Consider the following 57,671-nt stretch of genomic DNA (forward strand, 5'->3'; position numbering starts at 1 on the left):
GTGCGAAATGTTTCTAGTTTAAATTGAGAATGGTCACATTACTCAGGTAAAGGCTAGACAGTTCCTTTCGGAACTGAAGGGTTATATCGAAGAATCAAATGATGAGGTAACGCTCGGAAGGGTTCTCTCTTAGTCGAATAGCACTGGATTTAGTAAGAATGATTGTGTTATAAGCTCGGTGAAAAGGCGTGAGAAATTACCGTACCAGGTCCGCTGACGAAAGCCTACTCGAGGGAGTGGTGTAATTCATGATGCTTGAGTTGAATGAATATGGTGAGAATGCAAATAAACCGAAAAGAAATGGTTAAGCTGACGAACTTCTGAATGTACGGGTCTAGAACTGCGATACATAGAAATGTGTATATCACCAAATTGTGAGGTTAGATGTGGGTGAGTAAGACTAACTAATATGAAAATCCATGATACGTTACAGGCGTATGTATCTAACAGGCTTAGAGGAAGCACCTAAGTTCATTCTATAATAGATATAATTCAACGTTTTAAGCTGATAACGTGGAGGGCTTACTCCCCTAAGAAACGTTGACAAGGAAAGCAATAATGATACTAGTTACTGTATAACTTGCCTTTATATCAGTGAAAGTGGTGGCACAGTACCAATGAAGTGTCTAATCCACATGGAGGGATAGCCACTAGACTAATAAAGATTTATTCAACCAAGTAAGGCAGTTCTTTATCGATTAATAAGGTTCTTGTGAGACTAATAGAGGTTTAACTCCAAAAGGAGTCACCGACTTATTGAAACGGAAGAAACTGAGACACAATGAGTATTATAGTATGCAAGATTGTTTTGATACACTCTACGCTCAAAGTGTTTGTGGTCATCATTTCTATAACTTAACAGAATTAATGAGTTCTAAGGATAATATACGTCTTGCCTACCGAAACATCAAAAGAAATACAGGTAGCAAAACTGCGGGAATCGATAAATTAACAATTAATGATATTCTGCATTTACCAGTTGTAGATGTAATAGCTAAAGTTCAAGGTATGTTCAAATGGTATGAACCACAACCAGTTAGACGGGTTTTCATTCCAAAAGGAGTAGATAAAACTAGACCTTTAGGGATACCGACGATATGGGATAGAATTTTTCAACAATGTGTACTGCAAATTTTAGAGCCAATCTGTGAAGCTAAATTCCATAAACATAGTTATGGTTTTAGACCAAATCGCAACACTCATCATGCCAAAGCTAGACTTGAATTTCTCATTAACCAATCTGGACTACATTATTGTGTTGACGTAGATATTAAAGGTTTCTTCGATAATGTAAATCATAGCAAACTTTTAAAACAAATGTGGTCAATAGGCATTAGGGATAAATCCCTTCTTTCTATTATATCTAGGTTATTAAAAGCAGAGATTGTAGGAGAAGGTATTCCTACAAAAGGAACACCGCAAGGTGGTATTCTTTCACCTTTATTATCTAACATTGTGTTAAATGAATTGGATTGGTGGGTTAGTGACCAATGGGAAACATTTGAAAGCAATTATACGTATTCGACTAATGGTAGTAAGTATCAGCAATTAAAGAAATCGAGTTTGAAAGAGTGTTTTATTGTCCGTTATGCGGATGATTTTAAGGTGATGTGCCGAACAAGGTCACAGGCAATTAAAATAAATTATGCATTAAAAGAATTCTTGAAAAAGAGATTACACTTGGAGACGAGTGAAGAAAAATCAAAGGTCGTGAACTTAAAGAAAAACTCTTCAGAGTTTCTAGGATTTACAATAAAAGCCATAAGAAAAGGTAAGACCAGATTTGGTTTCGTAGCAAAGTCTGATATGTCAAAAAAGGCTAAAGCAAATGCCTTTCAAAAGATTAAAGAAGCGATAAAAGTAATCAAGAGAAAACCCTGCATTCAGACCGTTTGGAATTTTAATACCGTTGTAATGGGTATCCAAAACTATTACTCAGCTGCAACTCAAATTACAATTAACTTGAATGAGTTAAATCTATATCTACGCAAGACGTTATACAATCAACTAAAGAATATTCGAACAGAGGCAAGTTTTCATGAGATGTCAAAGACATTACAGAAGCGATACAAAGGATATAAGTCCAAACTATTTAAAATACAAAATATGGTCTTTGTCCCCATCCATGCGCAACGATGGAGAAAAACACTTGGTTTCTCCCAAGTGATATGTAACTATACTGCCGAAGGCAGAGCAAAAATTCACAATAGCCTAAAGGCTATCAATAAAAATACGCTTTCTTACGTCATGAGAAACTACATTCCAAACAGATCTATTGAATATAACGACAACAGAATAAGTAAGTTTATTGCCCAGTATGGCAAATGTGCAATTTTAGGTGAAGAATTAGGTATTATCGACTGGCATTGTCATCATATTAATCCTTTTCACATTTCAAAAGATGATAGCTACTCAAATTTAATAGTTTTGAATAAGGCTATACATCAACTTATACATTTGAAAGACAAAGTAAAAATTGAAAAGTTCCTAAAAGCTGTAAAGCTTACAAATAAGCAATTAGAAAAAGTAAATAACTTACGACTGAAATGTAACAATGAAATAATCTAACTTTGGAAAATCTTCACTCGGCTGCTTAAAACATAGAAAGAATAAATTGGATTAGTTGGAACGCCGTATGCGGTGAAAGTCGCACGTACGGTGTGAACAGGGGGAAAAGCCAGCGATAACTTCAAAGGCTTACCTATCTGTATGAAGAGTGTTTTTTAACTTGTTGTTCAACAATCGGGCCAAATTGTGGTGGAACGCAGTCTAAAGGGATTAAACACAGCATTAAACTATTAGTATAAATTACTTCTATTACCTATAAGAATAAGCTTTTTCAAAAACTCACTTTACAAAGTATACGGATAGTGTAAAATTACACTAAATATAACTTGTTTATATATTTTCAAAAATAAACTAAGAAAAATGGAGTGGGATTATGAAGAAGACGAGTGTTTTAGGTATTTTGGTTGTTAGTTTATCGGTAAATTTTTATATGTTCGGGAAATGGCTTTTTTGGGATCTATGGTACGAGCCAACCGAGAAAGAACAAATTTTTTTAAATCAAATGGCTCAGTTAACTGTTGAGAGCGAAGATTACCAACATATAGCCAAATATTCAGACGTCATTGCTCTTGCACCTTATATAAACAAAAGTACGGGTGGAAGTTTTCCGTTCAATATGGAGATTGAGGTTAAAACAACTAAAAAAACGTTTATTTTTACTTGTGAGGATGCTACTTGTTCGAATATGCACATTGGAGGGGAATACCTCACTACTTATACAGATGAAGATTTACTGCTGCCTTTTAAAATATCAAATTAAAGTAAAGTGTAAAGCCTTGAATGCTTCTAAAGTATTCGAGGCTAATTGTGTTTATTGCTTAAATCCTACAAAAAGAAAATTATCCTATCCAGTCTTCAGCAATCGAACGCGATTGTGGAAGAAGCGTCACTGTTCTTATTAAACTAACGTGGTGCTTTACTTTAAGATCATTGAGTTGCATATGCAGCTCTTTTTTATTGAACTAACGGAGCAGGTTAATACAAGAAGGAATTTTTTTCATTAACTTGAATACTTATTGAGATAAGTAATATCAAGGGGGGATTAGATGGAAAAGAGTTTACAGAAATTTGGTTATGTTTTATTTATTTCAGGTATATTTTTATTCGGTTTAATGCACCTAGCGATTGCTTTATTCATTCCTAATTTAACAGGTTGGGGTGACCCTCCTGGTAAACTTGCGACAGTTCTAAATGAAATAATTGGATGGGTTCCTTATACATTAAGTATTTTATTATTTTCAATTGGTGCTTTGATTCTTATTTATGATTTATGGCAAACAAGGCAAAGTGAAAGAAGGTAAATATTTTATAGACAGATGTATTGATTAAATAAGGAACTAAATCTTCATTATAGTGCTAACGGAGGAGGTTAGTCGAACAGTGTTGTTGTGTTAAACAATCGGGTCACTTTATGGAATAAATAGGTAACTTAATTAACCTTTATCCGTCTAATAATCCGAGGAGGGATAACATGAATGTGTCCAGATTATTTTTTGGTTTGGTTATGTTCGTTTTATTAACTGCTGTCGGATGTTCTAATTCATCGGATAAAGGTAAAGTAGAAGTTCATGAAACTGAAAATCCTAATGCAGAAGAGGTTTTAAAATTAGACCCTGAAGCCGATATATTTCAGTTCAATGGAGTGATTTATCAGACTGGAATTGATTGGGTTGAAGAACTAACCTTAACAAAAGGCGAGCAGGTAGGAGAAATAAAAACAAAAAACGATACAGATACAAACTTTAAAGACGAAATGTCGAACAAATTGCCTGTTGGAGCAAAAGTCTTTTCGGTTAAAGAAAGAGAAGAAATTGGAGGACCAATTTTACTCGTAGAATCAGAAGGTAAACTTTATAAATATTATGGGCTTGTTGAGGGTTAATCAATTTTCATATATCCGCAAACGAGCGTGATTGTTGAATAAGCATCGCTTTTGTTCTTCAACTCCCATGAAAGAACTCAATCATCTTTCAATATCTGTGGTGAAGTGCTTATTTTAGCGCTTCATGGATGGCTAACGGGTGCTTTAGTTAAATATTCGATTTACGAAATATCAAACATAAAAACAGAGTTGTTTCTACACATTTTGTAGATTAACTCTATTTTTATGTTTTAACAGCAACAATCTTTTAGAAAACAGCCTTAATATAACATTGTAAAAGCAGGAAACTCTTTTAGTAGTTTCTTGCTTTTTTCTCTTCCACACGATTTTAATGGTATAATTTAACTGTACAAATTAGAAAGGTAGGTAATTCAATGAAAGTATCCTATTGGTGTGGAGATAAAATACGTTTAAGAGCGCCTAAGTCTGAGGACATTCGTATGTTTGAAAATTTAGATGATGATATACTAAAAAACCTTGACTCCATCGCTTTTCCTCGGACAAATCAGCAAATGGAAGAATGGATCAATGAAATATCAAAAGGGGCATCTACAGAGAATGATGATTTTTACTGGATTGCCGAGGATGCTTCGAACAATGCCGTGGGGACCATTGAAGTTTCTGGATGTGATGCAAAGAATGGGACCTTTGATTATGCTATAACGATATTTCCTCCATATAGAGGAAAAGGATATGCAAAAGATATGATTTTAACCATTTTAAAACATTATTTCTTAGAACTTCGCTATCAGAAAGCAACCATTTGTGTTTACTCTTTTAACGCATCTTCTATAGCTCTACATAAAAAACTACGATTTGTGGAGGAAGGCCGTTTAAGAAATATGATTTATACAAATAGTACCTTTTACGATGAAGTTTATTTCGGAATGACCAAGGATGAGTTTACTAAAATACACGCTAATTAATAAGAGATAGCTTCTGTATATTTCAGCAGCCATCTCTTTCTCTCTTAACGCACACTATAATATTTATGCAAATTTTCATGGAACATCTGCTGTAGTTGATGTTCCCTAATACCTAGAACATAGGCTTCACACATTATTTGTTCAACTTTTATAGAAATTTGTTGAAGGTCAACGCTCTTTGCTTCAGCGGACTTAATAACAATTGCTTTTGAGTTAGGTTTTATATCAATTATCCCCTTCTTTTGAAGATCCTTGTAGCTTTTATGAACGGTATGAAGATTAAGGTTTGTTTCGGCTGCTAAATCACGAATGGAGGGCAATGGGTCACCATTTTGCAAATTTCCACGCACTATTTCCAAAAGGAGTTGCTGGGTTAGCTGTTGATAAAAAGGTATATTACTCTTTGAATCTATTTTTACATTCAATTGTTACGTATCCTTTCAATTACTGTAAATGTACATAAAGTTACAATGACCAAAATAATTAGGGCTGTCATCGTTGGAGAAACATTGAAAGTAAGCAAGCTAAAATGAACAACCCCAATGACAATCAATATCGGTAATCCATATAGCAGGCTTATTAATACAGTAGGATTTGATTTTATTGCCTCCGATGGATTAGACCATTCAAGTAATGGATGTCTTCTATCATAAAGTGGAGACAATAAATTATAAGTCATGACTAATAGTAATGTAATCAGTAAATGCAGTACTGTTATAAAACCAGCTCTAGCAAATAGCAAGTAAATAATATAGCTTATTACAACCGATATAATGCCGATACATGATGAAGTCATAACTTTTGCTAGATAAACCTTTTGTGAATCAAATGGCAGTGTCATGCTAGATGCATAGTATTTCCCCTCTCTTGAATAGGGAGTCCCACTAATATTGTTCATACAACTCATCAACAAAACCATATAGACAAATAGAAAAGATTCGTTGTCCAACATCCATTCAACCTTTAAAATAGTCGTCTGTCCGAGAATTAAATAAATGATTGTACAAATTGGCGTTATAATCATCCCTAAAATAGCTTGCATTTTAAAGTACGGTTCAGACTGAATAATCCAATATTCGCGCTGCAAATAATTGATCCAGCTGCTTTGAATATCTCTTCCCCAAACTTTAGTCGTTTTTTCTATTCTGCTTACAAGCAAGCCATGTTCATAATACTTAGATGCAATCATTTTTGTAGTTGCTTTAAACAATACATAACATAGTGCGAATAATAACATAAAACTTATTGCCGTATTTAATGACAAAAGCGTCTCCACCCATGACTGTTGCATTGCAAAACGATAACCTATTTCTAGAAAATCAGAAATTGAAGCGATTAAGGATGATATTGTTGAAACATCTAATTTCGCTAAAACAGTGCTGATTGCATGATAATTTTTTATTAGAAAGTACAGTATTGGGCTTATTCCAATACCTACTATAAGCGTCATCCTAACAAGTAGATATACGGATGCATTAATAAACACACTGCGAAAATGATTCAAAATGGACAACACAAATAGAAGGATTAATACAATTAAAACGTTCATGACAAGTAAAAATACAAATGATTTTATAGCAACACCTAGACTAAACTCTATCAGGAATATGAAAAATGTAGGTATTGATAAAATACTAACCGCCATTATCGGTAGAGTTACCCCACTTATAATTTTCGACATGACAACCTTTTTCGCAGAAATGGGTAAATGAGCAAATATAGCAAAATCACTTTGACTAAACACTACCGAAATGGCAAAATACGAAATCAATAAATATGTCACAGCATTTGAAAGAAGAACATTGTAAAATAAATACGCCTCTGAGGTCGCTATGAAATAGATAATGAAGGTAAGTACAAAATACTGCATGGCTACATAAATAAATGCAATAATTAGGAGTGCTTGAATTAATGGCTGCTTTGGCTTTGCATAAAAGGATGTTAAAAAGAATTTGATTAATTGCATATTATCCTTCATTAGCTTGTTTCTCCATAAAAATAGTCTCTAAGCTCCCATCGACTAGCAATTTCTCAACACGCTCATGTAAGACAATCTTGCCATCTTTTAAAAATGAAATGGATTGACAAATTTTCTCAGCAACATCTAACAAATGAGTTGAAAAGAGAACGGTCCCACCCTTTTCAACATACTCTTTCATACAATTTTTAAAAGCAACGACAGCAAGTGGATCTAATCCATTTAACGGCTCATCCATAATTAGGATTGGCGGACTAATTGTAAAAGCAGTAATCAACGCAATCTTATGAAGCATTCCATAAGAATACGTTCCCATTGGTTTATAAATACTTTTTTCCATACCAAAGACGCTAATAAAGTTTTGTAGTTTTTCATCATCAGTCTTTTCATATAGTTTCAAAACAAAATGTATCCAATCATATGCAGCTATATTCGGAAATACATGAATCGTATCGGGTATAAAATAAAATTGCTTTTTATATTCTAGCGATTGCGATTTCGAAACATTATTAATTATTATTTTCCCGCAATTTTGTTCTACTAATCCAGCAATACAATTTAATGTCGTTGTTTTACCTGCACCATTCCCACCAACAAACGCCAGTATTTCTCCCCTTTCTATTTTTAACTCTACTCCTTTTAAAACCTCCTGCTGGCCATACGATTTCTGTAAATTTTGTATCGATAACAAATTTTTCACCTAATTTCATTCAAAATTTCTTTTTCGCAATGAAACTTTGCATAGTAATGACCATCAAAACAACTAACAGCAGTGTTACCACAATATTAAGGCCAACCCAAGATCCCACATCACCCGACATTAAAATATTTGTTGCATACATACTATTACTAGCAGGATTAACAACATCTATTAATGGATGTAGTCCAACGATAAAACGACAGATTAATAGGACAACGATACTTATTAGTGCTATAAATGCAGGACTATTAAAAAATGTACTCATCATCGCAACAAACGTTATGATGAATAATAGCCAAACACAATAAAATGCAAAAGCCCACATAGCTTGCGTCATAGGAACGGAAGTAAATAAATACGCTGAATAGCCATAGGACACTGCATAGCCAAGAGCTATACATATAACCGCCAATATATAATGGATGATGATTTTACTATTTAAATAAGAAGATATCGATACTGGCCTTGTTAAGATAAATGCCATCATGCCATTTGCTTTTTCCCCTTGAATAATGCTCATAGTGGCAACGACCAGAATAATAATGCCTAGCTGATCAAACTGTGAATTTAATGTTGAGGCTAGTACCTCCTGTCCTTCAGGCATTGCCATCGTAGGATCAATTATTATACCTTTAATACCTCCCGCTGATTGTAAAATAACAGGTAAATAATACATCATAATCGGCTGAGTGAGCCCTAGTAAAATAAATACGATTGGGAGCCAAAATATTTTAAATTCCCTTGCCATTTGCTGTACTTCTTTTTTGCTTAATGCAATAAAAGCACTCATTTTATTACACCACCAATTCCAAAAATATTTCTTCTAGATTATCTTGAATACCTACTTCAAATTTAATAAACATCACCTTTGAATCTAATCCATGCTGTATTAGTCGATTAGCATCAGTTTTCAAATTTTCAATGTGTATTTTGAAGCCATCTCCACAGCTTTCGATTTTCTTCACATATGGTAAATGTTCAATCATTGTTAACCATTGAAAATCTGCCTTTCTGATCATTAAAAAGATAGCTGATTGTTGATGGCGTTTAAGCAACTCTGACTTTGTAGCATCTTCTATTTTGTGACTATTTTTAATCATCACAAAGCGCTCACAAATTTCCTCAGCATCGCTCAATATGTGCGTTGATATTAAAACTGTCGTTTCTTGTTTAATCTCTTTTAATAGATTTAACACTTCTCTTCTCCCTATTGGATCTAGCGCTGATACCGGTTCATCCATAATTATTAAAGCTGGCTTATGCAATAATGCTTGTGCGATGCCAAGGCGTTGCTTCATACCACCAGAAAATGTCCCGACATGACTATGTGCTTCCCTCCCTAAGCCGACCTTTTCTAAAAGCAATGGGATTTCTTTCTGCAATTCATTTTTTGCTATGCCAGAAAGTGTCCCCATAAAGAACAATGTTTCAAACGCTGTCATCCATGAGAAAAAATTAGGATACTGAGGTAAGTAACCAATTTGATTTCTCATAGATGAAATCTTTTGACCATCAAGAAGAATTTCTCCTTTGTCTGCATTCAGAATATCGGCAATGATTTGAATTAACGTGGATTTCCCCGCTCCATTTGGTCCAATTAACCCGACACACTCATTAACATCAATGACCATTGAAAAATCATTTACGGCTGTTTTTTGTTTAAACTTTTTCGTAATATTTTTAATTTCTAAGCGCACGTTTATTTACATCCTTCCTACCAATAATGAAGTATAGAACAGAACCAATTGAATTACAGAACAAAATAATAATGGTCCACATTAGTATGTTTTCTCTCGTATCGCGGTGCCGGTATAAGTCGAATAAAGCAACAATGATTAGAACAAATCCTACGAATATAAATGGCAAAATGATTGGAAGTATACTTGCCCAATCTATTTGCATTAAATCATCAAAACCATAGTGTAATTTCATTTTTAACCCCCCATTCATTATCGTTATCAATAATGATAACAGAAGATGTAAAAAATTTCATTACCTTTTTACTGTACATCCTTTTAAAAAACCTATAGTATATTTTTTGGTAATGTTCTCATATTGATAACATTTGATTGCTTCCCTTGATTCCATATGATAGGAGGATCGTTTTATGCGGAATAAAGCAGAGGTATTAATGCACCCTGTGAGAATGAAAATTTTACAAGCTCTCATGTACGAGAAAGAAGATGGCTTAAGCACTTTGGAGATGATTTCTATCATAAAGGATGTACCTCAAGCTACTTTGTATCGGCACATTCAAATTTTAGTGGATGAAAACATCATAAAAATTGTGAAAGAGCGAAAAGTTCGTTCTGTTACAGAAAAATTTTATGCAGTAAATGAAGGAGCAGAAAAACTTAATGAGGAGGATTGGGCACAACTAACAATCAAACAAAAAATAAATTATGTTTCCTACTATCAATTAACTTTACTATCTCAATATCAAAATTATTTACATTCACTTGATAAAGAAGAAAGTCTTGCAGATTGTGCAACTTTTTCATTTATTGATTTAACGTTAACGAATGATCAATTCAATAACTTTGAAAATGAATTAAACGATTTAATAAATAAATACTATAATATGGCCGACTCAAGTAAAGAGACTGATACTGAGACAAAAACAGTAGCAATAAATATTATTCCAAAACCTTAAGTAGTATTTACATAAAGAAATGGAGAAGATTTATGAAAAAAAGTAAGTCAGTTGAAAACACAAGAAAATTTATCATGATTATAATTGGCGCTGTCATCGCAGCATATGGACTTGAAGCGGTATTAATACCGAACGAAGTCATTGATGGTGGTGTGACGGGGCTTAGTATTATGGGCGCAGCCCTTTTTGGTATACCATTAGGCGTACTGCTCTTTGTATTAAACATTCCGTTTATTTATATTGGCTATAAACAAGTAGGTAAAACTTTTGCATTGATGAGTACTGCTGGGATTGCAGCTCTATCTATTTCCACAGTGCTTATGCATGATGTTAAAACAATTTTAGGTCCAAATGATCCACTATTAATTGTTTTATCTGGTGGTATGCTACTAGGTGTTGGGATTGGGATTGTCTTACGTAACGGTGGCGCTTTGGATGGCTCTGAAATTTTAGCCGTGTTACTTTCACGTAAGGTTCCGTTTTCAGTCGGGGATATTATATTATTTATTAATGCCTTTATTTTCTTAGGGGCAAGCTTTATTTTTGGCTTAGAGAGCGCACTATACTCAGCTTTAACATATTTTATTGCGAAAAACGTTATCGATATTATCCAAGATGGTTTAGAAAAATCAAAAGATGTTCGTGTTGTCAGTGCAAAATCAGAGGAAATTGGTGATGCGATCCAAGCTCGTTTAGGACGTGGTGTTACATATACAAAAGGGCGTGGCGGTTTCTCCAATGAACCTACTGATATATTAAACTGTGTCATTAACCGTATGGAAGAAAATAAACTTGTATCGATTATTAAAGATATTGATGAAGGTGCCTTCATAGTTATTTCTGATGTTTCAGAGGTACGTGGCGGGAACTTCAAAAAGCGTGATATTCACTAAAGTCTACTCACTATCCAAATACAAAAACGCATATTGCTAAATGATTTTAGTAATGTGCGTTTTTATTTTGGCGAATGCTTTTGTTTATTTTCTAGTCTTTCTTTTAAATCATTAAAGTCTTCGATTACATCTTGCATTGATATTTTTTTAGCTAATGCAATCCCCTTTTGAATAGATTTAGATGCTTCTTCAAATTTATTTGCTTTGATCTGGGCATCTGCAAGGCAATACCAATAAAACCAGGCACCCATTTCTGAAATTTTATCTTTATAAAACTTTTCGATTACCGGATAGTATTTAGAATATAATTCTTCGTTATAGACCAACTTTTCACCATTCCATTTTAGTACATCCACTAAATAGCTATCACCAATATACATTTGCCAAACTGCTAGACCAACTTTTTGATTTCCATTCACAAAATCCATTTTATGATAAGAAACTTCAGCAATTTTTTGGAATGAGTTATTGATCCATTGGAACACTTCCAGATTGCTTCCCATTGCCGCTCCGATTGTCACACCAAATAAATATTCTTTTGAGCCATCACCAGTAATATCTTTTAAACCAGAAAAATCCAAATCGACTCCTCGCATTTTAGTTTCCCAAATCTTCCGCCAATCTGTATTGTGTTTTTTTAGCACTATTGATCCAAACTGAGAAGGGGAATCCTTTGCTTTAATTTTATAAGTGAATATTATTTCTTTCTGTCCATCGTGGTCAAGGTCATAAAGTTGAATTGGCCGTGTGGAGAAAGGTTTTTCAGGGCTTATAAGTGACGCATTCGATGGCATAAATCTACTTACAATTTTCTTTAAGTCTTCTTCCTGGTTCTCCTTAGCGTGAACAAATATTGGACTAAAGCAAACTGCGAAAAGGAGCAATAATGTAAATAGCATGATTTTCTTCATCGAAATGTCCCCTTTTACAGCCAAATTCAACATATAGTATTGGCATAAATAGAAAAGTAATTCTTCAATAAACTTGCAAGATGACGAAGTGCAATCAATTGCGTTAAAATATTTTCTAAAGACGATTGATGTATGCGTATCTGTCTTTGAGGGTTCTCTATACGTCACTTTGACGGTCTATCCGTCACTTCGATGGTTCTATCCATCATTTTGACGGTTCTATCCGTCACTATTAACATCATCATATAAAAAAGGAGACATAAATGGACTTATTTATCGCAAGTAATCGTCAATTACCTATCCGTTATTACGTAAATGAAGCGATTTGGATTCGTCGCGGTTGCTTAAGTTTACATCAATTAACGCTGCCCTTTTTTGTAGAAGTAGAAATAAAAAACACGCATCATTTATTGAAAATTACAGAATATGTTCAAGAAGTCCAAAAACAATATAGCTATACAGAAATTCAAATTATTATTAAGGACAAAAATATTTTTACACACTTACAAAAGAGCCTCCCCGACTCTAATACCAATCATATTCTCACAATTGAGCAACTAATTCGCCCATGAAGAAAGGTAGCATTTTTACCATTAAATTTATTATCACCAAAACGTGGGGTTGATTTCCGTTCCAACTGGGCGCTTTGTAGCTGCCGCTTCGCTTTCGCTACAGAAAACATTTGTTGTTGCTGTCGCTTCGCTTTCGCACAGATAAAACATTTGTTGCTGTCGCTTCGCTTTCGCACAGATAAAACATTTGTTGTTGCTGTCGCTTCGCTTTCGCACAGATAAAACATTTGTTGCTGTCGCTTCGCTTTCGCGCAGATAAAACATTTGCCGCTGTCACTTCGCTTTCGCGCAGAGCAGAGCTTCCTGGGGCTTCCGCTGAGCCGCGTCGCTTCGTTGCAGGGTCTCGTGCCAACAAGATGTTGGTCACGAAGGCGTTATCACAGGACGTGATGGTGTTAGCCTTCGTTCCTCTATCGCTGATCCCCGAGGAGTCACCCTGTCTCCACTCCAATCAACTCATTTATATAGTAGAGGTTTAACAAAAGTCATCCGCAACTTTTGGTGATGAATTTATTAAATGCTACCTTACTATTTTTATGAAACTGTAACAGGCAGTTCGATGATAAACTGCAGCATACCATCCTTATACTTCGCATCAATTTTGCCACCATGTAGTTCTACAATGCTCTTTGCAATAGCAAGTCCAAGTCCTGAGCCTTCCGCTACGCTTGTTCTAGATTGGTCTTTTTTATAAAATCGCTCAAATATGCTCATTAGCTCTTCAGATGTAAATTCATTACTTTCATTTGCAACACAGATTTGAACATTACTTTCTTTTTTTTCAAGAGAAACAAAAATTTCACCGTCACCTGTACTATATTTAATGGCATTCATTAATAAATTATCAAAGACCCTAACAATTTTTTCAGAGTCCACTGGAGCAAAGATCCGCTCCTCTGTGAAATTTTTAATAAATGTACGATGGTTTTCCTCCGCTTGCGGAATCAACTCCTCAATTAACTGATCGAGAAGCTCATTCATACATATATCTTGTCGCCCAAGGACAATGCTTTCATTCGTTAGCTTCGTATATTCAAATAAATCTTCAATCAGGTTCTTTAACTGTTCGGATTTTGAGAAAGCAATCTTTAAATACTCATCATATTGCTCCTTTGTGTCGTACTTTTCATCTCTTAACAATCGTAAATAGCCCATAATCGAAGTAAGTGGTGTTCGTAGGTCATGCGAAACGTTTGTAATTAATTCATTTTTTTGTTTTTCAATCCTTCGTTCCATCTCTATATTGGTCATAATAGCTTCAGTCATTTGATTGACATTCTCTGTTAATAAAGCGATTTCATCTATCCCCTTTTTCTCAATGCGATAGGTTAAATCTCCTTTTGCGATTACCATAACCCCCTCTGCCAGCGCCTCGATTTGTTTCATTTTTCGTTTTGTTATGTAGAAGAATGAAAATGTAAAAACAACAATTGCACTAAATAATGGGATAAGGCCCTCATTCGAACTTGCGATAACCATCCCCTCAGGAATACCGCTGACAAACAAATATAAGTTTTTATCTTCTATAGTTAAAGGATAAAATGCAATGAATTCTTGCCTTAATTGCTCGATTGCTGGTATTTCATAATTATTGAGTGGATGGTTAATCGCAAAGTCCATTACATTCCGAATCTTATAATGCAAATTGATTTGTTTCTCTTCCACTTGCTTTGTTTTGTATAAAATCTTTCCGTTCTCATCGGTAACGATTACTTTTAATGCACTTTGTTCCATTTCAAATTTAAGATTTTCTGATTCAATCATTTGCTGTACTGCTTCTAAACTATTTTCATTGCTGGCTAGATCTGTGGCACGCTGCGCTTGATTATTTATATCCTGCATCCCTTGACTATAATCAATCTTAACTGCCGGGTTAATATTCAAAGCAAACGAAAGTGCGGCTTTTGCTCCAAGTAAACCTAAAAATGCACAAAGAATAAACGTCGTCAATAATTGGATTCTAATGCTTCGCCGAACTTTTGTTATAGCAATTACAATGAACATTTTTAGTTTGTTTAATAAGAAAAGTAATGGCTTAATGATCTTTCTCAATTTTATAACCTACTCCCCATACTGTTTTAATATATTGAGGATTTCTTGAATTTGTCTCAATTCTTTCTCGAATTTTTCGTATATGTACCATTACCGTATTTTCAGATTGTATAGCCTCTTCCTTCCAAACCTTTTCATAAATTTGCTCAGCGCTCATGACTATGCCTTGATTTCTTGCAAGTAATTCAAGAATAGAAAACTCCCTTGGCGTAAGCTTTACCTTTTCATTGTTGACGATTACTTCATGTGTGTCGGTATTAATTCGCAGATCACCAATCTCTATCTCACTTTCGTTCATACTATCTAGTCGATTCATTTTGATGTATCTACGAAGTTGAGATTTTATGCGCGCAATTAGCTCTAAAGGGTTAAAGGGCTTTGTTACATAATCATCTGCGCCTATTGATAATCCAACGATTTTATCCATATCTTGAGACTTTGCTGACAGCATAATAATGGGCATCTCGGCTATCTCCCTTACCTTCATACACATTTCGATGCCATCCACGTTCGGCATCATAATATCTAGAACAATTAAGTGTACTTTATGTTTCTTTAAAAGACTTAAGCCCTCCTCTCCGTCACTTGCTTCTAGAATATCGTAGCCTTCATTTTTTAAATAAATAGCAATAAGATTTCTAATCTCTTTTTCATCATCAACTATTAGTATTGTTTCTTTCGTCATCTAATCCCACCAAATTACAAAGTATTTTAAATTTTCAAATGCACGTTAATCAGACTAGCATCATAGCATGAGGTTGATTTTCGTTCCAACTTGGCACTTTCCTACGGGCGGTCAGTCTTTGCTCCAATCAACCTATTTCATGCAAAATATTCCTATTCATAATTACAGTTCCTAATTTTAACTATTTTATTATTTTTCGTATATAAAAATAATAAAATTATTCTGATACCGACTTTAATTTTCGTGTATATAAATAATAAAAACATCCTGCAATACTGACGAAAGCACCAAAGTAAATACCGTATTTTGTCGCAAGCATGGAAATACTTTCAATGTGTTTTCCGAAAAACAAACCAAGTGTAAAGTAAATCAATGTCCAAACAAAGCCTGCTGTGTAGTAATACAAAGCGTATTTTTTAAATGACATGTTATTCATACCTACTAAATACGGAAGTATATGTCTCACAATTGGTATGAAATAGCTTATCACTAAAGCAAAATGACCATACCTATCTATTAATTCTTTTGACAGTAATAAATATTTTGCCTTGTTCTTTTTCACCAATTTATCAAGTATTTTATGGCCAAACATTTTTCCAAGGATAAACCCTAAGGAAAGTCCTGTAATTGCGCCAAGATAAGTTAGTACAAAAGCTTTCAACACACTCATTTTTCCTAACGATGATAAAAATCCACCACTCATAACAATCATCTCATCCGGAAGGGGCATACCAACGATTCCTAGCCATAAGCTGAAAAATAAAGCCAAATAACCGTATTGCTCAATATATGATAGAAGATCTTGTAATCCCATTAGCTAGCCCTCACATTTCCAAGTTTACAGCTGAGTACATAGGCGGGTGGAAGGTTAATCCATACTTTTTCATGTGAAATGTCCTTAAAATAATTTTGGATAAAGGATTTCCTAACAAGTGAATATTGGAATGTGATAAATTCTCCATCTTCTATGCACTCCTTAACATTTTGTAAAATACGTGATGAAATGGCAGGATTCAATGATGTAAAAGGTAATCCAGATACGACATAATCAATTTTTTTAATATTTAATGCTGACATATAATCGCATAAATCCTCAGCTGATCCATGTATTACGATTATACTCGGCTCATGTTCAAATTGTTCGCGAAGCTTTTCACAAAAAACTTTATTATTTTCAATAAGAATTAACTTTGTTGACTGCTCTTTTCTTTTCACTAATTCTTTCGTAAATGAACCCGTCCCCGGACCTAGTTCAACAATACATCCGGCATTTTTAAATGAAATTTGGTCGACCATTTTTTTGGCTAATTTTTTAGAACTAGGTGAAATTGCACCTATCGTTTTTGGATGTTTTATAAATTCAGTAAGGAACGTTAACATAAATTTTCTCCCCGATCAAAGTATTATTTGAATACTTTTAATATAAAGAGCATTTCTTAAAGATTTCCGAGGAGATTTCTTAAATTTTTCTTAAGAGACCAGAAAAGATTATTAGGTCATTGGTTCTATTAATTATTTCCTTTACAAAATAGTCATACAATTGCTTCCAGTAGAATAGAAACCTATATAGGGAACAATTGGTACGGAAAAATAAAGTGGGGTGTAAATGGATGCTTAAACTAAATAATGCAAAAGAATTGGTACTCGGAATTGTACAACATGACCCATTGTTTGTCGTCATACAAAAAAATACGCCATTAGTAGAAATACTCTTCAATGACGACTATCTAGCGCATATTGAGGAAACAAATTATTATTCTACTTCAGAAGTCGCTAACTGGTTTGAAATAACGGAAACGAAGCTTCGTTATTACATTAAACCATTCGAACAGTATATTTTTGAAAATGTTTCGAATAGCCCAAACACTAATATTCGATTGAACCTTCCTGCCATCTTAAGACTTCGCATGATTTTACTGCTAAAAGATGAACTCCGTGTCAAAGGCTTAAAACTTTTACTAGGAATTGATGACAATGGTCAACTCATCAAACACCAAATAACTGCCACAACTATGGGTACTGATGATTTAGCAGATCAAGTTGTTGTTCTTGGAAATGTTCTTCAGCAAATGATACAAACTGGGCTTTTTAATTTTCTTCCCGACGAAGAACATGGCGCTATGCAAGTGACGATCAATCAAGACTTTCTAGCACAAAAAATTCAATTAGTATCCTCGGAATCGAATCTTCAAGTAGAAGAAATTCAAAAAGAAACAGCTGAACTTAAACTAGAAAATGAAAAATTAAAGCAACAAATTTCCGAACTTCAAGAGGAGCATAGCGTAAAGGATATTGTTCAAAAAATTCGTGAGCGTCATATTGAAAATGAAATTGTATCGACATTACGGACAGAAGCATTACAGCAATTTTCGATATACAATAAGGCAGGCTATTTCAGAAAAATTTTTCGATCCTCTCAAATTGAGATGGAAAAAGAGCAATTTGTGTTGAACTATATTTCGAAGTATCTAGAAGAACGTTTAGAAGTTGCACTGAATAATTATTATGAAGAATAAATATCTTCAAGCTGTTGTTACATGTAAAATTGTAAACACTTGGTGGAGAACATGAAGGAGTCTTTTTAAAGAAGCCATTCATGTTCTTTTTTTATTTCGTATTAGCTATTGGCCCCCACTGATTAGAGTTATATTGTATAGTAATTTATTTTTTGAAAATTAGTCTTATAATCATTATAAGAACAGTCGAAGGGGTGAAATGAATGGCAATGATTGAGGTCAATAATTTAACGAAAAAGTTTGGAGATTTTTATAGTGTTCAGAATGTGGACTTACAAATCGAAAAAGGGGAAGTGTTCGGATTTTTAGGTCCCAATGGTGCAGGTAAATCTACAACAATTCGGCATTTAATGGGCTTCCTTCAGCCCTCAGAAGGACAGTGTTTCATAAAAGGATTAGATTGTCGAAAATCTACTGCGGAAATTCAAAAATTCGTAGGCTATTTACCTGGTGAAATTGCATTTATCGATAAAATGACTGGACAACAATTTATCCAATTTATTGCCCAAATGCGAGGGTTACATGATTTAACAAGAGCTCATGAACTCATGCAATACTTTGAATTAAATGCCACTGGCCTTATTAAGAAAATGTCAAAAGGTATGAAGCAAAAAGTAGGTCTCATCTGCGCATTTATGCATAACCCTGAGATAGTCATTCTAGATGAACCGACAAGTGGATTAGATCCTCTTATACAAACAAAGTTTATCGACTTTATTTTAGCTGAAAAAGAAAAAGGAACGACCATATTCATGTCCTCGCATATGATTGAAGAAATTGAAAAAACTTGTGACCGTGTAGCAATTCTTAATGCTGGGAAAATTGTTGCAACTGAAACAATCGCTGACTTAAAAAAGCGAAAATCTAAAAAGTTTTTAATAGAATTTCAAAGCGAGCAAGAGCTATCTCGTTTCTTAGGAGAGCAACTTAAAATGGAACAGATTGGGCCAACACGAGCGATTATAAAAGTTCAGGGAAATGTCCAAACACTACTCCATACTTTAGCAGACTATAAAATTAATGACCTCGATATCATTTCACAATCACTTGAAGATATATTCATGCATTACTACGAAAGTGGAGGGAAAGAGTCATGAACTTTACTTTGCTAAAACATGAGATGCTAGCTACTATTAAACTTTTTAGTATTATACTCGCTGTATTAATGCTCTATATGATTAGTATTGTCTATATGTATAACCCTGAAATGAGCAATACTCTAAATAAGCTTACCGAAACAATGCCAGAATTGATGTCAGCATTTGGTATGAGTAACATAGGCAATTCGTTAATTGAATTTCTATCTACCTATTTGTATGGATTTTTATTACTTGTTCTGCCGTTAGTCTTTATTATTATGTTGGCAAATAAACTAATGATGGGCTATATCGACAATGGTTCCATGGCATACTTAATTGCGACACCGAATACACGTTTTAAAATTGTCTTCACACAAGCATTTTTTTTAGTTGCTAGCATCTTTACACTGCTCACAGTAACAACTTTGGTAGCAATCATATTTTCAGAGATTCTTTTTCCAAATGAATTGGATATAAGTGCTTTTTTGACATTAAATATCGGTCTCTTTTTCTTACACTTTGCCATTAGTGGCTACTGTTTTTTTGTATCCTGCAGTAGTAAGGATTTAAGAACCTCTTATGCGTATAGTACAGGAATTCCTATTGTTTTTTATTTAATTCAAGCGCTAAGTAATATGGGTGGTTCTTTGGAAAAGCTTAAGTACTTCACCATTTACTCATTGTTTGCACCTGAAAAATTAATGACTCAAAGTAGCTCGTCCATTTGGATGCTAGGAGCATTGTTTGTAATCGGGCTACTATGCTATATGTTAGCTATTCGTGTTTTTGTTAAACGTGATTTGCATTTGTAAAGCTAAACGTCAGAATCTGCTTGCTTTCTTGTAGCAAGCAGATTCTTAAACTTAGGAATATAAAATTCATTGCTGCAAAGATGCCAAATTACCAAGGAAGCGCAATAATCGAAAATGAATCATGGCTAACTCCTCCACATTTAAATTCTCATCTCCACTGCGTAACCACTCTTGAATAACACCTAAAATCGCGGAAGTTAAAAAAGCCTCAAAATATTGTAGAAACTCTGGGTCAAGCCCTTCTTCTCGAATCACAGAGATTCTATCCAAAATATGATTACTAAAAACTTTCTTCATTCTCATGTTAAAGGCGGGGCTCCCCTGCTCTCCTAAAATAATTCGGAAAGCTCTTGCATGCTCTTTAATAAATTGAAAAACTGCAATAAATGGCTGATATAGTTGGCCTATTTTTATCGAGTGAAAAGCATCTAGCGGTTGAACGTTTTTCACATAGCTCTCTAGTTCATTTAATAATTCCTGCTGCAAATCCTCCATCACTTCAAATTTATCTTTATAATGCAGATAAAAAGTTCCTCGATTAATGTTTGCAGTAATAGCTAGGTTTTTTACTGTTACTCGCTCAAAACCTACTTTCTCTATTTGTACAAGTAATGCAAGTTTTATAGCTCGTTTCGTTTCAAAATTCATGATATCGTGAATAGACATTTAGAACCCCCATTGTATTATCACTTTATTCCGTTAGTATTTAGCCATGTTGTTAGATGATTGCCTCAATGGTTACCTCAAAAATTACAACAAGTTCAAAAAGTAGCAGTCATTACAGCATTTACCTTATTTATCGGGTCTTTTTTATTATTTTCCAACAATCTAATTTAGTAAAATAGTTATTTTTTTAAATTTTTTTGGCGGTATACATCCATAGTTATTAAAAACTGCACTATTACGCATCGAATTTGATGATTATAGCTATTATGTACAACGAATTTGTTTGGACTAGGCAATCTGATTTCATCTAGCGAAAATGTTGGAATCCAAAATCACTTAACACTTTTTAGTTATTTGTTTATTGTAATTCCCAATTCACTGCCTTAAAATTTCAGGTATCAACACTGTGTTCAGTAAAGGAGAGATGGTTAGATGGGAAACAATGCAATTTCATTAAACTCCATAGAAAAAAAGTTTCACCAAAAACAAGTAATTGCCCCGCTTTCCTTAGAAATTCCTAAGGGACAGCTTATTGGCTTACTTGGCCCTTCAGGCTGTGGGAAAACGACGTTAATTAAAATGATTATGGGAATGATCAAGCCCGATAATGGTCATATTCAAGTGTTAAATCATACAGTCCCCCATAAGCAATTACTGACAGATATCGGTTATATGGCACAATCTGATGCACTGTATTTGGATTTAACCGGTGAAGAGAATCTCCAATTTTTTGCTAAGCTTTATCGATTATCAAAAAAAGAACGTGCGGAGCGTGTCAATTATGCTGCAAGCCTTGTTCATTTAACGGATGATTTAGCTAGTAAAGTGATGAATTATTCTGGGGGGATGAAACGTAGATTATCCCTTGCAATTGCCCTTATCCAAAATCCAAAGGTGTTGATTTTAGATGAGCCAACTGTTGGGATTGATCCCGTATTGAAAAAAGAAATTTGGCAGGAGTTAATTCGTCTAAAAAATGATGAGCATAAAACAATTTTAGTAACGACACATGCAATGGATGAAGCAGAGCGCTGTGACCAGCTAGCTATGCTTCGTAATGGTCATATTATCGCGCATGGAACGCCACATGAATTGAAAGCTCATTATCAGGCTAAGGATTTTGATGAAGTGTTTTTAAAGGCTGGAGGTGAAGCACTATGAGAATCGGCGCAATTGTTACTAGAATTATGCAGCAAATGATACGTGATAAACGTACACTTGGCTTATTATTTTTCGCCCCTCTTCTTGTGCTTTCGTTAATGTATTTTGTTTTTAATAGTAACGAACCTGACATGACACTAGTCGTATCAAATGGTCCTGCATCAATAATTGAAAAGCTTGAAAATGGGGATTTTCATGTTATCGAAAAAAATGATTTTTCTATTGCCAGTCTAAAAGATGAAAAATATGATGGCTGGTTAGCTTTTCAGCAAACTCAATTGAAGCTCACATTATTAAATGATGATCCATCAACAGCTAAGGCTTTAAAGATGAAGCTTTCTCAGGTTTTACAGCCCGAACAATCTGCCATGATGAAGTTGGCGACTGATTATGTATATGGCGATGAAAATACCGCTATTTTTGATATTTTCAGCCCGATGCTAACAGGCTTCTTTGTGTTCTTTTTCGTCTTTTTAATTACAGGTATAGCGTTGTTAAAAGAACGAACTTCAGGGACTTTGGAACGCTTACTAGCGACACCGATTAAACGTTCTGAAATTGTCGCTGGTTATATGATTGGTTATGGATTGTTTGCTTTTATTCAAACGGTTATTATTGTACTATTTGGGATTTTTGTCCTTGATATTGTACACGTCGGCTCCATTTGGCTTGTGCTACTAATCAATATTGTTGTTGCACTTGTTTCATTATCATTAGGAGCTCTGTTATCAAGTTTTGCCGCTTCAGAGTTTCAAATGATGCAATTTATCCCGCTTGTCATTGTGCCGCAAATTTTCTTTTCAGGTATTTTCCCACTGGATAATATGGTGGAGTGGCTACAAAATATAGGTCGTATTATGCCACTATACTATGCCGCTGACGCGTTGAATGGGGTTATGTATAAAGGATATAGCTTTAGTGAGATTCTAGCCGACTTAGCGATTCTTGCTAGCTTTGCTCTTGTCTTTATGACATTAAATATTGTAAGTCTCAAAAAATATCGATCTTTATAATTGAAACGGTTCTGCTCAAAAATTGGGCAGAACCTTTTAGAGGTGTTATCGCCCAACTTTTAAATTTTATCGAAAAACTTTCACGTTTTATCGACCAACTTTCCCGTTTTATCCCCTAACTTTTCATTTTTATCGACATCCACTTCAATTTATCCTTAATATAACTAAAAAATGAAAATTACACCAATATTCTATTAGAAAAAGAACTAATATTCATCTATACTAGTTTTACAGATAATGGTCTTGGATATAGAAACGAAAATGACTTACAAATAAGCCTAAAAATAAAGGTGTGTAAAGATGAATACGATTATGGAAATACAGAACATCTCTAAACAGTATAGAGGTAAAAAAATTTTAGAAAATGCTACATTTTCTATTTACGCTAATGAGATTATAGCTATTGTAGGAAAGAATGGAGCGGGTAAAAGTACCCTTCTAAAAATTATTGCGGAATTAGTTGACGCTGACAATGGTTCTATTGTCAAACATCGACAATCATTAAAAATTGGTTATGTGCCAGAAGTGACCCCTTCACATATTTTGTTTACGCCTGAAGAATATCTTTATCATATGGGCCGTATTCGAGGTATGACAAAAAAACAACTACAGCAAAAAATAAATGAGTTACTTGATTTATTTCATTTACAGGAAGCTCGGAACACTCGAATTATTAACTTTTCTAAAGGTATGAAGCAAAAGGTTATGATTATGCAAGCAATGCTTGAAGACACGGATCTACTAATCTTAGATGAGCCACTATCAGGGCTTGATCCTAAAGCTCAAAGTGATTTAGAAGAAACTCTTTCGATATTAAAGGCTAAAGGGTTAAGTATCGTTTTAACATGTCACGAACCAAAATTATTTCAACATCTTGTTGATACCGTTCTTGTTATTCAAAATAATCGGGTCATCCAAGTAGAGTCATTCAATAAAAATGATAGTCCGAAAAATAAATTGATTTTCGAAATTTCAAACGTGGAATTATTAGATGACATGCTACCTATTCTTGAAATTCAGCAACAAAATTATTTAGACAACGGTTGTTATGAGGTTATCACCATTATTAAGGCAGAGGAAACTGACCGAGTATTATTAGCGCTACTACACAAAAAAACCTCTATTAAACAATTAATCCCGATCAATGAAAAGGAGGAACAATTCTATACCCATTTTTAATGAGGAAGAATAGACGCCGATATGACAAGTTTATTACGTTATCAATTTATCAATTATTTAAGATCCTATCAATACGTTCCACCTTTTTCAATTTTCATATTATGCCTGGTTGTTAATTATACCTTTGTACCAAACCCAATATTAGATAGTTATTCGTTTACAGCTATCCTTCTCTTTTTTCTAATGGGTTGGTTTACAATTACACTATTTCAGGCAGAAGATGAAGGACAAAAAGTAATTACAACACTTCATACCAAAAGTCGAACACACTATAATTTAGGAATTTTTATTATTTGTGTACTCATTGGTTTTTTCTTAAGCTTTGTATCAGTAGTCTACCCTACTCTTATTGGTGCCTTTGGGGAAAAACCAAGATTTATACATCAAATACTAGGATTCCTCTCTCATTTTAGTTTATCTGTACTAGCAATTGCACTCTCAGCTATATTTACGAGAGAACTCGTTAAAAATAAACAAAATACTTGGTGGGGTGTACTTGGCATCTTAATTGTTTCTGTCGTGATTGCTACTTTAAAAGAAACAATTCTTCAGATCAAAGGGCTCATTTGGTTACTTCCTCCTGTCCGCCTTTCATTGGAAATGATGGGCTCAGATGACTCTATTAAATCAATTCCTAGCAGTTTTTATTGGCAATTTACTTGGATTTTCGTCTATTCAGCCTTCGTCATCATGTTGTTCTTCCTCCTTTCGAATCGAAAAAGGAGATAAATTTCTAAAGAAGGAGAGTTCAATCGGTAAAAATAACAAGTTGCTAACTATGGAAGTTGAAAGTGATATTGCATTCTTCCTGAGGATATGCCTTTTATTTTTGAACACTATTTCAGATGTATTCAGGCTACAGGTGAGACTGCTGTAAAAATGTAGGGACAGGACTAGGACTCGGATTATCTATTTGCAAGCATATTATGGAGGCACATAATGGTTCAATTTCTTTTAAAAGTAAGTAAAATGTAGGAACAACATTTACGTTAACTCTTCCTATTATTTAAATTTCGCAAGAAGAAAGAGAATAAAACTTTAATCAGTAGGGGTTTTATTCAACCCCTACTGATTATTTGTCTCCATCAATCGGTATTCTATGCGGTTAATGCCGGATAAAAAAGTACCTATTGCCATTTATTATTACGATAATCTGATTTGTTTTGATGATATGTTATAACTAAAGAAATGGTTAGTAAACTTCCAAAAAATGAATCTATGATACGTACAACCATTACTCCATAGTTGCTAATTGGTACCCTATCGATCATGTACCAAAGACATACATATAGTAGCGTTAAAATAAATATTAAAGCCCAAAAATAGAGTTTCTTTTTAGCGCCAATGTTTGGAGTATCTTTATTCTTATTTAATGATGAGCTGTAATACATATAAACGATAATTAGTGAAATCCCCAAAAGTGTACTACCGTGTTGCAAAAGTTTATAAATGGGTATTTGATAGCCATACAAATTGAATGTATAGGTTAAAGTTTGGAAATTCCTTACCATAAATCCATTTGTATGTGTAAAAGAATCCCATACTACATGAGTTAACATTCCAAATAATGCTGAGTAACAAAAAATGACTGTCTTCCATTTTTTACTTCCCGCCACTTTGTAGCTAGATGTATCCTGCAGAAAGTTAGGTAAATGGTGGATTACATTCAAACGTATCATTCGATGATAAATAAAGTAAATCATTACTACTAATGGGAGATTGAATAGAAAAAAACCTGTGTAGGTATGCCCTATCTCTCCTATAGGTTGACCTCGTAAAAAATATTCAAAGTCAGGCGCCATACTACCTAAAACCATTGCAGAAAAATTAATATATTTACTTTTTCTAGTGAAAGGTAATACTGCCGCCGGATGAGCAAATGTTAATGGCATAGTATCCCCTTCTATATAACAATGTATTTATACAACGTTTTTTTTTTCTAAAAGTTACTTAGAAATGTAAAGATCAGCTGATTCCATCCACAAATTTTTATGCTGTAAAAATTTAATTAGGAACTTATAATACCCCCATTACACTAAAAGAAATAAAATCAAATGAAGGGAGTTTCTTGTAGCAAAAGAGGTACTTAATCATGCTCAAAACCTATGTAAGACATATTCCACAGGTAGTACAAAGTATTCTTGTAATATATGGCATACCGGAATTACCCCTTGTAATAAATTGGCCAACAACTATCGGATTATCCCTCTTAAGTATTGTGACCGCCTGTCTTGGTTGCTGGGTATCGACGAAAATAATCGCCAAAACCTCACCGCGAATTTTACTTGTTGAATAAAAATTCCCCCATTCTACTTAGGTAGTGGGGGCATTCATTTTAATATATCCATAACTACCGGGTTCATGTTATAATATTCCAAAAAATAAAAGAAATTTACTTCTCTTGGTTATCATTTTGTCACTGGTATGCCGACATCTGCCTAGCACAAATGTTTACAGTACACCGTTTAGACGAGAAAATAACTATCATATGTAAATATTTTTTGGGAGATGATTGTATGAAACGAGCACATATTCATGAATTAAATATTACTCGTGCATTATCCATTTTAGCTGTACTTATTATCCATGCTACTAGTACACCTGTTACGGTTTTACCAAGTGACTCAAAACTATATCCGCTTTATATATTTTTTAACATTTCCTCTAAATTTGCTGTCCCTGTATTTATTTTCTTAAGTGGATTTGTTTTATTTTACAATTATATACAAAAGGACTTAACAAAAGGGCTGGTCGTTAGCTTTTATAAAAAAAGAGTGACGCAAATTCTCATTCCTTATCTCTTTTTTTCTATTTTCTATTATGCTGCCATTCAAATTTTTTTGACGGATGATTTATCATTAACATGGCATGCACTATTTAGTGTGGAATTTCTTGAAAAACTTTTAATCGGAAAAGCGTATACGCATTTATACTATATTTTTATTATTGTACAGTTCTATCTGATGTTCCCTTTATTCCTATATGTTTTAAAGAAAAAACCAGCCCTAGCCTCTCATCTCATTTGGATTGGATTTGCCCTTCAATGGGGCTTTATTTTGTTAAATGCAGAGTTTTGGCAATATCCATATAGAGGGAGTATCTCATTTTCTTATTTTGTCTATTTCTTAGCAGGTGGATTTTTAGGTATCTATTTTGAAAAATACAAAAGATGGATCCAACTAAAAAAAGAGGATTTCCATATTGCTATCCCTTTTATCTGGATTATATGGCTATCTTCTACTATTTATAATGTATATTTATATTATTTTGTATACTCATCTCAAACCTATTTAACTAACAGTATTATATTTGAAATTGTTTTTCAGCTACAATCTATAACAGCAAGCATTGTCTTATTACAGCTTTCCTTTTGGATTTATAACAAATGGAATAAAGCGATTGTCAATTGCTTTATTAGCCTAGGCACACTATCATTTGGCATCTATCTATTACATCCATATTTCCTTTTCCTTTATAGACAAATTCCTATAAGTGGAAACAGTATTTTATTTCATTTATGGAGTGTTGGTGGTTTTCTTGTTGCCCTATTCGTCACTTGGGCTATTGTATTTTTAATAGGAAGATATTTTAAATATCATTGGATTGCGTTTGGACCGATTCCGAAAGAGTTTCCATACAAAAAGTAAGTGTAACAAGCCCTCGTACACGCGGTAGTAGCGTTTACGAGGGCTTTGTTAATTATTTGCTTGGTCGTGCATTCAATTTAGTGCAATAATTTTAAAGAAAAGCTCTTACCTATCAAGTATGCAAAAACAACTCCAAAAAATCCTCTTCAGAAAAAACAACAATATTATTTCTTCTTAGTAATGCAGTAGTTACGCCTACGCCCCCTAATTTTGTACCATTGAAATCACCATTGTAAATCATTGCACTGCCACATGATGGACTATACTCCTTTAATACAACCTTAGTTGCTCCTATTTCAAGTGCTTTATGTAATGTTGCATATGCGCCCTTTAAATAAAGCTCCGTAACATCACGACCAGATATTTCAACCACGCTCGCTTTTCCATCTAGAACGTCTTCACCATCTCCACCAACAATTTCAGCGGGCTCACGAGGCGTCGAAAAACCTCCCATAATTTCAGGGCATACGGTTAACGCCTTATTTTCTAACACAAGCTTTTGAATTCTTTCATCTAAACTAGCTGTTCCGTTATAGCGTACCTTTAATCCCGCTAAGCAAGCACTTATTAATATCATACGCACACCTCATTTAAGTAATATCATATAAGGAAAACTTTAGCTCATTAAAAGAGTCTGTCAACAGTAACCTACTTTATTCTTTTTCAATGAGTAATATTGATATTTTAAAACTGTTGTTTATTATTAGTAGGACAACCATTTTACTGGGTTGGCCTACTATTTCATTATCTAAATTTCTTTTATGAATTCATTCTATCATTTAAAAGGGAGGAAAAGACTTGGTTGAGTTTACAATTTGTTTTCTTAAAAAGGGTGACCAAATATTATTGCTAAATAGAGATTTCCCACATTGGATGGGAGCTTGGAATGGCGTTGGCGGAAAGATTGAGAAAAATGAAACGCCACTTGCTTGTGCATTACGAGAAATTAAAGAAGAAACGGGCATCGTACTGAACGATATTACATTCAAAGGAAAAATTTCATGGACGGATGGAACAACCGACTTTGGCTGTATGTATGCTTTTATTGCTGAATTGCCAGAATCTTATCCATATGTGACACCGATTAAAGTCGAGGAAGGCATTTTAGATTGGAAACATCTATCGTGGATTTTTCATCCCGAAAATGTAGGAATAGCCGATTTAAAACATTACTTACCAAAAATGCTAGATGAAACAACCAACTATGAATATATATTTACATATAAAGATAGTGAATTGATTAACATTACGAGTACCCCATTCGTACAAACTATTACTGTCTAAGTATAACAAGACCTCGTACACGCGATAGTAGCGTATACGAGGCTTGGTTAATTATTTTCTTGGTAGTGCAAATCGCATTCTGCACATCGACCAATTCAAGCTTGTATTTTGAATTTCATCATAGATGTTCCACAAGCTATCCACTATCCGTAATTCAACATTACGTTTAAACATTTCATCAAATAAATTTTTCAGTTCAAATTTAGCTATAGGATATTGTGTTGTTTCACTCGTATAATAACCAGCATTTTGATCTTGTAGCGTAAATCCATTACTATCAAACTCATATAAGTAAAGTTTCGTATTTTTCATCGTCTCAAACCACTTGCTTTCAATTACGACAACATGCGAACATGATGCAGATGCTATAAAGGCTCGTTTATCCTGTTCGGTTGTATCGGCACCAATATGATAGCAAACTCGTGGACAATTTCTAGGGGTTAAAAAATTAGGCAAACATGTATCGTTAATTGCCCATACAAGCCCTTTCTCTTGATCTAAATCTAGTCGATCAGGTAATCTGGGATGGAATACGGTAATTTCATTTTCCTCACTCACATGAAATATACGCACAATCTCCCCTCCTTTATTTTCTTAATTTAAAAACGATAAAATCTGCACAATGCAAATCTTCCTCGAATTGTGGATACTTTATTAGCATCTCTTTTGAAGGCATCGGTTCGATAACGTCCTCTATAGAAAATCCTGCTTGAATAATTGCTTTCATATAGCTCGTTAATGTACGGTGATAAAATACAATTTTGTCATCGGAATCTAGCGGAAGCTTTTGATCGTATACCCCTTCATAAAAATAACGCTGAACTTTCCAATACTGTTGGTCAAGCCGTTCATTTCTTATCCAGCCACTATTCGGCGTAACAAAGCACGGGTGGAGAATAGAAAAGATGAAAGTACTATTAGGTTTTAATAGACGATACATTTCACTCAAAGCTGCCTTATAATCTTCTAGATCTTGAAGGACCATATTGGAAACAATACAATCGAACTGTTCATCTGCTAAAAAATCTAGTTTTTCGCAATTTCCATGTTTATATTGTATCGAAACTTCCTCATATGTTCTTTCTCTAGCAATTTCTAGCATCTTTTCTGAATAATCAACTGCTGTGACAATAGCCCCTTTTTGAGCAAGTATTCTACTTAAATAGCCTTCTCCGCAGCCTGCATCTAGTAGCCTTTTTCTTTTCACCTCTTCTAATAATGAAAAAATGGCTGGATTTAATAATACTTCACGATGTATGCCACCATGTTCATCGAAGTTTGCTGTAAACCTTTCTGCATGTTGATCCCAGCGTTTAATCGCCTCTTCTGTCGGTACTGTTCTTGCCATACAATTCCCTCATCTCTGTATAGAATCGTAACGTTACGTCCCTTGTGCACATTACTATTTTTTCATATATATCCAAAAAGTTGTAGACTTTTATTTTATTTTTTTATATCATTTAGATTGAGGCACGCCATCTTTAAGTAAAAATATAAGCCAGAAATTCCCAATGGGATTTCTGGCTTTTCTTATTTAAGGGTTTGATTGAGTTTTGATAGGTAATGCATTGTCTAAAGTAACCTGTCGTTTAACTGTGATCCATCTTCCACATAACATGATAATTAATGCAAAAAATACCATGACTCCTGCAAAGACAAGCGCTGCCTTATAACTACTATAAACCGCCACAAGCTGGCCCGCGATGATCGGTCCGATAATTTGACCAAAAGCATAAAACGTTGTTAACAATGATACGACTGGACCGCTTTGTGTTGGGAATAGCTGACGTGCATAAGAGGTCGTTAACGTCACAATGCCTACAAATGTTAAGCCAAATAAAAATGAAGATAATAATACGCTCCATACTGTTTGTGAAAATACTGGCAACAAGATGCCTACTACTTGCAATATATAGGCAACAAACAAAATTTTGATGGCAGAAAATTTTTCTAATAATACAGTCCAAACAGGTGCGGACGGGATAGCCGCTACCCCAACAATGACCCAACTATACGAAGAGTATGCTTGTAGTGAAGGGATATTGTGAATGATATCGACTAAAAAAGTACCTGTAATAATATAGCCTAATCCCTCAAAACCATATGCGACAATTAACCATGGCATAAAGCCCGTTGTCATTTTTGCATCAGAGGATTTAACAGTTTTCACACTATCTTGTACATGCAAGCCTCTCCAAAGTATATATGTCACCACTAAAAAAACAGCAGATAAAATCCCTAAGCCAATCCAAGTACCTTGCCAAGCAAAACGCGTCTCAATAGCAGGGACTAATAAACCTGAAATAGCAATTCCTAATCCAATACCGCCAAATAAATAGCCTGACCATTTTGTAAGTGAATGCTTTGCTAAATAATCCATAATAATACTACATGTTAATACGAAAATCAGTCCCCCTGTAATGCCCGCAATTAAACGAAGCACAAGCCAAACACTATATATTTCAATGATTCCCATAAAAACAACAGAAAGGACATTCAAGACAACACTTAACAATAAAAAGTTCTTCTTTTGGCGATTAATAAACCCTGCCCATAATGCACCAATGAAATAGCCAATATAATTACTCGATGCTAAAAATCCTGCAACTTCAAACGAAAACCCGACATCATGACGCATAAATGGCAAAATCGGCGTAAATGCAAACCGGCTAATCCCCATAGCCACTACAAGTAATAGCACCCCACCAAATAAAATTCCGATGTGCTGTCGATTCATCTTGTCCCCACCCCCTAAAAACTTCTTGTAATTAAAAGGATACAGAGTGAAAATTAATAAATCTAATATATAATTTATATAAAAGGATAAAAAATTCTTATATAAGGTGGGATACATAATGAATTTACATGCTCTTAGATTATTCACAAAAGTTGCCGAGCTCAATAGTGTTTCCAAGGCCGCGCAAGCTCTAATGATTAGTCAACCTGCCGTTACCATTCAAATGAGAAATTTAGAAAAAGAACTTGGCCTAACCCTTTTAGAATCTAAAGGTCGAGGAATTACCTTAACACCAAACGGAGAATATTTATTTAAACAGGCACGACGGTTATTTGATTTAGAGATGGATATCGAAAATAAGTTGGAGCAATTAAAAAACACTGGTAATGAAGAATTACAAATTGCTTCTACCCATGTTCCATCTCATTTTTTACTACCGAAATGGCTCGCAAAGTATAAACAAGCCTATCCGACTACTCATATTCACATAAAAACGGCTAATTCCCAGCAGGTTATTGAAGAATTACTTCACTATAAGGTTGATATGGCTTTTATCGTAAAAGAGGATGGCCATCATCCAGATATTAATTATCAATTTCTCATGAACCTCGATTATTGGTTTATCGTCCCCTACGGTCATCCACTGGCAGATCAGAAAGTGACATTAGCGGAATTAATGCAGCAGCCATTTGTTTCACGAGAAGATGGTAGCTCTACGAAAGAATATTTAAACGCTTTATGTAAAGTTCATAAAATCCCACCACCACGAGTAGGGCTACAACTGGACGGCATCAACGAATCTATTCACGCCATTGCAGCTGGATATGGTACGATGCTAGCTCCGTCCATAGCGGCTTCTAACTTTATTCAACGACAGCAAGTAGCACGAGTTTTTATAAAAGACATCGATATTCAGCGTCCTATTTATCTTTGCACAAGAAAAAATGAACAAAATATCTCTTCGACCTTTAATACTTTTATTAACATCATCAATGATTCCATTTCATAACAATTATTTTTCAAAAGTTTGAACTACACAAAATTTGTACAAAAACAAGTTTTTGTGTAGTTTTTCATTTGTAAAAATTTCAATCCTACTATATCGAAATATCTTATCACCATAACGTGGGGGTTGATTTCCGTTCCGGCTGGGCGCTTTACCGCTGACGCTACGCTTTCGGTAAAAAAGACATTTGTTGCTGCCGAGTGCACTGAAAAAGTCTATATCTTCTCACATCGCGAGGTATTCAACTATTAAATCGTTGAATACCTTGCTTTTTTTATTTGGCACTGTGACTCTACTGTTGTTTTCCGAAGCATTCCGCTCCCTTTCCGCGGGCGAGCGATGCTTCTCCAAACAACGCAATGTATCAACCTATTATTTTAGTAACGCTTTCCTTTATAATAAAAGAATTAATGTGCAGGTGATGCCCCCGATGATTTCAAATCAAGAAACCCTTAATTTAAGTCTATATATTGCGATCTACGATATTGTTGTGCCAAAAGATAATATACTTCGCCAAATCAATGAACTTGTTGACTTTTCATTCATTTTAGAAGAGTTAAAAACAAAATATTGTTTAGACAATGGACGTAACGCTATTCCTCCAATTCGTATGGCGGGTCTATTTGGCATCGAAATTTAAGGTGCTACAACGATATTCGCTGTCAATTTGAAACGGATATTAAAGCTACTAAACGAAAATGAATAAGGAATAGAGACAGAAATAAGGCACTTCCTGTTCAAATTTGAACAAGAAGTGCCTTATTTTTATCTGAAAAAGGTTCGCTTTTATGAAAACTTAAGTTTTTCAGTGCCTTCGTTGCTGACGCTTCGCTTTCACACAGATAAAACATTTGTACCTGTCGCTACAAAAGACATTTGCTGAAAGAAGTTTAATTATTTTCTGAAATTTCCGTCTTGCAATCTTTTATTTTGTTATACTAGAGCAAAAAAGTAGGGATAAACATGATATACGACGTGATTGTAATTGGTGCAGGATCGATGGGGATGGCAGCTGGTTATCATTTAGCGAAAGCAGGAAAAAATGTCTTGATGCTTGATGCCTTTAATCCTCCTCACGAAGAAGGTAGTCATCATGGGGAAACGAGAATTATTCGCTTTGCGTATGGTGAAGGTGCTAGTTATGTCCCTTTTGTCAAAAGAGCAGGTGAATTATGGAAAGAGCTCGAAACGTTAACGGGTGAAACTTTACTTTTACAAACAGGGGTAATGAATGTCGGTGAAGAGACCCATCCTTTTATTCAAAATGTGAAAACAAGTGCTAGGCTCTATGATTTAGCATTAGAGCAGTATTCTGCGGCTGAGGCAATGGAAAAATGGCCTGGATTATCGTTACCAGAAAACTTTGTTGCTTGCTTTGAGCCTACTGCCGGTGTCCTCCGTGTAGAAGCCTGCATTAGCGCTTATAAAAAATTAGCTATTGAGGCAGGAGCAACCTTACATACAAATGAAAAAGTGCAGAACATCAAAGCTGGTGACATTGTCCGTGTCCAAACGCTAAATAACATTTACGAAGCTACACATTTAATTGTAACCGCTGGAGCTTGGGCAACTGAGTTACTTCAAACAATGGACATCACCATCCCTGTAACACCGACGCGAAAAACATTTGCATGGTTTGAGGCTGATGAGCAGCTTTATCGTGAAGAAATTTTCCCAGCCTATTGTTTTGAATTTACTGATTCTATGTACTATGGTTTTCCAAGTATCGATGGAGCAGGCCTAAAGCTTGGCAGACATGATGGCGGTGAGGCAGTCAATCCAAATGATCCTTTACTCCCATTCGACGAACAGGATGCAATAGATTTACAAAATTTTATCAATCGTTTTATGCCTCAGCAGGGTGCGTTGAAATTCGGCAAAACATGTAAATATTCGATGACACCAGATGAGGATTTCATTATTGATTTTTTACCTGAGTATCGAAATATTATCATTGCAGCGGGCTTCTCAGGACATGGTTTTAAATTCAGTAGTGCAGTGGGTGAAGTACTAGCAGATTTAACGCTAAACGGAAAAAGTAAGCAGGATTTATCACTCTTTAGGCTTAGTCGATTTAAGACAGACTGACACTTTGCTTCACTTTATGCACTTACTACTGTGTCGGGTAACTGCGAGAAGACTGCCGTAAAGGCAGTCTTCTGCTATTTAAGTAAACTTATCGTTTCACTATCTTTTTTACGAAATAGACGAATACATCCAACAAAACACCGTATAATAACCCAAGCCCAATGCGCACGATATAGCGAATGAACGTAAAATCATTAGCAACTATATAATCTCGTACTGGGTCGTGATGTAGCAGCCACATATATACAAAATCAAACGTGAATAGCGACATCATAAGCCCCTTATCATCTTGACCTATCCAATGTAAGATGCAAATACCAATCATAATAATAACAATCCACGTAGTGAAATTATTAAATGGCGCTGGAGCAAAGCGTCTTCCAGCTAAAGTCACCGTAATTGGAAATACAATAAAAGCAAGTATACCGAGTACTCCTAGTTGATAAAGATCAAATAGATTGATACCAATTACCGTCACTATATACGCAACAATACACGCCATCATAATTTTGACATGCATAGAACGTAAAAATGTCATTTTATACCCCCCCCGAAAGCATAACTCAATCAAGTAATGCTTGTTTATCGATGTTCTTCAAAATTTGCTCACACAACCAAAACAACACTATCGGCGTGATATTACACTAATAGTGTTGTAATTCAACCCCTTATTCGTTTATCCATGCCGATAGTTTTGATATAAGATATGCTTGCTGTTCATATTTGGTGCAACTCTTTAACTTTAGATTTTTTAAGTTATGTAATATTATTTTTCATAGTCTATGCATTACTTTACATAAAAAATTTGTTTACCATTATTTCACAGAGAGAGTAGTGTACACTACTCTCTTATTATGATTAAAGTTTTTATTGACACTTGATCAAATCGCGCAAGAACGTTATCTGTCACCAGTAGGCCAAAGAGCGTTTCTTCATCGATTCACGGTATTGCTCTGTTGAAAATGGCAATGCTTCATTTGTTTGGTAATCCATAATAACACCATATTTTCGAACAACATCCATCTGGTTAATTTCACCTTTGTTATACATCTGTTCAACTTCAATTGGATCTGTTTCCAGCCATCTATGGCGATTTTTGCGAATTGTATCGCGTTCTTTTACTGTTGCTGCCATATCAATTTCGAAGGCATCCATGTCTCGGTCAATTTCATGGATGACTACGCCATAATCAAGCTTTGCACGCTCAATCGAAACATATTCATCAATAACATCTTCTAAAACAGCGTTGACATCTCGTGTTAATGGGTCACCCAAGCCACCACCTCCTGCTGATGGACGTGAAAAGGAATCTCCATTCTTCAACTCGACATTGGAGAAAATCGTGCCTAAAAATTTTTCATCCTCTTTATTTGGATTTAAAATTGCTCCCTGCGCGATAGAAGGTAGGCCGCCCATAATGCCCCATGTAATGGAACGAGACCGATCACAGCAATAGGACATCACTGTTTGGTTTACATTCGTTAAAACGCCTCCCTTTTCTACACCACAGCCGCCACGGTATTTACCTGGACCAGCAGAGTCTATAATGATTTCATGCTTCGTTGTAACAACTGGTGACAAACGCTCTTGCCCTTCGCATGGTTGAACACTTAAGCCTACCCCGAACACTGGTGAGGTAGTATTCGCACCATCACGGTCTATACGTCCACCATGGCCACCAGCCATCCAGTCATACCACATAAAATATTCACTACCATCTCTTCGTTGATCATACCCACCTACTAATAAATATTCTAAATTAAATGAACATGCGATAGCGCGTTCAGGCATAATATTTGACCATAATTCAAAGCAAGCATTCATAATTTTTTCAAACGCTCCTGAACAATAGCCAGAAACAGCTACTGGGCTAGGTGCGTTGACAACAGAGTTTTCAGGGAGGAATATTTTCACGACACGATAAAATCCTGAGTTCAGCGGAATCTCTGGGAAAAATGTTTTCGTTCCTGCATAAGTACCAGAAAGTGCTGAGCCAAACCCTGCATTTAAAAAACAGCTAATATAAGGATGTGAATCACTTAAATCATAAGCTATTTCATCCTCTGTTATCGTCATTTTCACACGAATCGGGATAAGGCCATCTCCTACTTGTGGGTCCATGTCGATATAGTCCACCGTATCCCATTGACCTTTTGGTAAAGCTTTAATTTTCGCTCTCATTAATCGTTCTACATAATTTTGAACTTCTTCAAAAGCTACTAGCACTGTCTGAATGCCGTACTTTTCAATCATTTCTTTGAGTTGTTTCTCTCCAACTTTCGCCGCTTCCACTTGAGACCGCAAATCTCCAATACGTTCCTCTGGAATGCGCATATTCATGACAATAATCTTCACTACATCTGTTAAATATTGACCTTTACTATAAATGCGGACAGGGGGGATTCGTAAACCTTCCCCGTAATGTTCCTTTGCTGTAATATCAAAGGAACCTGGATTAGAGCCACCGACATCCGCCCAATGTCCATTTGTTTGCATAAGTGCAATTAGTTTATCAGCATGGAACACCGGTAAAATTACACGTACATCACTGAAATGTGTTCCTCCACGATAAGGATCATTTACTAAAAATACATCACCTGGATGGATATCATCCGCGAAATCCTCTAAGACAGCTTTTGCCGTTAAATGCAAAGTCCCTACATGTACGGAAATATCTTGCGTTCCTTGCATAACGGTATTCCCTTGCGCATCGCATAATGCACAGCTGAAGTCTCGATTATAAATAACAAACGAGTAGCATGTACGCAGCATTTGTTCAGCCATTTGATCCACTAAATTGACAAAGCCGTTTTTTAACACTTCAAATGTTACTGGGTCTAAATTTTGGACCTTATGATTTGTCTCCAATTTCGTTGTACTCATTGCCCATTCCTCCTTATCGCTATTAGTTCACTGTTATAATGATATTTTTATAGACATCTACTTCCGCAGTAAATCCTGGTGGAATAACGGTCGTCGTATCCAGCTGATCGATAATGGCTGGACCAGCAAATTGTGTGTTAACAGGTATTTTATCGCGATTATACACGTTAGTTTCTATATATTTACCCTCAAAATAAACAGGGCGTGTTTCTTTAAAAGCATCTTCCAGTGAGCCTTCAGCAACATATTGTGGGAAATTAGGTTTTGGTACAGTGCCTATAGCCGTTACCCGTAAGCCAAATATTTCTACGGTTTGATCCTTATCGGAAAATGCAAATTCTCGTTCATGTTCGTTATGGAACGCTTCCAAAATAGCATCTAAGGAAGTGATTTCATCGGATACGAGAACAGCTAGAGATCTCCATTGTCCCTTATAACGAAGGTCAATATAATTTGTTAATGTTGATGTATTCTCTGCTATTCCTTCCTCCTCTAATAATGCTTTTGCCTCTTCTCGCAATTCATTAAATTGATTTGTCAGCTCCTCTACACTTACTTCATCAAGTTTTTTCACATACGTTTTAGAAATATCATGGCGTACATCTACTAGTAAACATCCCATTGCTGCTGCAACACCTGGATGCGTAGGAATAATGACTTTTGGGATGTTTAAATCTTTTGCCAAATAAGCTCCGTGTAATGGACCCGCACCACCAAAAGCAACAAGTGCGAAATCACGAGGATCATAGCCTCTCCGTACGGATATTAAGCGAACTGCATCACTCATATTGGCGTTTGCAACTTCTATAATGGCACTTGCTGCTTCCTCAACCGTTTGATCGAATGCATTGGCGATTTTGTTCACAGCCTCTCTAGCTGCCACTTTGTTTAACTGCATAGTTCCATCTAATAAATCCACACCTAGACGTCCTAACACTAAATTTGCATCTGAGTTAGTGGGCTCAGTGCCTCCTCGATCATAACAAGCTGGACCTGGTACTGCCCCTGCACTTTGAGGTCCATTTCGTAAAGAACCGCCTTCATCTTGCCAAGCGAGGCTACCTCCACCGGCTCCTATTGTTAATATTTCAATGCTCGGAAAACCAATTGGATAGCCATATTCTATCGACCAATCCTTTGTGATTCGAATATTTCCCTTATACATCAGTGAAATATCAGTACTTGTACCACCCATATCTAAGCCGATTGCATTGTCAAATCCGCACAACTTTGCGATATGCTTACTTGCAATTGCGCCAGCAGCAATCCCTGAACTTGCCAATCTAGCAGCATAGCGAGGAACTGTACTTGAAGTCATGACGCCACCACCAGAATGTAATACTAATATTTCATCGTCATAACCCTTTTTCTGCATTTCATCGCTTAACTTACTAATGTAATTGCTCATAATCGGCCCAAGAACAGCGTTAATAATCGTTGTACTCATACGCTCATGCTCAAAAATTTCCGGAAGTACCTCACTTGAAATACACACATAGACATCCGGTAATTCTTCTTTTAAAATCTTTTTAACTTTCGCCTCATTTTCCCCGTTCACATAAGCATTGATGAAACATACTGCAATGGATTCAGTTCCCCGACGTTTTAATTTTTTTGCTAATAAACGTATTTCCTCTTCATCAATAGCTTGAAGAATATTCCCTTCATAATCTATTCGTTCTGTCACTTCAAAGCGATCCCGTCGCTGAATATAAGGCTTCGCAGTATCTTTATAAGTATCCCAAATATCTTCTTTCGTCCCCCGGCGAATTTCAATGACATCTCTAAAGCCCTTTGTCGTAATAAGAGCTGTTTTTGGCAGCTTACGCTCAATTAACGCATTCGTTCCAACTGTTGTACCATGAGAAAAAATTTTAATATCCTTGCCATCTAGTTCGGCTTTTGCAACGCCATTTAAAATTCCTTGCTCCGGATTGGCAGGTGTCGACGACGTTTTTGTAACAAATACTTCTCCCGTTTCTTCATTAAAAACAAATACATCTGTAAACGTTCCACCGACATCAATTGCTAAACGACTTTGTGTCATAGCTCTACCTTCTTTCGTTTAATAAATTTAAAACCCAAAAGTTTTTTAATATATAGTTAATGCCTCGAGCAGATGCCCCAGATTTTTAAAGTTATTGCACTACAATTCGAGAAAAATCTGGGTCATTACACCGAGGCATATGTGACATATATTTTTTTGTTTTATTTTAAATTTCTTTCACGATAAATTTTTACTCACTTTTTGTACCAATCGTAATGGTTTTAAACGTTGTAAAGAATTCTTTCGCTGCCTGCCCCTGCTCACGGGCACCGGTACTTGAGTTTTTCACTCCTCCAAACGGCGCTTGAGGTTCTGCTCCCCCCGTTTCATCATTAACCTGTACAAGTCCAACTTCGCTACGATTAATAAAATCAAATGCTTTCGGAATGTTATTTGTATAAATAGAAGCACTCAATCCAAAATTAGAATCATTCGATAATTGAATCGCTTCTTCATAATCCTTTACTTTGATGACAGCTAAAACTGGTCCAAAAATCTCTTCATGAGCAATCGACATCTCGTGGGTTACATTCGTAAAGATTGTTGGATCAATATAGTATCCTTCTAACATACCTTTCGTAGGACCACCGCCAAATACAAGCTCTGCACCCTCTAGTTTTGCTTTTTCTATGGCGCTTAAAATAGCATCATATTGCCCTTTGGATGACACAGGTCCCATCGTGACACCAACTTCAATTTTTTTAGCTTCTTCGATTAACTGTTCTACTACCTTTTCATAAACCGCTTCCTCAATGTAAACTCGACTAGTTGCTGTACAACGCTGCCCTGTTTGCTTCATCGCACCTTCAATTGTTAATTTTGCAGCTTGATTTATATTAGCATCAGCCAAAATGATCGCTGCATTTTTGCCTCCAAGTTCGAGCTGAATTTTTTTATTAGTAGGTCCAGCAGTATCTAAAATACTTTGCCCCACACTATTTGAACCTGTAAATGTAATCGCCTTTACTTCAGGTGCCTCCAATAATACTTGCCCCACTTTTGAACCACGACCTTGCACAACATTTAACACGTTTTTAGGTAAGCCTGCCTGTTCAAATAGTTCTCCTATTAATTTACCTGTTAAAGCGCTTTCAATAGAAGGCTTCCAAACTACTGTATTGCCGTACACTAATGCAGGTGCAATTTTCCATATAGGAATAGCGACAGGGAAATTCCAAGGTGTGATGGCAGCAACGACACCAAGTGGTACTCGCATTGTGTACAGCAATTTCGCTTCATTAGCTGACGGTAACACCTCACCTTTTGCCCGCATCCCTTCTTGAGCAAAATAACGTAAAATGGAAGCACCTCGCTTTACTTCACCAAACATTTCATTTTTCGTTTTACCCATTTCACTCGAAGCTACTTCAGCGACCTTATCAATATTTTTCTCAAGCAAGTCTGCTGTCACACGTAAAATTTCTCCACGTGCAACAGAAGACGTATTTTTCCACCCTTCGAATGCATCCTGAGCTGCAACGATAACCTCTTTCGTTTCATCTATTGTCAAAAGCTCAACTTGGCCTATACATTGAGTTGGTTTCGCTGGATTAAATTGTTCTCGTATTTCTCTAACGATCGTTGTCATAAAACTCCTCCTTCAAATAATGAACGTTTACACCTATATCAATTATGCCTCGGCATAATTGCGTCCGGAATCGGCTTTAGGCTGCGTGAGGGCCGACACGATGTCGGTCATTTCGGTAATGCCACAGGACGTGCCGTTTTTACCGATGCAGGTCGGTTAGCCGTTATCGCATGGATGCGATGATTTTAGGCTAACATCCTATGTTGAACTCCTTTCCGATTCCGTGACATCCGCCGGAGGCTTTTTAACTTCATTCAGGTTTATAGCTGACGCTTTGCTTTCGCTACCAAAACATTAGCTGAAAAAAGTTAAATCGCTTTTTCAACAATTGTTTTACGTATATGCTCAAATGTCTCGTCTAAAATACGCAACATTTCATCTAGCTCTACTTTTGATAGAATGAGAGGTGGAGAAAAAACAACTGTATCTTGATCATACGTGACCGTTCGTAGGATCAATCCTCGTTTCATCGTCTCTTGTACAAAGATTGGACTAAGAGCAGTCTCAAACAATTCGCCCGTCTCACGGCTCTTCACTAGTTCAATAGCTCCAAGTAATCCAAGCGTACGCACACGGCCGATAAAGCTATATTTTTCTTGCAGTGCTCGGAATCCTTCTAACAAGGCTTCCCCCATGTTTGCAGCATTTTCAACGAGATTTTCTTGCTCAATGATTTCTATGTTTTTCAATCCAACTTGGCAAGCGAGTGCATGACCACTGTAAGTATATCCGTGCATGAATGTCCCTTTAGAAAGCTCACATAAATCTTGATGAATTGTTTCGGATATCGCCACCCCACCAAGTTGAACATAGCCACTTGATACGCCTTTAGCGAAAGACATCATATCTGGAACTACCCCGTAATGTTCCATACCGAAAAATTTTCCTGTACGACCAAATCCCGTAATAACTTCATCTGCAATGAATAAAATACCGTACTCATCACAAATTTTTCGCACTTCTTTAAAATAATCTTTTTGTGGAATATTAACTCCCCCTGCACCTTGTACGGGCTCAGAAATAAATGCCGCCACAGTCTCAGGACCTAATGCTTCAATCGTTTCACGTAAATTACGTACAGATTCGCTGTAAACATAGTGAAAATCAGGGGCGTGTGAATTGGTAAAGTCACGAAATGCTTGTAAGCCTGTCGCACTTGTAGCCCCCATAGCTACACCATGGTATGAATGTGTACGAGAAATAATTTTTTGACGCTCTGGCTGCCCTTTTAGTAACCAGTAATGACGTGCTATTTTAATCGCTGTATCATTCGACTCTGAGCCGCCTGAAGTGAAAAATACAGTATTTAAGTCTCCCGGCGTTAAAGAAGCTATTTTCGTCGCTAAACGGATAGCTGGTTCATTGCTAAATGATGCGAAGCAGGAACTAAATGCTAATGTAGAGATTTGCTCCTTCGCCACTTCGGCAATTTCTTTACGGCCATGCCCGATATTTACATTCCATAAAGAAGACATGCCATCAATGTATATATTTCCTTCTATATCTTTTAAGTAAATGCCATTGCCCTCTGTAAAAATGGCTGCAGGACCTTGTGTTTGCTGTTGCTCGATCGACGTTGTTGGATGCAGAAAATGTTTTTGATCTAACGTTTTTAACTCTTCTTTTAGTTGAATTGTCATAAATGCCAACCTCTTTTCGTTTATAATTTCATACACTTTTTTAATAGCAATTCTCATGCCAACTGATGAAAAAATTCTTTTAACGAAAAAAATATTGCCTTATTGCAATAGCGTGGGGTTGATTTCCGTTCCGATTGGGCGCTTTCCTGGGGGCGTCCGCTGAGCCGCTTCACTCGCTCTGCTCGCTCCAGGGTCTCATCTGTGACGCTGATCCCCGAGGAGTCGCCCAATCTCCACTCCAATCAACTACATCGCATACGTTTAAACAAATATCATTCCAATCATTTAATAATTAATCAAAAAATTACAACGCATTATATTGTTGATTCACAAAAATCGCTACAAAATGAAAAGGAACACTTTCAGTTTTGAAAATGCCCCTTTTCTTCTAAACAACTAACATATTAATATTGCATCTCATCATTTTACTTGTATGAATTAGTGAGTATTGCAATATTACAGCGTTACTTTCACAAATGAAGTTATGATGCAAAAACACATCATTAGTCTTTATATGAAATTTGTTTCGTTAATTGCAACTTTTGTATTTTACGTACCAATGTTGACTGATCACAGCCAAGTGATTTAGCAGCCTGCCGGATACTTGGAAATTTTGATAGAGCTTCCTTAATAATCTGCTTTTCAAACGCCATTACTTGCTCCTTTAACGTACCGCTAAACTTAGGGGTTACAATCGGTTCCTGGATGTTTTGAATTTCTAGAGGATTTTCTAAATCACGTATTATAATTGGGTTACTATCTAACTCTTGTTGCACAATATACGCTGTTATTTCAGGCTGCGTTGCTAGCAAGCAAATACGCTCTACCATATTTTTTAGTTGTCGTACATTTCCTGGCCAATCATAACACTCTAATATTTTCATTGCAGATGATTCGATTGTTCGATGGATACCATATTTTTCTTCAATAACAGCTAAAAAATGGTAGACTAGTGGGATGATATCTTGACGACGATATCTTAAAGGAGGAATTTCAATTGGGATAATATTTAAACGATAATATAAATCCTCACGAAATTGACCTTGCCTTACCATTTCGGCTAAATTCCGATTTGTCGCAGCAATTATCCGTACATCAATTGGAATAGGCTTTCCACTACCTAGACGCTGTACTTCTGATTCTTGGAGGACACGTAATAATTTCGCCTGTAGTAGTAATGGCATCTCTCCAATTTCATCTAAAAACACTGTACCACCAGACGCAATCTCAAATAACCCTGCCTTACCACCTTTTGCTGCACCCGTAAATGCTCCTGCCTCATAACCAAAAAGTTCAGATTCTAATAAATTCTCAGGGATCGCACTACAGTTAATCGTTAATATTTGCTTATCGTTTCGCCGGCTATTAGCATGAATAAGCTTTGTAATCTCTTCTTTACCAACGCCCGATTCACCACCAATTAATACAGTGGAGTCTACCTCTGCAACTCTCATAACCCGCTTAACAACCTGCATCATTTCTGAAGACACAGCGATTAAACTACTTTTTGTTGTTTCTTTATTATGTAGGGCATGTAGCTTATTTTTAAAATTCTCATTTTGAACTTCTAATTTTTTCACTTCTTTCTCTAACAATTTTAATTGTGTCATATCACGTGTAATTGCTACTACGTATTGTAATTCACCGCATTCATCAAATATTGGCTTACCAGAAACTAAGAAACATTTTCCATTAATAAATGTCTGCAAAATCGTTACTTTTTCTTTTGATTCAATTACTTTCATCGAAATGGAATCACTCATTAATCCTTCAGCGATAACGTCTTTTGCATATCTCCCCATTAAATCAATGCCAACAATTTCAATATCAATATCATTTTGAAATAAAATTTTGCCATCGCTATCACATACTGTAACCCCATCGGATATGGAGTTTAATACTTTTATGGACAATGGGTTCATAAAATCTATATAGCTATACTGCATGAATGGTTTTGCATAAAATAAGGTACCTTGAGAAGTTTCTAAAACATGAATAAAGTAATCTTCTACCTCAAAGGTTTCCGCTCCTTCACTATGTTTTTTTATTATTTTTTCAAGAAGCTCTATTTGGATATCACTTTTAATCATTACCTCATCATTTTTTACAATAAAAAAATGCTCATCTTTATGTAGTTGAGTTATCGACAACTAGATCACTCCCTCTCGAACTTTAAATCTTTATCGATTAACAGTTGTACTGGTTTTATAAACCCTTTTTCCTAATTAACACACCTTATCCATTCATACAAAAAAATCCGCTCTTTCTACGGGGCATCTATACGCCGCGAAAGAACTTAAAGCATCCTTTAAGTTCTTTCGCGGCCTGATATCTCGCAGGAATATCGCGAATTTTTTGTATTTTATAGAATTCTACTCTGAGGCTAGCTTTTCCTCTATTTGCTCCGTAGGTCTTGTCGACAGCTTTCGCATGATCATGAACAACACAATTGAGCCAATCAATACTAATGTACTTAAATAAAATTGTGAACGTAAAGATTCAATGAGAGCCTGGCAGAAATAAACGACAGTTAAAATACCAATTGTGACATACGATAAATATGGAAATAGCCACATTCTAATCGATAATACCTCATCTGAAACTTTGTCATAATGACGTCGGAAACGAATTTGTGAAATAGCAATGAAAATATAAACTGCAATCATTAATCCTCCAACACAATTCCCCAAAAAGTAGAAAATAACTTCAGGTGAAATGAAGTATAACATCGCACAAATATACGCAACCACCGTACTACCAATAACAGCTGGAACAGGCACACCTCGATGATTTTTAATTTGTGAGAATATTTTTGGTGCATCGCCTTGACGCGACATTTCTAGTAACATACGTGAGCTCGTATAAAGAGCGGAATTTAAAACAGAAATTAGTGAAATAAATATGACTATTTGAATAAGTTGAGCAGCAATTGGAAGCCCTGCCATTGTTAAAATATTTGCGTAAGGCGCTGCCAACATTTTTGTATCATTCCAAGGTATAAGTAAAACCATAATAGCTACTGAGCCTACAAAAAATAACCCTAATCGAAAGACAACATTGCGAATGGCTCGGACAATATTTTTCGCTGGATTTTCTGACTCTGCTGCCGCAATGGCTGCAACCTCAGCACCACATATCGAGAATATAACAAAGACAATTGCCGTAAAAATCGGGACAATGCCATTTGGTGCAAATCCACCAAATTCCGTTAAAATACCTAATCCCTTCGGTTCAGAATTTGGCCAAATCCCTAAAATCATGGCTATACCAACTATTAAAAATACAACAATAGCCGTAACTTTAACGAAGGAAAGCCAATATTCAAATTCACCAAATGATTTTACTGAATAAATATTAACGATTGTCATCAATAACGTTATGCCTACGCTTCCAAGCCATGTTGGTATCATCGGAAACCAATTGTGCAGCATTCCCCCTATAAGTGCTGCTTCTAACCCCACAATAAATACCCAGCTTGCCCAATAAAGCCAACCTACTGTAAATCCTGCCCATGGACCAATATACTTCCCTGCATATGAAGCAAATGAACCTAACTCTGCCGAGCCTCCTGATTTCTTTCCTAATACAATTTCTCCAGCTGCCATTTCCCCAACCATTTGCATGATCAGCACTATGAGTAAGCACGCAATCGCATATGAAACCACCGCTGCTGGACCGGTACTTAAAATATTTTTTCCTGTCCCTACGAAAAGCCCTGTACCAATAACCCCACCAATGGAAATCATTGTAATATGCCGTGTTTTCAGTGATTTTTGCAAAGTTCCCATTAAACCACCCCTTTGTGTTTTATGTAGACATTTACTAGCCCCTTTTCTCTACTTTAATGCCTACAGTTTAATGAGCAATTCTGATGCCAAACCTATTAAATTATAAAAAAATTCAGAAATTTATTTATCTGCATTTCTATTGTTAGTGTATTTTTCCACCTCGGTAATTTTAAGGCTCATTAGCACAGCGTGAGGTTGATTTCCGTTCCGGCCGGGCGCTTTCCTGGGGGCGTCCGATGAGCCGCTTCGCTGCAGGGTCTCATCTGTGACGCTAATCCCCAAGGAGTCGCCCAGCCTCCACTCCAATCAACTAATGCATGGCATACGTTCAAACTGCTTTTCAGCATGTGTCCAAAACATCCTCATCCCAGAATTCTGTGATAAGAAATTTTTCAATATCAAATGTTTTCTGTGTGTATGCGAAGTGGTAGCAACAAACGTTCTGTGCGAAACGAAGCAATAGCAACAAATGTATTCATATGCGATTTTCAAATTTTGATGCAAAAATACATCATTAACAGTTCATTTACATCATCTTGCCTATCCATATACTCGATTAAATGAACTCATAATATTCATCTCTTCCCTGTACTTCGCTACTGTTCGTCTAGATATTTGAATCCCTTCCACATTCAAAGTATTTTTAATTTGCTGATCAGTTAAAGGCTTTTGTTTATCCTCACCCTCGATCAATTGTTTGAGCCGCTTTTTAATATACATAATTGAATCCATTTTCCCAGAAATATTCATTACTCCTTTTGTAAATAACGATTGTAAAGCATACACACCATGAGAGGTTTTTATATATTTCCCACGCACTGCTCGGCTAATTGTTGATACATGTAGACTTAAATTATCTGCTACATCTTTTAACCGCATAGGCTTCAATGCCTCCATACCTTTATGGAAAAAATCTTCTTGCAACTCCACTAGCAATCTAGCTAGCTCATACAGTGTTTTATCACGTTGTTCAATTCCTTGTAATAATAAAAGAGCATCTCTCATTGTATCTTTGAAATATGTTTTACAATTCGGATTATTTTTTAGCATTTCAACATACTGTTTATCGATAGTAACGACTGGTAAATATCCACGATTTAATTTAATCAGCCATTCCTCTTCTAATCTTTCTACTTCGATTTCTGGCATGACATATGGAACCGCTTCCAATTGATCTCCCATTATCACTGGATTTAAATTTTTTATATAGCGGATTGTTTTCTGCACTTCATATAGAGACGTTTTATACTTTTTACTTAACTGTTTAATAGCTTGTGCTGCTACTAGCTCTAAATCCGATTCGATAAATCGAGAGGCCAATTTTGGAGCAAGCGCATCACTGTCTACCTGAATGAATAAAAACTCCTTATAATTACGTGCCCCTACTCCTACTGGCTCAAAAGTTTGAAGTAAGTCCAATAATGCCTCAACATGCATAACATCCGTTTTACATATAGAAGCGACAACTTCTAAATCAACATCTAAAAATAGACGTTCATCTAAGGATTGAATTAAAAACGTTAAAATTCTCAAATCTATAGAAGATAGATTTTTATGCATAGGTACTTGTTCCAGTAAGAACTTCTCATAGCTTTCTTTTACAGCAAACTTCATCTCAATGGGATTAAATGAATGATGTTGAGGCGCATAATGTTGCGCGGAATAATTTTTATCGGAATAGCTTGCTAATTGCATAATTTCCTCATAATGCATTTTCACCTTAGCATCAGTGACTGCTAACAGTGGGTTTTCGTTAGCCTTTTCATAAATATACTGTTCTAGCTCATTCGTTGTATATTGTAGTATTTCCAAATGCTGTACTAATTGTGGTGATAATACTTGAATAATTTTTTGGGAAGTCTCGATAGCCAATTGCATACCCTACACCTCCAAAACAGAATTTTCTACATAATAACACGTTTATTCTGCAACTTTCCATTTTTTAATGAAATTTTTATTTTTACACATAGCTCATTAGCAAAAGCTAAAAGTCGTATGGTGATACGTCATAAAACTTCTTTACTCCACCTTTAAAAATTTTCTAATAATTCAAAAAAGTAATTGACTACACATGTTAGTAATCATAAAATACACATATACGATAATAATTACCACATTACGGTAAAATTTAAGGAGTGAATCAAATTGTTTCATTTACCAACTGTGCAGTTTACACAAGACCAAGAGCAATTTCGCTTAGATGTTCGAACGTTTTTACAGGATGAATTAGCAAAAGGAACCTTCACGCCTAAATGTGATTCTTGGCTCAGTGGAGATGATCCTGAATTCTCTAAATTAATCGGTCAAAAAGGTTGGATAGGATTAACTTGGCCTAAAAAATATGGCGGCCAAGAGAGAAGTACTATCGATCGATACATTTTAACAGAGGAATTTTTAGCCGTTGGTGCCCCAGTTGCTGCACATTGGTTTGCTGATCGCCAAACAGGGCCCCTTCTTTTACGTTATGGAACAGAAGAGCAACGTGACTATTTCTTACCGAAAATTGTAAAAGGTGAATGCTACTTTGGAATAGGTTTGAGTGAACCGAATAGTGGTTCTGACCTCGCTTCGGTCAGCACACGTGCTGAAAAAGTAGATGGCGGATGGATTGTCAACGGTCAGAAAATATGGACGAGTAACGCACACCTTTGCCACTATATGGTTACTTTAGTACGTACTAGTCCTTTCGATGGCAAAAATAAACATGCTGGGCTCAGTCAGTTGATTGTCGATTTACATGCAGAAGGTGTAACTGTTGTTCCTATCAAATTTTTAACTGGCGAACATCATTACAACGAAGTGTTCTTTGACAATGTTTTTGTACCTGACAATATGGTTGTTGGAGAGGTCGGTAACGGCTGGACTCAAGGATTAGCAGAGCTTGCCTTTGAGCGCAGTGGTCCAGAGCGAATATTGAGTACATTCCCATTAATCGATGAGCTTATTCAAGAGTTAAAGCGCCAAAAAAATTTAGAAGGGTTACAGCAAGCGTCTAAAATAGTAGCTCGTCTTTGGGGTTTACGTAATTTATCAATTGGCGTAGCTCAACTTCTAGAATCCGGTAATGGTGATGATGTATCTATTCCTGCAGCGCTTGTGAAGGCACTCGGTACGAAATTTGAGCAAAGTATTCCTGAAATCACACGCTTAATCGTACAGACTTATCCAACACTTGACGCACATCGTAAAATCGATCGCTTTATGGCTGAATCCATTTTACATGCACCAGGTTTTACTATTCGCGGAGGAACTTCAGAAGTACTGTATGGCGTTGTAGCGAAAGGGGTTATAGCACAATGAGTGAAATGAAAGACATGATCGTTGATGTTGTAGAGCGTATGTTAAAAGAAAAAGTTGATAAAGATTTAGTCGATACAGTGGAACAAGGTAATTGGGCACCAGAACTATGGGAACTGTTTAAAGAAAATGGAATGACTGCTGTAGCTATTTCAGAAGAAAATGGCGGTGCTGGTGGCGACATAGAGGATTTACTAAACATTGTTCGTTTAACTGGAAAATACGCTGCACCGATTCCCTTTATAGAAACAACATTCGCCAATTTTTTACTGCAGTTTACGCAGTTACAAGTCATTGAGGATTTGGCTACGTATATGCTATGCCCTAATCAAGCCTATACGTTAGAAAATGGCAAATTGACGGGAGAGGCGATTCAAGTCCCTTGGGCACGTCATACAAAACACCTAGTGACTCTTGCCAATAGTACGGAGGGTACACATCTTGTAGAAATAGATTTAAGCCAAGCTGAAATTAAGCTAGGTACGAATTTAGCAAGCGAGCCGCGAGATACTGTAATATTTCAACGTGCTACGGCTTCACAAATATCTGCTGTGTTACCTGCTGATAAGATACACACTATAACAACACTTAATTCTGCGTTCCAATTAGCACTGATGACCGGTGCGATCGATAAAATAAATGACTTAACTATTCAATATACGAAAGAACGTGAGCAATTCGGTCGACCGATTCATCGCTTCCAGCTCGTTCAACAGCATATAGTAAATTTAGCAGGTGAAACGGCGATTGCTCTTGCAGCATTTAATAATGTTACAGAAGCCCTTCAGATGAACAGTCAAAATAGTGAGGTTGCTTACGCTTGCATTCGTTTTGAAGAAATTATTCAAGCAGTGACAACAATCGCGCATCAAGTACACGCTGCGATTGGTACTACACACGAACATAGTTTGCATCAGTTTACACGCAGACTTTGGTCATGGCGCGATGAAGGAGCCAGCACCTCTTATTGGACTCATTTTGTTGCAACACAACTATTGGAAAAAAGCGGAGAAAGCCTATGGGGATATTTAACTTCATTTAGCGCAAGCTCTTCACTTCTCAGAGTGGAAGGATAAGGACGTTAATTATACAAAGTTGTAATGAATTTTAAAAAACTAATGACATGATAAGGAGTGTTATCAATGACTGATTTACTTTTTGAAGTGCGAGACCATATTGCCACAATTACATTAAATAGACCTGAGGCGTACAATGCTTTTAGTGAAGAGATGATCTCTAAATGGATAGAAGCCCTTGAAAATGTCCGTGATTCAGAGGATATTCGTGTCGTTATCGTAAAAGGAAATGGTAAATCATTTTGCGCTGGTGGGGATATTAAGGCGATGCAAGCCGGTGAAGGATTTTTCCAAAGTGAGGACGATATCTCTTCAACAGGTTTAGCACGCAAAAATTCTCTTTGGAAAAAGATTCAGCGTATCCCCCTTCTCCTTGAAGAAATTGATAAGCCCGTTATTGCACAGGTTCATGGGTTTGCAATGGGCGCAGGGCTTGATATGGCCTTAATGTGCGATATTCGGATCGCTGCAAAATCTACAAAGATCTCAGAAAGCTATATTAACGTTGCGATCGTGCCTGGCGACGGTGGTGCTTATTATTTACCAAAATTAATTGGCATCGACCAAGCATTAGACATGTTCTGGACAGCTCGTGTATTAACTGCTGATGAAGCAAAAGACAAAGGTGTTGTGACATTTGTTGTCGAGGACCAAGATCTTGACGAATACACATTGAATTATGCAAAGGAATTAGCAAGTCGTCCAACTACGACATTGCAATTCATTAAGCGTGCTGTTTATCAAAGTCAACGGATGGATTTACGTACTGCCCTTGATTACATTTCTTCACAAATGGCGATTGTCACAGAGCTAGATGATTTTAAAGAGGGTGTAAACGCAGTAGTAGAAAAACGTAAGCCTGTTTATAAATGAAATGTTTAGGAGGACGAACAATGCAACCTCTTGAAAATATTCGAGTGTTGGATTTATCTCGCGTCTATGCTGCCCCTGCAGGCTCCATGATGCTGGCCGATTTAGGAGCAGAAGTAATTCGCATAGAACATCCAAATGGCTCTGATAGTATGCGTGATTGGGGGCCATTTGTAAATGGTCAAAGTACGTATTATTTATGTGCCAATCGTAATAAAAAATCGATTACATTAGATTTAAAGACAATAGAAGACAGAGAAAAATTTAAAGAACTTGTCAAAGATGCTGATGTCATACTCGAAAATTTTAAGACGGGTGACATGGAACGTATGGGACTTAGCTATGAGGAATTAAAAAAAGTGAATCCTAGAATCATATATTGCGCGGTAACAGGATTCGGTCAAACAGGTCCTCTTGCACAAGAACCAGGCTTCGATCCAGTTATTCAAGCGATGAGTGGTTTAATGCATGTTACTGGCTCAGCTGAAGGAGAAGCGACAAAAGTTGGTGTCCCTATTGCAGATATTTTAACCTCTAATTATGTAGTCATTAGTATTTTAAGCGCTTTACGGATGCGTGACCAAACAAATACAGGGCAATTTATCGACTTAGCATTATTAGACATTCAGATGAGTAGTTTAGCAAATGTAGCAAGCGCATATTTAAATACAGGCTTTATCTCAGAACGTCTAGGGAATCGTCATAATAATGTTGCGCCGTATCAAGTGTTTCACTGTGAGGATGGTCCATTAATGATTTGCGTCGGTACAGATGGGCAATTTAAAAAGTTTTGCACGATGTTGCAACGTGAAGAATGGGCTAATGATCCGCGTTATTTAACAAATACGATGCGCAAGCAACATGAAGCGGAGCTAGTTCAGATGATTACTAACATTACGATGACAAAAACCCGGGACGAATGGATTACCCTATTACAACAATACAAAATTCCAGGTGGACGTGTGAACACCATTGCCGAAGCACTAGAACAACCTCAATTTATTGCACGCGACATGATTGGTGAAATAGAGCACGAACAATACGGGACAATCAAATTCATCAAAAGCCCGATAAAGTTCTCTAATTTAAATATTCAATATAAATTAGCCCCACCGATACTCGGAGAACATACGAACGAATTCCAAAAGTCCACTCTACAAAAATAAAATTGCGCTATAATAAAGGTAAAATGTATTAATAAAGGTAAAACCCCGGCGGATGTCGAGGAAAATTTTATTACGTAGGTGACGGGATGAATCAAGAGATTTTCGAAAAAAACTATACAATGTCATCGCTGCACAAAGCTATTAAAGTGTTAAAAGCTTTTTCAAAAGATGAGCCTAGCCTTTCCCTAACTGAGTTAAGTAAAAAAACTGGGATAAGCATTTCCAGTTTACAACGCTTCGTTTCTACCTTTGTGTACGAAGGCTTTCTTCACAAAGATGAGCGTACTAAACGCTATCAATTAGGTCATTCACTTCTGTATTTAGGAAATTTAGTAAAAGAAGAATCCAGTCTTATTATTGTCGCAGATCCTATTTTAAAAAAGCTAAACGAAGAAATAGGCGAAAGTGTTTCCATGAATATTATTGACGGATTAGAGCGACGATGTATTTTAAACTACGATTCGACATATCCGCTTTCAACGAAAATGTTTGTAGGTGACACCTCTCCCCTTTATGCAGGTGCATCATCAAAAATATTACTCGCATTTATGCCAGATGTTGAAGAATATGTAGAGAATATTAGTCTCGAATCCATCACTGATCAGACAATACTTTCAAAAGAGCAGCTGTGGGAGGATTTACAGCAGATTCGTAGTCAGCGTTTTGCGAGAAGCAATAGTGAGCGTGTACGTGGAGCATGTTCTTTATCTGCACCAATTTTAAATGCTTCCAACCAAATCATTGCATCCGTGTCACTCGTAATACCAGAAGTACGCTACGGTGACTATGATGAAAATTTATTAATCGAAACTATTCAAAGCGTCGCATTAGAAATCGAAAAGCAATTATATTGATTGATAGAAACAAAGAATATCCCCGAATAGGTTCACTTTTTAAGTGTTCTCTATTCGGGTTTATTTGGCTCATCGGACTCCCCCAGGAAGCTCTGCTCTGTGCGAAAGCGTAGCGGCAGCGGCAAATGTTTTAACTGTGCGAAAGCGTAGCGGCAGCTACAAAGCGCTCAGTCGGAACGGAAATCAACTACACGTTATGGTAATGAGTTAATTATTTACCAATATTAAGAAATCATCCCAATGATTTAAGCGTGGCAGTTCAACATGTTGATTATAGGATTGATTTTTTAAAATTACTTTTGTCTTCACATCTTGCAGTGTTTCTAATACAGCTGGTTTATCATCCACATAAACATCTAAAGCTAGCTCTTTGATGATCGCCACTTTTTCTGTATCCTGCATTCCGCAGAAAAAATGACCTTCTGTGATTGGAAAACCTTGTGCTACCATCCAAGCTCTAGTTTGCTCACAATACTGTTTTGGACGCGAAGTAATATAATAAATGTCATGTCCTTGCTGTGCCAAAGCTTGAAGCGTCTCGAGTGCGTCCTCAAAAGAAGGACAATCTGTAAAATATATTTCCTCTAATGAACTATTCCACATTACCGATCCTTCTGCATCTGTTAATCCAAAAGGTTCGTGAATTTCAACTCTTTGCAAAGCTTGAAATGTTTCTAGTGCCACATTTTTACTAAGTTTTTTATTATAGAGCCCAAAGGCATGTGCTCGTAAATCGATGAGTGTGTCATCTATATCAAAGCCAAATTTCATCTTGTTTTTCTTCCCTTCACGAAGCCTTGTTGATGAAGTTAGTCGCAAATGTTTGCTCTTTTTCAATTTGCGTCGCTAATACTTCCTCAATTGCTTGCTCGCGCATTTGTTGAAACTCTTGTACGTTAAAATGAACAAGCGTCTCTTTATTTAATAGTGATGCAAGACAATCTGCATCCTTGAGTGCACTATTGAGACCAAATGCCCCAGTTGGTGTCATCGTGTGAACAGCATCCCCTAATAGCACAAGCCCCTTTGTCCCCCAGCAGTTACAATGACTACTGAATACGTCGAGCAATACAAAATCTTGCCACGATTGGATATGTTCCTTAACAGTATCGGATAGTTCCGGAAATTGCTCTGAAAGCTGTTGGATAAATGGTGTAAATGCATTTTTTCTAAGCTGAGGAAAACTTCCTTGTTCAATATTCCAGCCGATTTGAATAAACCCACCTACCTGCGTAAACAATGATAGCTGTTTATCACCGATTAAAGCCATTTTAATCGATGGCTCCCATCCGTGAGGTGCAGTAACTTTTGCCCATAATAAATCAAAACCATGCTTATGCTTTTGACTTTCAATGTGCGCTTGCTTACGAATCGTAGAGTAACGACCGTCAGCACCGATAATTAGCTGACTGTTTATTTCTATTGTTTCCCCATTCTTTGTTGCAATGACACCTATATATTTGCCAAAAGAATCCACTATGAGCTTCGTCACCTTCGTATTTAGGAAACATGAAAAGTGCGGAAAATGCTGTGTTTCTTGTAAAATTCCCTTTAATAGATTTGCTTGCGGCACATGAATTCCTAAATGTCCTACAGCTTCATCAGGAAAAATAGTTTTAAATGCTCTACCTTCTGTGTAATATTCAAGCTTTCTCATACGTAATAAACCGAGTGCCTCGACCGCTTCAAAAAGTTGATGACTTTTTAAAACTGCCTCACCCTCTTCATTTAAATGCTCACCGCGAAATGCCTGCCCCAGTGCTGCGTTTTTTTCCACTAGGATTACAGAAAGACCTTTTTTCGCTAGTAAGTGCGAAAGAAGTGCTCCACCTGGCCCAGCCCCTACAATACAAACATCTGCTTGATAATTCACTTTTCCTCACTTACCTTGGGATAAGCAATGATACGTAAATCCTGCCCAACCTGCTCAAACGAAGCAAATTCTACATCCCATGCTTCATCCATAGAAGTTGGATTGTGACCAGCAATCGGTGTTAAAGATAAACGACCACCGAGAACCTTAGGCGCTATGTAAATTACATATTTGTTAATAGCACCTTGCTGTAAAAATGAAGAGTTAATCGTACTTCCACCCTCTACTAAAATATCTGTAATGCCATTTTGATATAGTTTTCCAAGCATATCATCAACAACAAGCCCCTCAGATTCATGTCGAACTGGCAATACAGTCACGCCTTTTGCCTCAAATGCTGTTATTTTTTCCGGATCGGCATTTTCACTACATACAATAATTGTTTTTGCCTCTTCTACATTTAAAACATTGGCATTCGCCGGTGTACGAAGTGAGCTATCCATAATAATGCGTACTGGATTTTTTCCGTAATCTTCTTTTAATCTCGTCGTTAAGGATGGATTGTCAGCTAAAACAGTTCCAACCCCAACTAAAATACCATCCACTTCATGACGAATACGATGAACATCCTCACGCGCTGCCTCACCAGTCACCCACTTGGAATGTCCCGTATGGGCAGCTATTTTCCCATCTAAAGTCATCGCATATTTTGAAATAATAAATGGACGCTTTGTTAGCATATTATGAATAAATCGTTCATTTATACGGCGAGCTTGTGCTTCTAAAACACCCACCTTTACCTCAATGCCCGCATCTCGTAACAACTGAATACCACGTCCAGCAACAGCAGGATTAGGATCTTGCATCGCTACAACAACACGACTAACTGCAGATTCCTTCACTAAATTTGCACAAGGAGGGGTTTTTCCATAATGCGAACATGGCTCAAGAGTTACATAAAGTGTAGCACCTTTAGCATGTTCTCCAGCCATACGGAATGCATGCACCTCTGCATGTGGTTCACCTGCTTTTCTGTGTAAACCTGTTCCAACAATTACACCATCCTTGACTATTACTGCGCCTACTAATGGATTGGGATTCGTATTTCCTTTTGCACTAGCAGCTAAATCAAGTGCTAGCTGCATATATTTTTCATCTGTTGTCATCGTCGTTCCTCCATTCACTTCTCTTCGCGCAAATGTCCAGATTTCTCTACTTTCGTGTCTAAATAAAAACGATTTGTTTCCGTTAATCCTCCCCATAACGGGACATGCCCTTCAGCTGCTAAACCGTGGGCCTGTAACGCGGCAAGCTTCTTCGGATTATTGGTAATCAGTGTAACTGGCTTTGAACGCAGTGCAGCTAACACAGTAATGGCATCTTCATAAGAACGAGTATCATCCGGGAAGCCAAGAGCATGGTTTGCTTCAACCGTATCTAACCCCTCTTCTTGTAATATATAAGCAAGCGATTTCGAGAATAGCCCGATACCACGCCCTTCATGATCTGCTAAATAGAAAATAGCACCACAGCCATGCTCCACAATCATTTTCATCGATTCCTGTAATTGATAGCCACAATCACAGCGCTGGCTTCCAAAAATATCACCTGTATGACAAATGCTATGCATACGAATTAAAG

General features: G+C 36.2%; 53 protein-coding genes and 1 pseudogene (1 of these 54 running past the window's edge). 25 read left to right on the plus strand and 29 right to left on the minus strand.

Annotated features, from left to right (window positions below):
* The first annotated feature begins 795 nt into the window (after positions 1 to 795).
* The 5 genes from ltrA to ABE34_RS21120 all read left to right on the plus strand — a co-directional run bounded on the left by ltrA (position 796) and on the right by ABE34_RS21120 (position 5,376).
* Positions 796 to 2,568: a group II intron reverse transcriptase/maturase gene (gene ltrA, locus ABE34_RS21100; RefSeq protein ID WP_197139928.1), complete on the plus strand. Its 1,773-nt coding sequence runs from the start codon at positions 796 to 798 to the stop codon at positions 2,566 to 2,568.
* Between the two features lie 373 nt (positions 2,569 to 2,941).
* Entirely contained in the window at positions 2,942 to 3,328 is a 387-nt protein-coding gene (locus ABE34_RS21105; RefSeq protein WP_197144414.1) for a hypothetical protein, read from the plus strand.
* A 286-nt stretch (positions 3,329 to 3,614) separates the two neighbouring features.
* Positions 3,615 to 3,869, plus strand: a complete 255-nt coding sequence (locus ABE34_RS21110; protein ID WP_197144415.1) for a hypothetical protein — start codon at positions 3,615 to 3,617, stop codon at positions 3,867 to 3,869.
* Between the two features lie 170 nt (positions 3,870 to 4,039).
* Positions 4,040 to 4,450, plus strand: coding sequence for a hypothetical protein (locus tag ABE34_RS21115; RefSeq protein WP_197144416.1), 411 nt, complete (start codon positions 4,040 to 4,042; stop codon positions 4,448 to 4,450).
* Positions 4,451 to 4,824: 374 nt separating this feature from the next.
* The gene (locus ABE34_RS21120; RefSeq protein ID WP_197144417.1) at positions 4,825 to 5,376 is read left to right on the plus strand and encodes a GNAT family N-acetyltransferase; all 552 of its coding nucleotides are present in this window, start codon (positions 4,825 to 4,827) and stop codon (positions 5,374 to 5,376) included.
* Positions 5,377 to 5,420: 44 nt separating this feature from the next.
* On the opposite strand, the gene ABE34_RS21125 is transcribed toward ABE34_RS21120, so the two are convergent.
* From ABE34_RS21125 to ABE34_RS21150, 6 genes are read right to left on the minus strand one after another with little or no spacing between them, the layout of a single operon-like run.
* Positions 5,421 to 5,801 carry a GntR family transcriptional regulator gene (locus tag ABE34_RS21125; RefSeq protein ID WP_197144418.1) on the minus strand — a complete coding sequence of 127 codons (381 nt, stop codon included), beginning with the start codon at positions 5,799 to 5,801 and terminating at the stop codon, positions 5,421 to 5,423.
* Entirely contained in the window at positions 5,798 to 7,354 is a 1,557-nt protein-coding gene (locus ABE34_RS21130; RefSeq protein WP_197144419.1) for a hypothetical protein, read from the minus strand. The genes ABE34_RS21125 and ABE34_RS21130 overlap by 4 nt, the downstream gene beginning before the upstream one ends.
* Positions 7,344 to 8,045, minus strand: coding sequence for an ABC transporter ATP-binding protein (locus ABE34_RS21135; protein WP_197144420.1), 702 nt, complete (start codon positions 8,043 to 8,045; stop codon positions 7,344 to 7,346). Before ABE34_RS21135 ends, ABE34_RS21130 begins: the two co-directional genes overlap by 11 nt.
* A 19-nt stretch (positions 8,046 to 8,064) precedes the next feature.
* Complete coding sequence (locus ABE34_RS21140; RefSeq protein WP_197144421.1) at positions 8,065 to 8,844, minus strand: ABC transporter permease; 780 nt, start codon at positions 8,842 to 8,844, stop codon at positions 8,065 to 8,067.
* A 4-nt stretch (positions 8,845 to 8,848) separates the two neighbouring features.
* The gene (locus tag ABE34_RS21145) at positions 8,849 to 9,751 is read right to left on the minus strand and encodes an ATP-binding cassette domain-containing protein (protein WP_197144422.1); all 903 of its coding nucleotides are present in this window, start codon (positions 9,749 to 9,751) and stop codon (positions 8,849 to 8,851) included.
* Positions 9,735 to 9,986: a PLD nuclease N-terminal domain-containing protein gene (locus ABE34_RS21150; protein WP_197144423.1), complete on the minus strand. Its 252-nt coding sequence runs from the start codon at positions 9,984 to 9,986 to the stop codon at positions 9,735 to 9,737. Before ABE34_RS21150 ends, ABE34_RS21145 begins: the two co-directional genes overlap by 17 nt.
* Positions 9,987 to 10,161: 175 nt before the next feature.
* Here ABE34_RS21150 and ABE34_RS21155 point away from each other — a divergent pair, with 175 nt between their 5' ends.
* Both ABE34_RS21155 and ABE34_RS21160 read left to right on the plus strand, forming a co-directional pair.
* The gene (locus tag ABE34_RS21155; RefSeq protein ID WP_197144424.1) at positions 10,162 to 10,707 is read left to right on the plus strand and encodes a helix-turn-helix domain-containing protein; all 546 of its coding nucleotides are present in this window, start codon (positions 10,162 to 10,164) and stop codon (positions 10,705 to 10,707) included.
* 32 nt (positions 10,708 to 10,739) lie between these two features.
* Positions 10,740 to 11,600, plus strand: coding sequence for a YitT family protein (locus ABE34_RS21160; protein WP_197144425.1), 861 nt, complete (start codon positions 10,740 to 10,742; stop codon positions 11,598 to 11,600).
* A 62-nt stretch (positions 11,601 to 11,662) separates the two neighbouring features.
* Here the strand turns inward: ABE34_RS21160 and ABE34_RS21165 are convergent, their stop codons facing one another.
* A complete protein-coding gene (locus ABE34_RS21165; protein WP_197144426.1) occupies positions 11,663 to 12,511 on the minus strand; it encodes a hypothetical protein in 849 nt (282 codons plus the stop codon).
* Between the two features lie 263 nt (positions 12,512 to 12,774).
* On the opposite strand from ABE34_RS21165, the gene ABE34_RS21170 reads away from it, so the two are divergent.
* Entirely contained in the window at positions 12,775 to 13,083 is a 309-nt protein-coding gene (locus ABE34_RS21170; RefSeq protein ID WP_197144427.1) for a hypothetical protein, read from the plus strand.
* Positions 13,084 to 13,617: 534 nt separating this feature from the next.
* Here ABE34_RS21170 and ABE34_RS21180 read toward each other — a convergent pair.
* The 4 genes from ABE34_RS21180 to ABE34_RS21195 form a co-directional block, all read right to left on the minus strand.
* The gene (locus tag ABE34_RS21180) at positions 13,618 to 15,135 is read right to left on the minus strand and encodes an ATP-binding protein (protein WP_430982177.1); all 1,518 of its coding nucleotides are present in this window, start codon (positions 15,133 to 15,135) and stop codon (positions 13,618 to 13,620) included.
* Positions 15,119 to 15,820: a response regulator transcription factor gene (locus ABE34_RS21185; RefSeq protein ID WP_197144429.1), complete on the minus strand. Its 702-nt coding sequence runs from the start codon at positions 15,818 to 15,820 to the stop codon at positions 15,119 to 15,121. The genes ABE34_RS21180 and ABE34_RS21185 overlap by 17 nt, the downstream gene beginning before the upstream one ends.
* A gap of 217 nt (positions 15,821 to 16,037) precedes the next feature.
* Positions 16,038 to 16,634 carry a DedA family protein gene (locus ABE34_RS21190; protein ID WP_197144430.1) on the minus strand — a complete coding sequence of 199 codons (597 nt, stop codon included), beginning with the start codon at positions 16,632 to 16,634 and terminating at the stop codon, positions 16,038 to 16,040.
* Positions 16,634 to 17,200 carry a class I SAM-dependent methyltransferase gene (locus ABE34_RS21195; protein ID WP_197144431.1) on the minus strand — a complete coding sequence of 189 codons (567 nt, stop codon included), beginning with the start codon at positions 17,198 to 17,200 and terminating at the stop codon, positions 16,634 to 16,636. The genes ABE34_RS21190 and ABE34_RS21195 overlap by 1 nt, the downstream gene beginning before the upstream one ends.
* A 230-nt stretch (positions 17,201 to 17,430) precedes the next feature.
* On the opposite strand from ABE34_RS21195, the gene ABE34_RS21200 reads away from it, so the two are divergent.
* The 3 genes from ABE34_RS21200 (at position 17,431) to ABE34_RS21210 (ending at position 20,227) form a co-directional block, all read left to right on the plus strand.
* Positions 17,431 to 18,336, plus strand: coding sequence for a hypothetical protein (locus tag ABE34_RS21200; RefSeq protein WP_197144432.1), 906 nt, complete (start codon positions 17,431 to 17,433; stop codon positions 18,334 to 18,336).
* A 203-nt stretch (positions 18,337 to 18,539) separates the two neighbouring features.
* A complete protein-coding gene (locus ABE34_RS21205) occupies positions 18,540 to 19,433 on the plus strand; it encodes an ABC transporter ATP-binding protein (protein ID WP_430982178.1) in 894 nt (297 codons plus the stop codon).
* Positions 19,430 to 20,227, plus strand: coding sequence for an ABC transporter permease subunit (locus ABE34_RS21210; RefSeq protein WP_197144433.1), 798 nt, complete (start codon positions 19,430 to 19,432; stop codon positions 20,225 to 20,227). The genes ABE34_RS21205 and ABE34_RS21210 overlap by 4 nt, the downstream gene beginning before the upstream one ends.
* A gap of 66 nt (positions 20,228 to 20,293) precedes the next feature.
* Here ABE34_RS21210 and ABE34_RS21215 read toward each other — a convergent pair whose 3' ends face one another.
* Complete coding sequence (locus ABE34_RS21215; RefSeq protein WP_197144434.1) at positions 20,294 to 20,893, minus strand: TetR/AcrR family transcriptional regulator; 600 nt, start codon at positions 20,891 to 20,893, stop codon at positions 20,294 to 20,296.
* 432 nt (positions 20,894 to 21,325) lie between these two features.
* Here ABE34_RS21215 and ABE34_RS21220 point away from each other — a divergent pair, with 432 nt between their 5' ends.
* The 4 genes from ABE34_RS21220 (at position 21,326) to ABE34_RS21235 (ending at position 24,975) form a co-directional block, all read left to right on the plus strand.
* Positions 21,326 to 22,054 carry an ABC transporter ATP-binding protein gene (locus ABE34_RS21220; RefSeq protein WP_197144435.1) on the plus strand — a complete coding sequence of 243 codons (729 nt, stop codon included), beginning with the start codon at positions 21,326 to 21,328 and terminating at the stop codon, positions 22,052 to 22,054.
* Positions 22,051 to 23,067 carry an ABC transporter permease gene (locus ABE34_RS21225; protein WP_197144436.1) on the plus strand — a complete coding sequence of 339 codons (1,017 nt, stop codon included), beginning with the start codon at positions 22,051 to 22,053 and terminating at the stop codon, positions 23,065 to 23,067. Before ABE34_RS21220 ends, ABE34_RS21225 begins: the two co-directional genes overlap by 4 nt.
* Before the next feature lie 300 nt (positions 23,068 to 23,367).
* Positions 23,368 to 24,246: an ABC transporter ATP-binding protein gene (locus ABE34_RS21230; protein ID WP_197144437.1), complete on the plus strand. Its 879-nt coding sequence runs from the start codon at positions 23,368 to 23,370 to the stop codon at positions 24,244 to 24,246.
* Between the two features lie 21 nt (positions 24,247 to 24,267).
* Complete coding sequence (locus ABE34_RS21235; protein ID WP_197144438.1) at positions 24,268 to 24,975, plus strand: ABC transporter permease; 708 nt, start codon at positions 24,268 to 24,270, stop codon at positions 24,973 to 24,975.
* 398 nt (positions 24,976 to 25,373) lie between these two features.
* Here ABE34_RS21235 and ABE34_RS21240 read toward each other — a convergent pair whose 3' ends face one another.
* Positions 25,374 to 26,138, minus strand: a complete 765-nt coding sequence (locus tag ABE34_RS21240; RefSeq protein WP_197144439.1) for a DUF4184 family protein — start codon at positions 26,136 to 26,138, stop codon at positions 25,374 to 25,376.
* Positions 26,139 to 26,762: 624 nt separating this feature from the next.
* On the opposite strand from ABE34_RS21240, the gene ABE34_RS21245 reads away from it, so the two are divergent.
* Complete coding sequence (locus tag ABE34_RS21245; RefSeq protein ID WP_197144440.1) at positions 26,763 to 27,893, plus strand: acyltransferase; 1,131 nt, start codon at positions 26,763 to 26,765, stop codon at positions 27,891 to 27,893.
* 112 nt (positions 27,894 to 28,005) lie between these two features.
* Here ABE34_RS21245 and ABE34_RS21250 read toward each other — a convergent pair whose 3' ends face one another.
* Entirely contained in the window at positions 28,006 to 28,470 is a 465-nt protein-coding gene (locus ABE34_RS21250; protein ID WP_197144441.1) for a DUF523 domain-containing protein, read from the minus strand.
* A 221-nt stretch (positions 28,471 to 28,691) separates the two neighbouring features.
* On the opposite strand from ABE34_RS21250, the gene ABE34_RS21255 reads away from it, so the two are divergent.
* Positions 28,692 to 29,177 (plus strand): NUDIX hydrolase, encoded by a 486-nt coding sequence (locus ABE34_RS21255; protein ID WP_197144442.1) that lies wholly within the window; start codon positions 28,692 to 28,694, stop codon positions 29,175 to 29,177.
* A gap of 51 nt (positions 29,178 to 29,228) precedes the next feature.
* On the opposite strand, the gene ABE34_RS21260 is transcribed toward ABE34_RS21255, so the two are convergent.
* The 3 genes from ABE34_RS21260 to ABE34_RS21270 form a co-directional block, all read right to left on the minus strand.
* On the minus strand, positions 29,229 to 29,750 hold the full coding sequence (locus ABE34_RS21260; protein WP_197144443.1) for a DUF6886 family protein: 522 nt from the start codon (positions 29,748 to 29,750) through the stop codon (positions 29,229 to 29,231).
* A gap of 13 nt (positions 29,751 to 29,763) precedes the next feature.
* Positions 29,764 to 30,525 carry a class I SAM-dependent methyltransferase gene (locus ABE34_RS21265; RefSeq protein ID WP_197144444.1) on the minus strand — a complete coding sequence of 254 codons (762 nt, stop codon included), beginning with the start codon at positions 30,523 to 30,525 and terminating at the stop codon, positions 29,764 to 29,766.
* Between the two features lie 186 nt (positions 30,526 to 30,711).
* The gene (locus ABE34_RS21270; RefSeq protein WP_197144445.1) at positions 30,712 to 31,914 is read right to left on the minus strand and encodes a YbfB/YjiJ family MFS transporter; all 1,203 of its coding nucleotides are present in this window, start codon (positions 31,912 to 31,914) and stop codon (positions 30,712 to 30,714) included.
* 118 nt (positions 31,915 to 32,032) lie between these two features.
* On the opposite strand from ABE34_RS21270, the gene ABE34_RS21275 reads away from it, so the two are divergent.
* The 3 genes and pseudogenes from ABE34_RS21275 (at position 32,033) to solA (ending at position 35,008) form a co-directional block, all read left to right on the plus strand.
* Positions 32,033 to 32,923: a LysR family transcriptional regulator gene (locus ABE34_RS21275; protein ID WP_197144446.1), complete on the plus strand. Its 891-nt coding sequence runs from the start codon at positions 32,033 to 32,035 to the stop codon at positions 32,921 to 32,923.
* A 427-nt stretch (positions 32,924 to 33,350) separates the two neighbouring features.
* A pseudogene (locus ABE34_RS21280) lies at positions 33,351 to 33,533 on the plus strand (IS5/IS1182 family transposase); the annotation flags it as partial.
* Positions 33,534 to 33,883: 350 nt separating this feature from the next.
* A complete protein-coding gene (gene solA / locus ABE34_RS21285; protein WP_197144447.1) occupies positions 33,884 to 35,008 on the plus strand; it encodes an N-methyl-L-tryptophan oxidase in 1,125 nt (374 codons plus the stop codon).
* A gap of 88 nt (positions 35,009 to 35,096) precedes the next feature.
* Here solA and ABE34_RS21290 read toward each other — a convergent pair whose 3' ends face one another.
* From ABE34_RS21290 to rpoN, 8 genes are all read right to left on the minus strand, one after another.
* Positions 35,097 to 35,546: a hypothetical protein gene (locus tag ABE34_RS21290; RefSeq protein WP_197144448.1), complete on the minus strand. Its 450-nt coding sequence runs from the start codon at positions 35,544 to 35,546 to the stop codon at positions 35,097 to 35,099.
* Between the two features lie 368 nt (positions 35,547 to 35,914).
* Positions 35,915 to 37,891: a hydantoinase B/oxoprolinase family protein gene (locus ABE34_RS21295; RefSeq protein WP_197144449.1), complete on the minus strand. Its 1,977-nt coding sequence runs from the start codon at positions 37,889 to 37,891 to the stop codon at positions 35,915 to 35,917.
* A 22-nt stretch (positions 37,892 to 37,913) separates the two neighbouring features.
* Entirely contained in the window at positions 37,914 to 39,938 is a 2,025-nt protein-coding gene (locus tag ABE34_RS21300) for a hydantoinase/oxoprolinase family protein (protein ID WP_197144450.1), read from the minus strand.
* Between the two features lie 190 nt (positions 39,939 to 40,128).
* Positions 40,129 to 41,526 (minus strand): aldehyde dehydrogenase family protein, encoded by a 1,398-nt coding sequence (locus ABE34_RS21305; protein ID WP_197144451.1) that lies wholly within the window; start codon positions 41,524 to 41,526, stop codon positions 40,129 to 40,131.
* 308 nt (positions 41,527 to 41,834) lie between these two features.
* The gene (locus ABE34_RS21310; protein WP_197144452.1) at positions 41,835 to 43,166 is read right to left on the minus strand and encodes an aspartate aminotransferase family protein; all 1,332 of its coding nucleotides are present in this window, start codon (positions 43,164 to 43,166) and stop codon (positions 41,835 to 41,837) included.
* 503 nt (positions 43,167 to 43,669) lie between these two features.
* Positions 43,670 to 45,316 carry a sigma-54 interaction domain-containing protein gene (locus tag ABE34_RS21315; protein WP_241747228.1) on the minus strand — a complete coding sequence of 549 codons (1,647 nt, stop codon included), beginning with the start codon at positions 45,314 to 45,316 and terminating at the stop codon, positions 43,670 to 43,672.
* A gap of 222 nt (positions 45,317 to 45,538) precedes the next feature.
* Positions 45,539 to 46,954 carry an amino acid permease gene (locus ABE34_RS21320; protein WP_197144453.1) on the minus strand — a complete coding sequence of 472 codons (1,416 nt, stop codon included), beginning with the start codon at positions 46,952 to 46,954 and terminating at the stop codon, positions 45,539 to 45,541.
* A 540-nt stretch (positions 46,955 to 47,494) separates the two neighbouring features.
* A complete protein-coding gene (gene rpoN / locus ABE34_RS21325) occupies positions 47,495 to 48,832 on the minus strand; it encodes an RNA polymerase factor sigma-54 (protein ID WP_197144454.1) in 1,338 nt (445 codons plus the stop codon).
* Between the two features lie 261 nt (positions 48,833 to 49,093).
* Between rpoN and ABE34_RS21330 the strand changes: the two genes are divergently transcribed.
* From ABE34_RS21330 to ABE34_RS21350, 5 genes are all read left to right on the plus strand, one after another.
* The gene (locus ABE34_RS21330) at positions 49,094 to 50,254 is read left to right on the plus strand and encodes an acyl-CoA dehydrogenase family protein (RefSeq protein ID WP_197144505.1); all 1,161 of its coding nucleotides are present in this window, start codon (positions 49,094 to 49,096) and stop codon (positions 50,252 to 50,254) included.
* Positions 50,251 to 51,327 carry an acyl-CoA dehydrogenase family protein gene (locus ABE34_RS21335; protein WP_197144455.1) on the plus strand — a complete coding sequence of 359 codons (1,077 nt, stop codon included), beginning with the start codon at positions 50,251 to 50,253 and terminating at the stop codon, positions 51,325 to 51,327. Before ABE34_RS21330 ends, ABE34_RS21335 begins: the two co-directional genes overlap by 4 nt.
* A gap of 66 nt (positions 51,328 to 51,393) precedes the next feature.
* Entirely contained in the window at positions 51,394 to 52,200 is an 807-nt protein-coding gene (locus ABE34_RS21340; RefSeq protein WP_197144456.1) for an enoyl-CoA hydratase/isomerase family protein, read from the plus strand.
* A 20-nt stretch (positions 52,201 to 52,220) separates the two neighbouring features.
* Positions 52,221 to 53,363, plus strand: coding sequence for a CaiB/BaiF CoA transferase family protein (locus ABE34_RS21345; protein ID WP_197144457.1), 1,143 nt, complete (start codon positions 52,221 to 52,223; stop codon positions 53,361 to 53,363).
* Between the two features lie 86 nt (positions 53,364 to 53,449).
* On the plus strand, positions 53,450 to 54,217 hold the full coding sequence (locus ABE34_RS21350; protein WP_197144458.1) for an IclR family transcriptional regulator: 768 nt from the start codon (positions 53,450 to 53,452) through the stop codon (positions 54,215 to 54,217).
* Between the two features lie 207 nt (positions 54,218 to 54,424).
* Here ABE34_RS21350 and ABE34_RS21355 read toward each other — a convergent pair whose 3' ends face one another.
* The 4 genes in view from ABE34_RS21355 to ABE34_RS21370 are tightly spaced (at most 16 nt apart) and all read right to left on the minus strand, a layout consistent with a single transcriptional unit that may run on beyond the window.
* Positions 54,425 to 54,988 carry a 5' nucleotidase, NT5C type gene (locus ABE34_RS21355; RefSeq protein ID WP_197144459.1) on the minus strand — a complete coding sequence of 188 codons (564 nt, stop codon included), beginning with the start codon at positions 54,986 to 54,988 and terminating at the stop codon, positions 54,425 to 54,427.
* Between the two features lie 16 nt (positions 54,989 to 55,004).
* Complete coding sequence (locus ABE34_RS21360; protein WP_197144460.1) at positions 55,005 to 56,090, minus strand: FAD-dependent monooxygenase; 1,086 nt, start codon at positions 56,088 to 56,090, stop codon at positions 55,005 to 55,007.
* Complete coding sequence (gene ribD, locus ABE34_RS21365) at positions 56,087 to 57,196, minus strand: bifunctional diaminohydroxyphosphoribosylaminopyrimidine deaminase/5-amino-6-(5-phosphoribosylamino)uracil reductase RibD (RefSeq protein ID WP_197144461.1); 1,110 nt, start codon at positions 57,194 to 57,196, stop codon at positions 56,087 to 56,089. Before ribD ends, ABE34_RS21360 begins: the two co-directional genes overlap by 4 nt.
* Positions 57,197 to 57,210: 14 nt before the next feature.
* Positions 57,211 to 57,671 carry the 3' portion of a GTP cyclohydrolase II gene (locus ABE34_RS21370; RefSeq protein WP_197144462.1) on the minus strand. Its footprint extends 271 nt past the window's final position, so 461 of the gene's 732 nt are visible here — the last part of the coding sequence; its start codon lies off the right edge, out of view; the stop codon is at positions 57,211 to 57,213.

The sequence above is a fragment of the Lysinibacillus sphaericus genome (assembly GCF_015844675.1).
Lineage (GTDB): Bacteria > Bacillota > Bacilli > Bacillales_A > Planococcaceae > Lysinibacillus > Lysinibacillus sphaericus_E.

What these genes read in the sequence shown, in the direction of transcription:
- ltrA (WP_197139928.1), top strand. Translation starts at nt 796, where the DNA reads ATGCAAGATTGTTTTGATACACTCTACGCTCAAAGTGTTTGTGGTCAT.
- ABE34_RS21105 (WP_197144414.1), top strand. Translation starts at nt 2,942, where the DNA reads ATGAAGAAGACGAGTGTTTTAGGTATTTTGGTTGTTAGTTTATCGGTA.
- ABE34_RS21110 (WP_197144415.1), top strand. Translation starts at nt 3,615, where the DNA reads ATGGAAAAGAGTTTACAGAAATTTGGTTATGTTTTATTTATTTCAGGT.
- ABE34_RS21115 (WP_197144416.1), top strand. Translation starts at nt 4,040, where the DNA reads ATGAATGTGTCCAGATTATTTTTTGGTTTGGTTATGTTCGTTTTATTA.
- ABE34_RS21120 (WP_197144417.1), top strand. Translation starts at nt 4,825, where the DNA reads ATGAAAGTATCCTATTGGTGTGGAGATAAAATACGTTTAAGAGCGCCT.
- ABE34_RS21130 (WP_197144419.1), bottom strand. Translation starts at nt 7,354, where the DNA reads ATGAAGGATAATATGCAATTAATCAAATTCTTTTTAACATCCTTTTAT.
- ABE34_RS21140 (WP_197144421.1), bottom strand. Translation starts at nt 8,844, where the DNA reads ATGAGTGCTTTTATTGCATTAAGCAAAAAAGAAGTACAGCAAATGGCA.
- ABE34_RS21150 (WP_197144423.1), bottom strand. Translation starts at nt 9,986, where the DNA reads ATGAAATTACACTATGGTTTTGATGATTTAATGCAAATAGATTGGGCA.
- ABE34_RS21155 (WP_197144424.1), top strand. Translation starts at nt 10,162, where the DNA reads ATGCGGAATAAAGCAGAGGTATTAATGCACCCTGTGAGAATGAAAATT.
- ABE34_RS21160 (WP_197144425.1), top strand. Translation starts at nt 10,740, where the DNA reads ATGAAAAAAAGTAAGTCAGTTGAAAACACAAGAAAATTTATCATGATT.
- ABE34_RS21165 (WP_197144426.1), bottom strand. Translation starts at nt 12,511, where the DNA reads ATGAAGAAAATCATGCTATTTACATTATTGCTCCTTTTCGCAGTTTGC.
- ABE34_RS21170 (WP_197144427.1), top strand. Translation starts at nt 12,775, where the DNA reads ATGGACTTATTTATCGCAAGTAATCGTCAATTACCTATCCGTTATTAC.
- ABE34_RS21185 (WP_197144429.1), bottom strand. Translation starts at nt 15,820, where the DNA reads ATGACGAAAGAAACAATACTAATAGTTGATGATGAAAAAGAGATTAGA.
- ABE34_RS21190 (WP_197144430.1), bottom strand. Translation starts at nt 16,634, where the DNA reads ATGGGATTACAAGATCTTCTATCATATATTGAGCAATACGGTTATTTG.
- ABE34_RS21195 (WP_197144431.1), bottom strand. Translation starts at nt 17,200, where the DNA reads ATGTTAACGTTCCTTACTGAATTTATAAAACATCCAAAAACGATAGGT.
- ABE34_RS21200 (WP_197144432.1), top strand. Translation starts at nt 17,431, where the DNA reads ATGCTTAAACTAAATAATGCAAAAGAATTGGTACTCGGAATTGTACAA.
- ABE34_RS21205 (WP_430982178.1), top strand. Translation starts at nt 18,540, where the DNA reads ATGGCAATGATTGAGGTCAATAATTTAACGAAAAAGTTTGGAGATTTT.
- ABE34_RS21210 (WP_197144433.1), top strand. Translation starts at nt 19,430, where the DNA reads ATGAACTTTACTTTGCTAAAACATGAGATGCTAGCTACTATTAAACTT.
- ABE34_RS21215 (WP_197144434.1), bottom strand. Translation starts at nt 20,893, where the DNA reads ATGTCTATTCACGATATCATGAATTTTGAAACGAAACGAGCTATAAAA.
- ABE34_RS21220 (WP_197144435.1), top strand. Translation starts at nt 21,326, where the DNA reads ATGGGAAACAATGCAATTTCATTAAACTCCATAGAAAAAAAGTTTCAC.
- ABE34_RS21225 (WP_197144436.1), top strand. Translation starts at nt 22,051, where the DNA reads ATGAGAATCGGCGCAATTGTTACTAGAATTATGCAGCAAATGATACGT.
- ABE34_RS21230 (WP_197144437.1), top strand. Translation starts at nt 23,368, where the DNA reads ATGAATACGATTATGGAAATACAGAACATCTCTAAACAGTATAGAGGT.
- ABE34_RS21235 (WP_197144438.1), top strand. Translation starts at nt 24,268, where the DNA reads ATGACAAGTTTATTACGTTATCAATTTATCAATTATTTAAGATCCTAT.
- ABE34_RS21240 (WP_197144439.1), bottom strand. Translation starts at nt 26,138, where the DNA reads ATGCCATTAACATTTGCTCATCCGGCGGCAGTATTACCTTTCACTAGA.
- ABE34_RS21245 (WP_197144440.1), top strand. Translation starts at nt 26,763, where the DNA reads ATGAAACGAGCACATATTCATGAATTAAATATTACTCGTGCATTATCC.
- ABE34_RS21250 (WP_197144441.1), bottom strand. Translation starts at nt 28,470, where the DNA reads ATGATATTAATAAGTGCTTGCTTAGCGGGATTAAAGGTACGCTATAAC.
- ABE34_RS21265 (WP_197144444.1), bottom strand. Translation starts at nt 30,525, where the DNA reads ATGGCAAGAACAGTACCGACAGAAGAGGCGATTAAACGCTGGGATCAA.
- ABE34_RS21270 (WP_197144445.1), bottom strand. Translation starts at nt 31,914, where the DNA reads ATGAATCGACAGCACATCGGAATTTTATTTGGTGGGGTGCTATTACTT.
- ABE34_RS21275 (WP_197144446.1), top strand. Translation starts at nt 32,033, where the DNA reads ATGAATTTACATGCTCTTAGATTATTCACAAAAGTTGCCGAGCTCAAT.
- solA (WP_197144447.1), top strand. Translation starts at nt 33,884, where the DNA reads ATGATATACGACGTGATTGTAATTGGTGCAGGATCGATGGGGATGGCA.
- ABE34_RS21290 (WP_197144448.1), bottom strand. Translation starts at nt 35,546, where the DNA reads ATGACATTTTTACGTTCTATGCATGTCAAAATTATGATGGCGTGTATT.
- ABE34_RS21295 (WP_197144449.1), bottom strand. Translation starts at nt 37,891, where the DNA reads ATGAGTACAACGAAATTGGAGACAAATCATAAGGTCCAAAATTTAGAC.
- ABE34_RS21300 (WP_197144450.1), bottom strand. Translation starts at nt 39,938, where the DNA reads ATGACACAAAGTCGTTTAGCAATTGATGTCGGTGGAACGTTTACAGAT.
- ABE34_RS21305 (WP_197144451.1), bottom strand. Translation starts at nt 41,526, where the DNA reads ATGACAACGATCGTTAGAGAAATACGAGAACAATTTAATCCAGCGAAA.
- ABE34_RS21310 (WP_197144452.1), bottom strand. Translation starts at nt 43,166, where the DNA reads ATGACAATTCAACTAAAAGAAGAGTTAAAAACGTTAGATCAAAAACAT.
- ABE34_RS21320 (WP_197144453.1), bottom strand. Translation starts at nt 46,954, where the DNA reads ATGGGAACTTTGCAAAAATCACTGAAAACACGGCATATTACAATGATT.
- rpoN (WP_197144454.1), bottom strand. Translation starts at nt 48,832, where the DNA reads ATGCAATTGGCTATCGAGACTTCCCAAAAAATTATTCAAGTATTATCA.
- ABE34_RS21335 (WP_197144455.1), top strand. Translation starts at nt 50,251, where the DNA reads ATGAGTGAAATGAAAGACATGATCGTTGATGTTGTAGAGCGTATGTTA.
- ABE34_RS21340 (WP_197144456.1), top strand. Translation starts at nt 51,394, where the DNA reads ATGACTGATTTACTTTTTGAAGTGCGAGACCATATTGCCACAATTACA.
- ABE34_RS21345 (WP_197144457.1), top strand. Translation starts at nt 52,221, where the DNA reads ATGCAACCTCTTGAAAATATTCGAGTGTTGGATTTATCTCGCGTCTAT.
- ABE34_RS21350 (WP_197144458.1), top strand. Translation starts at nt 53,450, where the DNA reads ATGAATCAAGAGATTTTCGAAAAAAACTATACAATGTCATCGCTGCAC.
- ABE34_RS21355 (WP_197144459.1), bottom strand. Translation starts at nt 54,988, where the DNA reads ATGAAATTTGGCTTTGATATAGATGACACACTCATCGATTTACGAGCA.
- ribD (WP_197144461.1), bottom strand. Translation starts at nt 57,196, where the DNA reads ATGACAACAGATGAAAAATATATGCAGCTAGCACTTGATTTAGCTGCT.